The sequence below is a fragment of the Pseudomonas avellanae BPIC 631 genome (genome assembly GCF_000444135.1).
GTDB classification, from domain to species: Bacteria; Pseudomonadota; Gammaproteobacteria; order Pseudomonadales; family Pseudomonadaceae; genus Aquipseudomonas; species Aquipseudomonas avellanae.
On the sequence record NZ_ATDK01000065.1, the window covers coordinates 1 to 44,182 of the forward strand.

42 protein-coding genes, 2 tRNA genes, 1 pseudogene and 1 riboswitch are annotated in these 44,182 nt (G+C 60.0%); of the genes and pseudogenes, 31 read left to right on the forward strand and 14 right to left on the reverse strand.

Annotation, left to right across the window (positions count from 1 at the left end):
* Window positions 1-117: 117 nt before the first annotated feature.
* Window positions 118-882 (reverse strand): annotated as a pseudogene (locus DW49_RS0105010) (TrkH family potassium uptake protein); the annotation flags it as partial.
* A gap of 174 nt (window positions 883-1,056) precedes the next feature.
* On the opposite strand from DW49_RS0105010, the gene DW49_RS0105015 reads away from it, so the two are divergent.
* Window positions 1,057-1,617 (forward strand): nitroreductase family protein, encoded by a 561-nt coding sequence (locus tag DW49_RS0105015; RefSeq protein WP_005616576.1) that lies wholly within the window; start codon window positions 1,057-1,059, stop codon window positions 1,615-1,617.
* Between the two features lie 13 nt (window positions 1,618-1,630).
* Here the strand turns inward: DW49_RS0105015 and DW49_RS0105020 are convergent, their stop codons facing one another.
* The 6 genes from DW49_RS0105020 to DW49_RS0105045 form a co-directional block, all read right to left on the reverse strand.
* Complete coding sequence (locus DW49_RS0105020; RefSeq protein WP_005616578.1) at window positions 1,631-2,983, reverse strand: sensor histidine kinase; 1,353 nt, start codon at window positions 2,981-2,983, stop codon at window positions 1,631-1,633.
* A gap of 86 nt (window positions 2,984-3,069) precedes the next feature.
* Window positions 3,070-3,534 carry a Spy/CpxP family protein refolding chaperone gene (locus DW49_RS0105025; protein ID WP_004396539.1) on the reverse strand — a complete coding sequence of 155 codons (465 nt, stop codon included), beginning with the start codon at window positions 3,532-3,534 and terminating at the stop codon, window positions 3,070-3,072.
* A 185-nt stretch (window positions 3,535-3,719) separates the two neighbouring features.
* Window positions 3,720-4,397: a response regulator transcription factor gene (locus DW49_RS0105030; protein ID WP_005616581.1), complete on the reverse strand. Its 678-nt coding sequence runs from the start codon at window positions 4,395-4,397 to the stop codon at window positions 3,720-3,722.
* Between the two features lie 7 nt (window positions 4,398-4,404).
* Complete coding sequence (locus DW49_RS0105035; protein ID WP_004396545.1) at window positions 4,405-4,818, reverse strand: SH3 domain-containing protein; 414 nt, start codon at window positions 4,816-4,818, stop codon at window positions 4,405-4,407.
* A gap of 144 nt (window positions 4,819-4,962) precedes the next feature.
* Window positions 4,963-5,262 (reverse strand): YciI family protein, encoded by a 300-nt coding sequence (locus DW49_RS0105040; protein WP_004396546.1) that lies wholly within the window; start codon window positions 5,260-5,262, stop codon window positions 4,963-4,965.
* A 1-nt stretch (window position 5,263) separates the two neighbouring features.
* A complete protein-coding gene (locus tag DW49_RS0105045) occupies window positions 5,264-5,860 on the reverse strand; it encodes a septation protein A (protein WP_004396551.1) in 597 nt (198 codons plus the stop codon).
* 65 nt (window positions 5,861-5,925) lie between these two features.
* On the opposite strand from DW49_RS0105045, the gene DW49_RS0105050 reads away from it, so the two are divergent.
* The 8 genes from DW49_RS0105050 to arfB all read left to right on the forward strand — a co-directional run bounded on the left by DW49_RS0105050 (window position 5,926) and on the right by arfB (window position 12,975).
* Window positions 5,926-6,789, forward strand: a complete 864-nt coding sequence (locus DW49_RS0105050; RefSeq protein ID WP_004396552.1) for a PHP domain-containing protein — start codon at window positions 5,926-5,928, stop codon at window positions 6,787-6,789.
* Window positions 6,790-6,802: 13 nt separating this feature from the next.
* Window positions 6,803-7,432: an L-threonylcarbamoyladenylate synthase gene (locus DW49_RS0105055; protein WP_004396553.1), complete on the forward strand. Its 630-nt coding sequence runs from the start codon at window positions 6,803-6,805 to the stop codon at window positions 7,430-7,432.
* 86 nt (window positions 7,433-7,518) lie between these two features.
* Entirely contained in the window at window positions 7,519-8,250 is a 732-nt protein-coding gene (locus DW49_RS0105060) for a segregation and condensation protein A (RefSeq protein ID WP_183132134.1), read from the forward strand.
* 15 nt (window positions 8,251-8,265) lie between these two features.
* Entirely contained in the window at window positions 8,266-9,033 is a 768-nt protein-coding gene (scpB, locus tag DW49_RS0105065; RefSeq protein WP_005616584.1) for an SMC-Scp complex subunit ScpB, read from the forward strand.
* 213 nt (window positions 9,034-9,246) lie between these two features.
* Window positions 9,247-9,438, forward strand: coding sequence for a DUF1289 domain-containing protein (locus tag DW49_RS0105070; RefSeq protein ID WP_005616585.1), 192 nt, complete (start codon window positions 9,247-9,249; stop codon window positions 9,436-9,438).
* A 184-nt stretch (window positions 9,439-9,622) separates the two neighbouring features.
* The gene (gene rluB, locus DW49_RS0105075) at window positions 9,623-10,849 is read left to right on the forward strand and encodes a 23S rRNA pseudouridine(2605) synthase RluB (RefSeq protein ID WP_005616587.1); all 1,227 of its coding nucleotides are present in this window, start codon (window positions 9,623-9,625) and stop codon (window positions 10,847-10,849) included.
* A gap of 271 nt (window positions 10,850-11,120) precedes the next feature.
* A complete protein-coding gene (locus DW49_RS0105080) occupies window positions 11,121-12,530 on the forward strand; it encodes an amino acid permease (RefSeq protein WP_005616590.1) in 1,410 nt (469 codons plus the stop codon).
* A gap of 31 nt (window positions 12,531-12,561) precedes the next feature.
* Window positions 12,562-12,975: an alternative ribosome rescue aminoacyl-tRNA hydrolase ArfB gene (gene arfB / locus DW49_RS0105085; RefSeq protein WP_004396559.1), complete on the forward strand. Its 414-nt coding sequence runs from the start codon at window positions 12,562-12,564 to the stop codon at window positions 12,973-12,975.
* Window positions 12,976-13,162: 187 nt separating this feature from the next.
* Here arfB and DW49_RS0105090 read toward each other — a convergent pair whose 3' ends face one another.
* The 4 genes from DW49_RS0105090 to phhA all read right to left on the reverse strand — a co-directional run bounded on the left by DW49_RS0105090 (window position 13,163) and on the right by phhA (window position 16,318).
* A complete protein-coding gene (locus tag DW49_RS0105090; RefSeq protein ID WP_005616591.1) occupies window positions 13,163-14,362 on the reverse strand; it encodes an MFS transporter in 1,200 nt (399 codons plus the stop codon).
* A gap of 137 nt (window positions 14,363-14,499) precedes the next feature.
* Complete coding sequence (locus tag DW49_RS0105095; RefSeq protein ID WP_029768628.1) at window positions 14,500-14,679, reverse strand: hypothetical protein; 180 nt, start codon at window positions 14,677-14,679, stop codon at window positions 14,500-14,502.
* Between the two features lie 450 nt (window positions 14,680-15,129).
* The gene (locus tag DW49_RS0105100; protein WP_005616592.1) at window positions 15,130-15,486 is read right to left on the reverse strand and encodes a 4a-hydroxytetrahydrobiopterin dehydratase; all 357 of its coding nucleotides are present in this window, start codon (window positions 15,484-15,486) and stop codon (window positions 15,130-15,132) included.
* Between the two features lie 34 nt (window positions 15,487-15,520).
* Entirely contained in the window at window positions 15,521-16,318 is a 798-nt protein-coding gene (phhA, locus tag DW49_RS0105105) for a phenylalanine 4-monooxygenase (RefSeq protein ID WP_024420259.1), read from the reverse strand.
* Window positions 16,319-16,592: 274 nt separating this feature from the next.
* Here phhA and DW49_RS0105110 point away from each other — a divergent pair, with 274 nt between their 5' ends.
* Window positions 16,593-18,197 carry a sigma-54-dependent phenylalanine hydroxylase transcriptional regulator PhhR gene (locus tag DW49_RS0105110; protein WP_024420260.1) on the forward strand — a complete coding sequence of 535 codons (1,605 nt, stop codon included), beginning with the start codon at window positions 16,593-16,595 and terminating at the stop codon, window positions 18,195-18,197.
* 57 nt (window positions 18,198-18,254) lie between these two features.
* Here the strand turns inward: DW49_RS0105110 and DW49_RS0105115 are convergent, their stop codons facing one another.
* On the reverse strand, window positions 18,255-18,521 hold the full coding sequence (locus tag DW49_RS0105115; RefSeq protein ID WP_005616595.1) for a DUF2790 domain-containing protein: 267 nt from the start codon (window positions 18,519-18,521) through the stop codon (window positions 18,255-18,257).
* Window positions 18,522-18,856: 335 nt separating this feature from the next.
* On the opposite strand from DW49_RS0105115, the gene acs reads away from it, so the two are divergent.
* The 14 genes from acs (at window position 18,857) to astE (ending at window position 34,571) form a co-directional block, all read left to right on the forward strand.
* Window positions 18,857-20,812, forward strand: a complete 1,956-nt coding sequence (gene acs / locus DW49_RS0105120) for an acetate--CoA ligase (protein WP_005616597.1) — start codon at window positions 18,857-18,859, stop codon at window positions 20,810-20,812.
* 532 nt (window positions 20,813-21,344) lie between these two features.
* Window positions 21,345-22,121: an ABC transporter substrate-binding protein gene (locus DW49_RS0105125; protein WP_004396568.1), complete on the forward strand. Its 777-nt coding sequence runs from the start codon at window positions 21,345-21,347 to the stop codon at window positions 22,119-22,121.
* Between the two features lie 84 nt (window positions 22,122-22,205).
* Window positions 22,206-22,895, forward strand: coding sequence for an ABC transporter permease (locus DW49_RS0105130; protein ID WP_005616600.1), 690 nt, complete (start codon window positions 22,206-22,208; stop codon window positions 22,893-22,895).
* Window positions 22,892-23,590: an ABC transporter permease gene (locus DW49_RS0105135; protein ID WP_005616602.1), complete on the forward strand. Its 699-nt coding sequence runs from the start codon at window positions 22,892-22,894 to the stop codon at window positions 23,588-23,590. Before DW49_RS0105130 ends, DW49_RS0105135 begins: the two co-directional genes overlap by 4 nt.
* 1 nt (window position 23,591) lies before the next feature.
* Window positions 23,592-24,704, forward strand: a complete 1,113-nt coding sequence (locus tag DW49_RS0105140; protein WP_005616603.1) for a succinylglutamate desuccinylase/aspartoacylase family protein — start codon at window positions 23,592-23,594, stop codon at window positions 24,702-24,704.
* 22 nt (window positions 24,705-24,726) lie between these two features.
* Window positions 24,727-25,491 (forward strand): ABC transporter ATP-binding protein, encoded by a 765-nt coding sequence (locus DW49_RS0105145; RefSeq protein WP_017702435.1) that lies wholly within the window; start codon window positions 24,727-24,729, stop codon window positions 25,489-25,491.
* Between the two features lie 135 nt (window positions 25,492-25,626).
* Window positions 25,627-26,619 (forward strand): transcriptional regulator ArgR, encoded by a 993-nt coding sequence (gene argR, locus DW49_RS0105150; RefSeq protein WP_005740596.1) that lies wholly within the window; start codon window positions 25,627-25,629, stop codon window positions 26,617-26,619.
* Between the two features lie 236 nt (window positions 26,620-26,855).
* Entirely contained in the window at window positions 26,856-28,073 is a 1,218-nt protein-coding gene (locus DW49_RS0105155; RefSeq protein WP_005616607.1) for an aspartate aminotransferase family protein, read from the forward strand.
* Between the two features lie 133 nt (window positions 28,074-28,206).
* A complete protein-coding gene (gene aruF, locus DW49_RS0105160) occupies window positions 28,207-29,238 on the forward strand; it encodes an arginine/ornithine succinyltransferase subunit alpha (protein ID WP_005616608.1) in 1,032 nt (343 codons plus the stop codon).
* Window positions 29,239-29,301: 63 nt separating this feature from the next.
* Entirely contained in the window at window positions 29,302-30,327 is a 1,026-nt protein-coding gene (gene astA, locus DW49_RS0105165; RefSeq protein WP_005616609.1) for an arginine N-succinyltransferase, read from the forward strand.
* Window positions 30,324-31,793 (forward strand): succinylglutamate-semialdehyde dehydrogenase, encoded by a 1,470-nt coding sequence (gene astD, locus DW49_RS0105170; RefSeq protein ID WP_161780185.1) that lies wholly within the window; start codon window positions 30,324-30,326, stop codon window positions 31,791-31,793. Before astA ends, astD begins: the two co-directional genes overlap by 4 nt.
* Window positions 31,794-31,856: 63 nt before the next feature.
* Entirely contained in the window at window positions 31,857-33,203 is a 1,347-nt protein-coding gene (gene astB / locus DW49_RS0105175) for an N-succinylarginine dihydrolase (RefSeq protein ID WP_005616611.1), read from the forward strand.
* A 61-nt stretch (window positions 33,204-33,264) separates the two neighbouring features.
* A complete protein-coding gene (locus DW49_RS0105180) occupies window positions 33,265-33,552 on the forward strand; it encodes a hypothetical protein (protein WP_004396589.1) in 288 nt (95 codons plus the stop codon).
* 11 nt (window positions 33,553-33,563) lie between these two features.
* Complete coding sequence (gene astE, locus DW49_RS0105185) at window positions 33,564-34,571, forward strand: succinylglutamate desuccinylase (RefSeq protein ID WP_024420261.1); 1,008 nt, start codon at window positions 33,564-33,566, stop codon at window positions 34,569-34,571.
* Between the two features lie 424 nt (window positions 34,572-34,995).
* On the opposite strand, the gene DW49_RS0105190 is transcribed toward astE, so the two are convergent.
* Window positions 34,996-35,508, reverse strand: coding sequence for a 6,7-dimethyl-8-ribityllumazine synthase (locus tag DW49_RS0105190; protein ID WP_005616613.1), 513 nt, complete (start codon window positions 35,506-35,508; stop codon window positions 34,996-34,998).
* 128 nt (window positions 35,509-35,636) lie between these two features.
* Window positions 35,637-35,803: riboswitch (FMN riboswitch) on the reverse strand.
* Between the two features lie 212 nt (window positions 35,804-36,015).
* On the opposite strand from DW49_RS0105190, the gene ltaE reads away from it, so the two are divergent.
* From ltaE to DW49_RS0105220, 6 genes are all read left to right on the forward strand, one after another.
* On the forward strand, window positions 36,016-37,020 hold the full coding sequence (gene ltaE / locus DW49_RS0105195; RefSeq protein WP_005616614.1) for a low-specificity L-threonine aldolase: 1,005 nt from the start codon (window positions 36,016-36,018) through the stop codon (window positions 37,018-37,020).
* Between the two features lie 144 nt (window positions 37,021-37,164).
* Window positions 37,165-39,789: an alanine--tRNA ligase gene (alaS, locus tag DW49_RS0105200; protein WP_024420262.1), complete on the forward strand. Its 2,625-nt coding sequence runs from the start codon at window positions 37,165-37,167 to the stop codon at window positions 39,787-39,789.
* A gap of 90 nt (window positions 39,790-39,879) precedes the next feature.
* Window positions 39,880-41,112 (forward strand): aspartate kinase, encoded by a 1,233-nt coding sequence (locus DW49_RS0105205; protein WP_003369901.1) that lies wholly within the window; start codon window positions 39,880-39,882, stop codon window positions 41,110-41,112.
* 171 nt (window positions 41,113-41,283) lie between these two features.
* Window positions 41,284-41,472, forward strand: a complete 189-nt coding sequence (gene csrA / locus DW49_RS0105210; protein WP_002554426.1) for a carbon storage regulator CsrA — start codon at window positions 41,284-41,286, stop codon at window positions 41,470-41,472.
* Window positions 41,473-41,534: 62 nt separating this feature from the next.
* A tRNA-Ser gene (locus DW49_RS0105215) sits at window positions 41,535-41,625 on the forward strand.
* A 109-nt stretch (window positions 41,626-41,734) separates the two neighbouring features.
* Window positions 41,735-41,811, forward strand: a tRNA-Arg gene (locus DW49_RS0105220).
* Between the two features lie 43 nt (window positions 41,812-41,854).
* Here the strand turns inward: DW49_RS0105220 and bamE are convergent.
* Entirely contained in the window at window positions 41,855-42,346 is a 492-nt protein-coding gene (bamE, locus tag DW49_RS0105225; protein WP_005616625.1) for an outer membrane protein assembly factor BamE domain-containing protein, read from the reverse strand.
* Window positions 42,347-42,669: 323 nt separating this feature from the next.
* Between bamE and mgtE the strand changes: the two genes are divergently transcribed.
* Window positions 42,670-44,112 (forward strand): magnesium transporter, encoded by a 1,443-nt coding sequence (gene mgtE, locus DW49_RS0105230; RefSeq protein WP_019332379.1) that lies wholly within the window; start codon window positions 42,670-42,672, stop codon window positions 44,110-44,112.
* The last annotated feature ends 70 nt before the right edge of the window (window positions 44,113-44,182 follow it).

Genomic DNA, 44,182 nt, shown 5'->3' on the forward strand with positions numbered 1-44,182 from the left:
CTGCGGCCTCGCGTTTGAATTCAATGGAAAAGGTACGGCGTTGTTTGGTCATCAGACACCTCTATATCTGGCGATATTCTCGCCTAAATGAGTGTCCGGAATCATTAGACCACTACACAGCGTGAAGGGCAGGCTGCCGAGAATCATCACCACAATCGCCACCCAGTGCACCGCAGGCTGCGGCCACTTGGCCAGCGACAGGTCGGAAGTGGAGAAACCGCCCGTGGAAATTGCCGACATCGCGTGGTTGATCGCATCGAACAGGCTCATGCCCGCCGCCCAGAACGCCAGGCTGCCCAGCGCGGTAAAGCCGACGTAGGCCAGCACGATGAACTTGGCCACCATGTGCGAGCGGGGCATGACCTTTTCCGAGCGGTCCGACGATTCGGTCTGAAACAGGCGCATGCCGCCGATGCGCAGTAACGGCAGAATCGCCACGGCCATACCGATGAAACCGATACCGCCCAGCCAGTGGAGCATCGAACGCCAGATCAGAATGCCTGGCGACATGCTGTCCAGGTTGCTGAGCACCGTCGAGCCGGTGGCTGTGATGCCCGACATGCTTTCGAAAAATGAGTCGGTGTAGCTGATGTGCTGGGTCAGCAGAAAGGGCAGGGCGGCGAAGATGCACACCACGATCCAGCTGGAAACCGTGAGCATGTACATGTCACGAGGGCGTAACTGGACATTGTCGGGGCGTCCGGGGACCACCAGCGCAAGGCCTGCGATAAAGGTGATGGCGCTGGCCCACAGAAACGAGCGCAAGTCTTCGAAACGGTCGTAGATGACCAGCGTGGCCATCGGCACGATCATGGCCACAGCCAGGGTGATCAGGAAGATGCCGATAATGAAACCGATAATGCGAAAGGTCGGCAACGACATGGATGGCTCTGGCTGGTATCAGGAAAGGCGCCATTCTACCTGCGCTTCAAGGCATGTAAACCAGCGCAATCCGCGGCAAGGTTCGACAGGCCGGGTAAGGAATTGTCCGCCGCACTCGTTATTGACGGTAAACAGGCTCTAGAATGCCCGATCATTTTTTCAAGGAGACAGCCCATGCAGGCGCTCGAGGTTTTGCTCAATCGAGTATCGGTTCCACGACTGGTCGACCCGGCCCCGGACGCTGCGCAGCGAGAAATCATGTTCGGCGCAGCCCTGCGCTCGCCGGATCATGGCCAGCTCAAGCCGTACCGCTTCCTGACCGTCGAAGGCTCGGCCCGCGAGCGCATGGGCGATTTGCTGGTTGAAGCGCTGCAACAGAGCGGCAACGAAGTCACCCCGCAAGCGCTGGAAAAGGCCCGTCTCGGCCCGTTGCGTGCGCCGCTGGTCGTGGTGGTGATTGCCTGCCTGCAGGATCACTTCAAAGTACCCCGCAAAGAGCAACTTATCACCGCTGGATGCGCCGCCCACGGCGTGCTGCTGGCAGCGTATGCGCTGGGTGTCGGTGCAGTCTGGCGCACCGGGGATTTGTCCTATGCGCCGCAGGTTGCCCAAGGCTTCGGGCTTGCCGCGGGCGAAGAGGTGATTGGCTTTCTGTACCTGGGGACGCCCTTGAACCCGCCGCGCGAGGCCCCGAAGGTCGACGTTGGCGAGTTTGTCAGTGAGTGGCAGGGCTGACGTGCTGGCCGGCCTAAACCGATGAAGGGCTGATCGGCTCTCTGGGCAGGTCAAGCGTGGCAATGAACCCGCCGTCCGGGTGATTGCCCAGTATCAGGTTACCGCCATGTCGCTCGGCGGCACGTTTGGCAATTGCCAGCCCCAGGCCGTGGCCCGGCGTGCTCTGGCCGGGGGCACGGTAAAAAGGTTCGCCCAGCTGCGCCAGATGCTCGTCGGCAACGCCTGGGCCGTGGTCGCGAACGCTCAGGCTGACTCGATCGCCTACCTGAATCGCCTGCAAGTCTATCCGCTGCCCGGCCGGGTTGAAGCGCAGGGCGTTGCGCAGCAGGTTGTCCAGCGCCCGCTCGATCATGTCCGGCCAGCCTTGCAGGTGCAGATCGTGCTGCACCTCGACCTGAATATGCTGTTCGGCACCGTCCAGGTGCGTGTCGTTTTTCAGTCGGTGCAACAGCTCGCTCAAATCGACCGGCTCAGGCCCACCGAAATCTGCGTCCAGACGCGCCAAGGCCAGAATCTCGCTGATCAGCGCTTCCAGTCGGTCACATTCACGGCCCAGACGCGGCCAGAGCTTTTCACGCTCGGCAGGTTCTGCGCGTTCAGCCAGTGCCAGAGCAATGCGCAGTCGGGCCAGAGGCGAGCGCAACTCGTGTGACACATCGCGCAACAGCTGACGCTGACTGCCGATCAGGCTTTGCAGGCGCGCGCCCATGCGGTTGAAATCAGTGGCCAGCACGCCGAATTCGTCGCGGCGGTTGGCCAGTTGGCCGAGACTGTGCTGTTGATAACTGGTCTGCCCCAGATCATGCACGGCACCGCGCAGACGGCTCAGCGGGCGAGTGATCGAGAGTGTCACAAACAGGCTGAACAGGGTCAGAACCACCAGCGCGATACCCAGCGCACTCAGCGGCCACATCAGGCTCTGGCGATGCCAGGCGTCAAGTTCCGGGTGCGGGATGCGGTAGATGAACAGGTAGGTTTCACCGGTCTTCGGGCTGCTGTATTCGGTGGCCAACCGGCGCCAGGGCAGTTTGCGGCCGTTTTCGTCGGCGTCTTCCTGCTGACGGGCTTCAAACGCGGCAGCGCGTGGCGGGAAGGTGCCGCGTATGACCGGTTCGCCGCTGTCGCTGAGCACCTGAACATCGATGCGGTTACGCCGTTTGATGTCCTGTAGAAAAGCCTGAGCGCTGTCGGCACCGTTTTCCTCGAAGCGCTGCGTCCAGTTTTCTGGCAACGAGTTGAGCACCGGGTGGCGGTTGAGGATCCACGCGTCCTGGTCGAGCATATGCCCCAGCAGTACCGACAGCCCTGCAACCAGAGCGATGGCCAGCCAGAAGCTGGCCAGGATTCGCCAGAACAATGAGCGCACAGGATTCCCGCGATCTCAGTAAAAAAGCCCGGCATGCGTGTGCATGCCGGGTTGGTTTCAACTCATCGGGCCAGTCGGCCTGACGGTTATTGGGCCTTGGCTGTTTTTGCCGCTTTCCAGGCTTTGAATTCTGCCCATTCGGCGCGGCGTTCGTCTTCTTTCTTTTTGATTTCGTCGAACTGCTTCTGCTGATCAGGCTTGAGCAGTGCGCGAACTTCGCTGTCGGTCTTGGAGCGTTTGGCTTCGATTTCGTCTCGCATTGCCTTTTGGTCGGCAGCCGGCATTTTTTCCAGGTAGCTTTGAGTGATCTCGCGACGCTCATGCATCTGCTCGCGCATCAAACGATCAATCTGCTGACGCTGTTCGCGGGTCAGGTCCAGCTCTTTGAGTGGGCCTGGGCCGCGATGCATACCAGGGCCACGGTCATCACGCTGCATGTGCATGCCGGGTGCGTCTGCATCAGGGCCACCGGCTGGAGGTGCTGGCGGAGCGGCCATTGCGAGAGTTGGCAGGGCGGTGGCGAACATCAGAGCGATCAGGGTCTTGCGCATGGTGTATCTCCTTGTCTCTAGTGCGGCTTGATGCCGATGAGCCCAGTTTAGGGAGATCAAGGTCAAGCGCGGTCAGCGCTTGGTAAAGCTTGTGTAAGGGGGTAGGTACAAGTTGTCAGCTGCAAGCTGCAAGCCAGAAGCGCTTTGCTTTTACTTGCAGCTTGCCACTTGAAGCTTGCCGCTGCTCAAAGAGCATAATAATACCCGCGGCTGCGCAGGGCGACGATGCGGGGGCGGCCGTCGGGGTGCGGGCCTATTTTCTTGCGCAGGTTGCTGACGTGCATGTCCAGGCTGCGATCGTACAGGGTCAGCTTGCGGCCCAGTGCCAGTTGCGCCAGTTCCTGCTTGTCCACCGGTTCGCCGGGCTGGCGCATCAGCGCTTCGAGCAAACGGCTCTCGGACACGGTCAGGGTCAGTTCTTTCTCATCGACACTCACCACGCCGCGCATCGGGCTGAACGTCAGGTCGCCCAGCTCGAGTTGCGTGGACGACGCGACGGGGTGGCTGCGGCGCAGCACAGCGCGCAGCCGGGCGGTGAGTTCGCGGGGGTCGCAGGGTTTTGCCAGGTAATCATCAGCGCCCAGTTCAAGGCCCAGAATGCGGTCCAGCGGCTCGCCGCGTGCCGAAAGCATGACCACGGGCAGGTCGGGATGGTCGGCGCGCAATTGCTTGAGCAGTTCCAGGCCGCTGCCGTCGGGCAGCATCACATCCAGCACCACGGCAGCCGGAGCAGCCTCGGCCAGAGCCTGACGTGCGCTGGTCCCGTCGTGACAGGCGCGTACCTGAAAACCTTCCTGGCTCAGCCAACTGCACAGAAGTTCGCACAGCTCCTGATCATCATCAATTAGTAACAGCTCGCTCATGACTCACTCAATTTAGCCACTGCCGACGTTGCCTACGCCAACCGCTGATCAATATACCGCAGAGAAGGGCGAACATCGCAACGCCACCGCCCGCGACGAACCATTGTTGCTGCTCGGTCAGCAAGCGCGGAGGCGCGGCCGACAATGCTTCTTTGAGCTGCAACTTGAGCTTTTGGTTCTCTTGGCGCAAGCGCGTCAACAGCGCGGTGTCGCGCTCCGGGTTGGCGTTCTGCAACTGTTGTGTCAGCTCGTCGCGCTGACGCTCGCTGTCCTTGAGGCGCAACTGCAGGTCGGCAATCTGGTTGGCGGGGGTAGGCAGGTGCAAAGGCTGAACTGCACCGGTTTCATTAACCGTCTCGGCGTTTACCGGCACACCCGTCGCCATCAACACCGCCCACAGACACCACGTACCTGAACGCATCTGAATTCCCTTTTACCGAACCGTGTAAATTCGCACATTGAGCAGGTTATCGGCAGGGCGTCGGGAAATATGAGCAAGGGCGGCGCAAGCGACACCGCTCTGCTTCAATACAAACAGAGCGGTGCAAGGTTTTTGCAGGGGGGATCAGGGCAGCACTTGCTTGAACGGCTTGACCACGACGTTGGCGTAGACGCCAGCTGCAACGTACGGGTCGGCTTCGGCCCAGGTTTTCGCTGCGCTCAAGGATTCGAACTCGGCGACAACCAGGCTGCCGCTGAAACCGGCAGCGCCCGGATCGTTGCTCTCGACCGCCGGATGTGGGCCGGCCAGTACCAAGCGGCCGGCATCCTTGAGCGCGTTCAGGCGTTCAAGGTGTGCAGGGCGTACACTCAAGCGCTTTTCCAGCGAGTTTTCGACGTCAGTGGCGATGATTGCGTAGAGCATGTCAGTCCTCGGATTTGGGCGTATTGGGTGTGGTGTCGTGCAGATGGCGCGACAGGTAGATCCCCTGGCCGACCAGGAAAATCAGGGTCATGCCCAGGCTGCCGAACACTTTGAAGTCGACCCAGAATTCCTGATAAGTGAACGCCACGTACAGGTTGGCCGCGCCGCAGAACAGGAAGAAGATGATCCAGGCGATGTTCAGCCTGGTCCAGATGGCCGCCGGCAGGGTCAGTGCGTGGCCCATGATGCGCTGGATAAGCGGGCGGTCACCGATGAAGTGACTGCCGGCGAAGGCCACGGCAAACAGCCAGTTGACCACCGGGGCTTTCCACTTCAGGAAGGTTTCGCTGTGAAAAGCCAGCGTCAGGCTGCCGAACACCAGGCAGGCGACGAGCGTCAGCCATTGGCTCTTTTCCAGCTTGCGCTGCTTGATGTAAAGAATGCCGTAGACCACCACCGAACTGATGATGAGCATGGCCGTTGCGCTGAATATGCCACCGAACGTGTAACTGTTGCCGAGGATATCCACGGCACGCGGCTCGGTTTTGTAGACGATGAAAAACAGGAGCAGCGGGATGAAGTCGATGAATTGTTTCACAATGGCAGCCAGAAGCAGGATGTGGCGGCATAATAACAAACATCAATGAACACGAAAGCACCACTATGAATGTTGACCTGCATTGCCACAGCACCGCCTCCGACGGGGCACTCTCGCCCACGGCGCTGGTTGCCCGTGCTCATGAATACGGCGTGCGCGTCCTTTCGCTGACCGACCACGACACCCTCGAAGGGCTTGAAGAGGCCCGTACAGCGGCGCATTCACTGGGTATGCAGCTGGTCAACGGGGTCGAGCTGTCCTGCACCTGGGGCGGCGCGACCATTCATGTGCTGGGCTACGGATTCGACACTCAGGCCCCGGCATTGACCGAAGCCATCGCCCGTCTGCATGAAGGGCGCTGGCTGCGCGCTGAAGAAATCAGTCGTAAATTGGCGATCAAAGGTATGCCTGGCGCGCTGGAAGGTGCCCGGGCCATCCAGCAAGAGCTGGGTGACAGCGGCAATGCGCCCGCGCGTCCGCACTTCGCCGACTTCATGGTGCGCGCAGGTTTCGTCAAGGATCGCGCCGAAGCGTTTCGCAAATGGCTGGGGGCCGGCAAGCTGGGCGATGTCAAGCAGCACTGGCCGACGCTGGAAGACACCGTGGCCACGTTGCGCGCCTCGGGCGCATGGGTCAGCCTCGCGCATCCTTCGCATTATGACTTTACCCGCAGTAAACGGCGTAAACTGGTCGGCGATTTCGTCCAGGCCGGTGGCCACGCCATCGAAGTGGTCAATGGCATGCAACCTGCCGATCAGGTCGGCACCCTGGCCATCCTTGCCCGCGAGTTCGGTCTGCTGGTTTCGGCCGGCAGCGACTTCCACGGTCCCGGCAACTGGGGCGAGATCGGCACTTACCGTCCGGTGCCTGAGGATCTACCGCCTTTATGGTGCAGATTCAAACATGAACAGCCTACTGCCGCCGTCTGAACAGGAAGTTAACGTGAGTCAATTTTTCCAGGTCCATCCGGAAAACCCGCAGCCGCGCCTGATCAAACAGGCCGCGGAAATCATAAAAGCCGGCGGGCTGGTGGTCTACCCGACAGATTCCTCCTACGCGCTGGGTTGCCAGATCGGCGACAAGAGCGCCATCGAGCGTATCCGCCGCCTGCGTCAGCTGGACGACAAGCACAATTTCACCCTGATGTGCTGCGACCTGTCGCAACTGGGGCTGTTTGCCAAGGTCGACACCGGCGCGTTCCGTGCGCTCAAGGCGCACACGCCAGGGCCTTACACCTTTATTCTCAACGCCACCCGCGAAGTGCCGCGCCTGATCCTGCACCCCAAGCGCCGCACCATTGGCCTGCGTGTGCCGAGCCATCCCATCGCCCAGGCGTTGCTGGAGCAACTGGGCGAGCCGCTGATGAGCGTCAGCCTGATCATGCCGGGTGACACCGTGCCGCTCAGCGATCCCTACGAAATGCGCCAGATTCTCGAGCATCACGTGGACCTGATCATCGATGGCGGGATCGGCGGTATTTCGGCGTCCACCGTCATTAATCTGTCCGAGGGCGAGCCGCAGATCGTTCGTGTCGGTTGTGGTGACCCGACCCCGTTCGGTGACCGCGCTTAATGACCGTCGTCGAGGCCGCAGACAGCCAGGCCGATGCCCAGCAGGAACTGCCGTTCGCGCTGGTCTACGGGCGTGCGGTCACGCAGATGCCGTTGGACCTTTACATTCCGCCGGATGCGCTCGAGGTTTTTCTCGAAGCGTTCGAGGGGCCGCTCGACCTGCTGCTGTACCTGATTCGCAAACAGAACATCGACATCCTCGACATCCCGGTGGCCGAAATCACCAAGCAGTACATGGGTTATGTCGAGCTGATGAAAACCGTGCGCCTGGAGCTCGCGGCGGAATACCTGGTGATGGCCGCCATGCTGGCCGAGATCAAGTCGCGCATGCTGCTGCCGCGCTCGGCGGAAATCGAAGAGGAAGAGGGCGATCCACGTGCCGAACTGATTCGCCGCCTGCAGGAATACGAGCGCTTCAAGGCGGCAGCCGAGGGCATAGACGGCTTGAAACGGGTCGGCCGCGACGTCATCGTGCCGAAACTCGACGCCCCTGAAGCCCGTGCGCGCAAGCTGTTGCCGGACGTCAGTCTTGAAGAAGTGCTGATGTCCATGGCCGAAGTGCTGCACCGCGGCGACATGTTCGAAAGCCATCAGGTCAGCCGCGAGGCGCTGTCGACGCGCGAGCGCATGAGCGACGTCCTGGAGCGTCTCAAGGGCGGCGGTTTCGTGCCGTTTGCCGAGCTGTTTACCGCAGAAGAAGGGCGTCTGGGTGTGGTCGTGACATTTATGGCTGTGCTTGAGCTTGTCAAGGAGTCCCTTGTCGAGCTGGTCCAAAACGAGCCCTTTGCGGCGATCCATGTCCGGGCGCGAGCCGAGTAGAGCAAGAACACACCCATGAACCTCAACGAACCCCGCGAACTGGCCCCGTTGCTCGAAGCGTTTCTGCTGGCCTCCGGAAAGCCGCAGACCCTGGAGCGGCTTTACGAGCTGTTTGAAGAAGGCGAGCGTCCCGAGCCGCCGGTGTTCAAGAAGGCGCTGGAAATGCTGCGCAAATCCTGCGAGGGGCGTGCGTTCGAACTCAAGGAAGTTGCTTCGGGTTATCGCTTGCAGATTCGTGACCGGTTTTCACCTTGGGTCGGGCGGCTGTGGGAAGAACGGCCGCAGCGTTACTCCCGCGCCATGCTGGAAACCCTGGCCTTGATTGCTTATCGCCAGCCGATCACCCGTGGCGAAATCGAAGACGTGCGCGGCGTTGCGGTGAACAGCCACATCGTCAAGACCCTGCTGGAGCGCGAGTGGATCCGCGTGGTGGGCTACCGCGACGTGCCCGGCAAACCGGCGATGTTTGCCACCACCAAGGGTTTTCTGGACCACTTCAACCTGAAAAGCCTCGACGAACTGCCGCCGCTGGCCGACCTGCGCGAGATGGAAACCGAGCCCGTCCTCGACTTCGAAGACGCCCCGGTACCTGCGCACCTGCAAGCCCTGGCCGACGCCAGCCTCGACCCGGACGCAGAGCCCGAAGCGCCTCGCGACGAAACCAGCTTCCGTACCTTGTTGGTCGAACTGGACTCGATGGAACAAGGCCTCAAGACCGATTTCGACGACCTGTTGCGCGCGGAGCCGGAGGCTGAGGACGGCAAAGGCGACGATGAGGTCTGACTGATGATTATCGCTCCCACGCTCCGTGTGGTAACGCTTTTCTGGACGCTCCGCGTCCTCTTGCGACGCAGAGCGTCGAGAACTGCATTCCCACGCTGGAGCGTGCGGAACGATAATCAGAATTATCGTGCACAATGCCCAGCGCACTTCGGTCGAATTCATCCGCCACGCCACGGTCACATCTGATATCCCTCGCCATGAGAACCGCTGCCCATGAGTTCGACCAGGAACCCCTGCATCAGCCTGTGCAAATTCGATGATGACATTTGCCTGGGTTGCGGTCGCAGCAAGCGCGAAATCAAAGCCTGGAAGAAGCTCGACAAGGACGACAAGCGCACGGTGCTTGATGAGTCCGCCAAGCGGCTGGTGAAGCTCAAGACCGCCGGTCGCAAAAAGAAGAAGTGACGCCGGCATTTGTCTCTGACGCTGGATGCTTAAATCAGCGCAGAGGCGTATGATGGCCGACCCTCGGCGATCAGTGGTCGCCCGGGCTATCAAGTATTTCGCCTTGCCGCTATCCACAGCGCGCCGGGCACAGGTCTCACCGGTTCTCGGTCAGCCCTGATTCGACACACCGGGAGGTGCCCAGATGAGTGAAAAAGACAAGCAGGACAGCCAGGAAATCGGACCCGCAGGCGAAAAGCTGCAGAAGGTTCTGGCGCGCATTGGCGTCGGTTCACGCCGTGACGTAGAGGCCTGGATTACCCAGGGCCGTATCAAGGTCAATGGCAAGGACGCGACCCTCGGTCAACGCGTCGATCTGCATGACGCCATCAGTGTCGATGGTCGCGTCATCAAGCGCGAAGAAGCGGCCGAAACGGTCCGTCGCGTCATCATGTACAACAAGCCCGATGGCGAAATCTGCACCCGTGACGACCCGGAAGGCCGTCCGACCGTGTTCGATCGTCTGCCGCGCCCCAAAGAAGGCCGCTGGATCAACATCGGTCGTCTCGACATCAACACCACCGGGCTGCTGATGTTCACCACCGACGGTGAACTCGCCAACCGCTTGATGCACCCCTCGTTCGAAATGGACCGTGAGTACGCGGTGCGTGTGCGTGGCGAAGTCGATGACGACATGCTGCTGCGCCTCAAGAACGGCGTGATTCTCGAAGACGGCCCTGCCCGTTTTACCGACATCAAGCAGGCTCCGGGCGGCGAAGGCTTCAACCACTGGTACCACTGCGTGGTGATGGAAGGCCGTAACCGCGAAGTGCGTCGCCTGTGGGAATCCCAGGGGCTGGTGGTCAGCCGCCTGAAGCGCGTGCGTTACGGGCCGGTGTTCCTCAACTCCGACCTGCCGATGGGCCGCTGGCGCGAAATGAGCCAGTACGAAGTCGACATTCTGTCTGCCGAAGTCGGTCTGCAACCTGTGGCTCAGCCGCAGATGAACGCCAAGACCAAGGACAAGATGGAGCGTCTGCAACGTCAATCGTCGCGCCCGCTGGGCAAAGGCGAACGCGTTGTTCGCACGCTGCGTCCTGCGGCTGGCGCTCCGGCGACCGGCGATCGTACGCCGCGTCAGCCGCAGATCACCGGCAGCGAGCGTGATCGTCCGCGTGGCGGCGATTCGACTCAGCGTCCTGCGCGCAAGGACTCGGGCAAGCCCGGTTCGCGTGCGCCGCGCCCGGCTGACAACAGCCGTGGCACACCGGTCGCCGAGCGTCCGAGCGAGATGAACAAGCGCCCGGCCAAGCCTGGGCCCAAGCGTGTCGGCATCAAGCTGGTCAACGATGATGCGCCGTCAGGCAAGCGTCGCGGTCCACCGGCAGGCTCGGGTCAGCGTCCTGGCTTCGGTCGTCGCAAGCCTGAGTGATTGAGTGGTGTGAATAAGCGGCAACGCCAGTCCTTGAGGCTGGCGTTTTTGTTTCTGGCAGTGTGAAAAACGTTGTCACACAGCCCTTGGGCATCCATTTCCCTGTTTTGAGTCTCGATCTGCCTGCAGGTGTACAATGCTGCGCTTTTTTCTGTGAATCACTGCTGTTCAACGCTTCGGGCCACTCGCTCGGAGTGCTGCAATTCTGTTGCGTCACGAGCGCGGCAGGTCCTTTTCCGTCACAGAACAAGAACAATCAGGTGGCTATCGAATGAGTGAAACAACTGCACCCTCGGGCGAATTGAAACGTGGTCTGAAGAATCGGCATATCCAGCTGATCGCTCTGGGCGGCGCAATCGGCACGGGTTTGTTTCTAGGGTCGGCGGGCGTGCTGAAATCGGCCGGGCCTTCGATGATTCTCGGTTATGCGATCTGTGGCTTCATCGCCTTCATGATCATGCGCCAGCTCGGCGAGATGATTGTCGAAGAGCCGGTGGCCGGGTCGTTCAGCCATTTTGCGCACAACTACTGGGGCGGTTTCGCCGGGTTTCTGTCGGGCTGGAACTGCTGGCTGCTGTACATTCTGGTGGGCATGTCGGAGCTGACCGCTGTCGGCAAATACATTCATTACTGGTTGCCGCACATCCCGAGCTGGGTGTCGGCGGCGGTGTTCTTCGTGTTGATCAACGCCATCAACCTGACCAACGTCAAGGTGTTCGGCGAGACCGAGTTCTGGTTTGCGATCATCAAGGTGGTGGCGATCATCGGCATGATCGCGCTGGGCAGTTACATGCTGGTCAGCGGCAGCGGCGGCCCGCAGGCATCGGTCAGCAACCTCTGGGAGCATGGCGGATTCTTCCCCAATGGCGTCGGCGGGTTGGTGATGGCGTTGGCGATCATCATGTTTTCGTTCGGTGGCCTGGAAATGCTCGGCTTTACCGCTGCCGAGGCCGAACAGCCGAAGACCGTAATCCCCAAGGCGATCAATCAGGTCATCTACCGCATCCTGATTTTCTACATCGGCGCACTGGTGGTGCTGTTGTCGCTGACGCCTTGGGACAGCCTGCTGGCCAGCCTAAATGCCTCGGGCGATTCCTACAGCGGCAGCCCGTTTGTGCAGGTGTTCTCGATGCTGGGCAGCGATGCGGCGGCGCATATCCTCAACTTCGTGGTGCTGACCGCAGCGCTGTCGGTCTACAACAGCGGCACCTATTGCAACAGCCGCATGCTGGTGGGCATGGCCGAGCAGGGCGATGCGCCCAAGGCGCTGGCGCAGGTTGATAAACGTGGCGTGCCGGTCAAGGCGATTTTCGCGCCTGCCGCCGTGACGCTGGTGGCCGTGCTGCTCAACTACTTCGTGCCGCAACAGGCGCTGGAGTTGCTGATGTCACTGGTGGTGGCCACGCTGGTGATCAACTGGGCGATGATCAGCTACTCGCACCTGAAATTCCGCCAGCACATGAATCGCACCGGGCAGGTGCCGCTGTTCAAGGCGCTGTGGTATCCGTATGGCAACTACGTTTGCCTGGCGTTTGTGGTGTTCATTCTCGGCATCATGCTGATGATCCCCGGCATCCAGATCTCGGTGTACGCGATACCGGTATGGCTGGCGGTGATGTGGGTGTGTTACCGAGCCAAAAACAGGCGTAGCGTTGTCGTGAATGCCGAGACTGGCAAATAACCGTGCCTGTTGCAGAAAAGAAGATGCCCTGATGCTGGTGATTTCCAACAATGTCCATTTGCCGGACGCCGAGATCGAGTTGACTGCCATTCGCGCACAGGGCGCGGGTGGGCAGAACGTCAACAAGGTCTCCAGCGCCATGCACTTGCGGTTCGACATCAACGCCTCGTCGTTGCCGCCGTTCTATAAAGAGCGGTTGCTGGCGCTGAGTGACAGCCGGATTACCAGCGATGGCGTGATCGTGCTCAAGGCCCAGCAGTACCGCACCCAGGAGCAGAACCGCGCCGATGCGTTGCTGCGCCTGAGTGAGCTGATCGTCAACGCCGCCAAAGTCGAAAAGAAACGCCGCCCCACACGACCGACTCTGGGGTCCAAGACCCGAAGGCTGGAGTCCAAGAGCAAACGCGGTTCGATCAAGGCCGGTCGCGGAAAAGTGGATTTCTGAGTACGACCGGCCCTTCAAGATCGGACGCAGAGCGTCCAGAACGGCGTTACCACGCTGGAGCGCGGGAACGATAATCGCAACTATCGTGCGGCGCTCCGCGTCGCATGCCTTTCTGGACGCTCCGCGTCCTCTTGGCGACGCAGAGCGTTACCACGCTCAAGCGCGGGAACGATGACCGGACCGATCATTACTGGCGCAACGCCTGCGCCTGCTTGTACAGATAAACGCTCAGCCCCAGCCCGGTAAGTGACGCCAGCGCTGCAAACAGGAAGATCGAGACAAAGCCAAAGCCTGCGGCAATCGCGCCTGCCAGTGGGCCGGTGATGCCCAATGACAGGTCGATGAACAGCGAATAAGCGCCCACCGCCGCACCGCGACTGGAGGCCGGAACCAGATTCACCGCTTCCACGCCCAGCGCCGGGAACACCAGTGAGAAGCCGAAGCCGGTCAAGGCTGCACCGGCCAGCGCCAGGCCGGGCGTTGGCGCCATCCACAGCAATAGCAGCCCTAGCGTCTCTACCGACAGGCAGACAATCGCGACCCGAAAGCCGCCCAGGCGGTTGATCAGGTTGCCGAACAGCAGGCGTGCAGCGATAAAGCTGCCACCAAACAGGGTCAGGCAAAGCGCTGCGTTCGGCCAGTGATTGCTCGCGTAATACAGGGTAATAAAGGTTGCGATGGTGCCGAAACCGATGCCACCCAGCGCCAGACCCATGCCGTGCGGAAACACCCGCCCCAGCACGTGCATGAACGGCAGTCGTTCACCGTGCACAATCGGCGCGGCTTCCTTGTGCCAGGTCAGGTACAGGCCCAGCGCGCACAGCAGCATGATGCTCACGCCCACTGTCCACAATCCAAGTGAATCGACCATCCACACGCCCAGTGGCGCGCCGATGGCCAGTGCGCCATAGCTGGCGATGCCGTTCCAGGAAATCACCTTGGCAGTGTTCTGCGCGCCGACCCGGCCGATGCCCCAGCCAATCGAGCCGGAGCCCACCAGGCTTTCCGCGCTGCCAAGAATCACCCGGCCAATCAATAGAATCACCAGGCTCGCCATCGGCCAGGCGTCCAGCCAGACCGGCACCAGCATGAACACACCGCTCAACCCGCAGCCGGTCAGGCCGATCTGCACGGCTTTCTTGCTGCCCAGATTGTCGATGATGCGGCTCGCCCACGGCCGGCTGATCAGCGTCGCCAGGTACTGCACGCTGATCACCAGCCCGGCGATGACCGCGCCGAAGCCCAGGTCGCTGTGGACATAGCCGGGCAGGACGGCGAGCGGAATACCGATATTCAGGTAGCCGATGAACGTGAACATCACGATGGAAACGACGGTCTGGGTGACGGCCATCGGCGGTTGCGGCGTGGTTTGCTGTGTCTGGGGCATGGGGCAGGCTTTCGTTCTGTGCAGGCGTGGCTTTCGAGCGGGCAGGGAAAACCCTTAGCAAGCTCTCGAAGTGCTCATCATACCGACGCATCTGGCGATGCAGGTGCAACAGATTGAAATAAACGGCGAAAGAAGGGCTATTTGTTCGCTGGGGCTACGAGCTGGGTTGTCACAAGGGCGGCCAGTGCGTTTTTCTGGGTGCCGAAGCGGGCGAGCAGGGCGCTCTGTTTTTCCGGGCTGAGACGTGACCAGATTTCGATCATTTTCTCGGCAGTGCCGATCAGGGCATTGGCCTGGGTTTCGCTGAAGTTACTCATAACGTCTGTGTCTGCCTGTTGCTGGTTTTCCAGGCGTATTGAAAATCGGCAAGACCGTTTTTCGATACGCCTGAAAACAATCGCCTTCAGTCTTTGCTTCCGGCTTTCTGGCTGTCTTGAGCCGAGGGTGCTGCTTTCATTGCGACAGGTTGCCCCAGCTCTTGTTGAGCCAGAGTCGACTGCTGTGGTTCCTGTTGGCCTGGTGGGAAGTTAGGGATTTCATGCATCGTCGTCGCTCCTCGCAAGGGGTTGCAGATAGAACCGTGCTTTTAAAAAAGCCTGCGCAGGATACCCCACTGAAAATGACAATCAGGATATTTTTTTACCCTCAATGGTCATTCTGCGAAACAAAATCGGCTTTTTACTGTCTTGGACCGAGCCTTGCGAGGCAGTGGACCGCGTTATTGTTCAGGGCAACGCCCCGTAAACACGGTCCGTTTCCCCGGTTTTTTATTTGCGACCTTCGGCCTTTGCCGCCACTTCATCGGTGCGCGCCGCCATGATGAAATCGTTGCGATGCAGCCCTTTGATCGAGTGGCTCCACCAGGTAACGGTTACTTTGCCCCACTCGGTCAGCAGGCCAGGATGATGGCCTTCGGCCTCGGCAATCTCGCCCACCGCATTGGTGAACGCCAAAGCGAATTTGAAATTCTTGAACAGAAACACTTTTTCCAGTTGCATCACGCTGTCGCGCACTTCGATGTTCCAGTCCGGGATCTGCCTGAGCAGTTCCGGCAGTTCGGCTTCGCTGACTTGCGGGGCGCCGGCGCTGCAGGCTTCGCAGTGGGCTTGATTCAATGTACTCATAAACAGGGTGTCCTTTTCAGATGCCTGGCCGCAGTCAGGCCGCGTGGCTTTTGGTTTTAGGGGGGAATTTGGGCGCGTGCAAGCCCATCTGCATACCGTGTTCGACCATCGCCATGATGTCCTCGCGGGCCAGATCGAACAGGCGCTTGAGGTCAGGCAAGACAAAATACAGTGGCTGCAGAATGTCGATGCGGTACGGCGTACGCATCGCTTCAAGCGGGTCGAACGGCTGATGTTCGGGGGCCGACGACAGGCTGTACACCGCCTCCTTGGGCGAAGAAAGAATGCCACCGCCGTAGATTCGCCGCCCGTGTGGCGTGTCGACCAGGCCGAATTCAATGGTCATCCAGTACAGCCGGGCGAGGTAAACCCGTTGTTCCTTGTTCGCGCTGAGGCCAAGTTTGCCGTAAGTGTGGGTAAATTCGGCGAACCACGGGTTGGTCAGCAGCGGGCAGTGACCGAATATCTCGTGAAAAATGTCCGGTTCCTGCAGGTAGTCCAGTTCTTGTTCGGTGCGAATAAAGGTCGCCACCGGAAAACGCTTGCTGGCCAGCAGCTCGAAAAATGTCTGAAAGGGGATCAGCGCTGGCACTCGTTCAACCTGCCAGCCAGTGGTCGCACCGAGCACCTTGTTGATGTCGCCCAACTGCGGAATGCGATCGTGGGGCAGGGCCAACTGCTCGATGCCGTCCAGGTATTCCTGACAGGCACGGCCTTCGATGATCTTCATCTGCCGAGTGATCAGCGTGTTCCATACCGCATGCTCGGCCGCCGGATAGTCGATGAAGCCCGAAGCGTCCGGTTCGCGTGCCACGTAGTGCGTCTTGGCCATGCTGATCTCCTCGAAGACTGTTGTTTTTATAGCGCCTGACTACAGCAATAACCCGGTTTTGCGGGGCAGTCAGTGGGCGAGAACTGCGGACGTCCGTCGTTAGCTGGCAATTTCGTAACGAAAACTTTACGAATGCTTTATTTCAGCCTCGAATCAAGCGCTGGGCTCACTCGCGCAATGCCTTTTTGTAACGTATTGTTGACGGAAAAGTTTGTCATGTTCAAAAAAACCTGCCGCTTTAAAAACCAATGACGTTCACAGGAACAGACCACTCATGCGCATCAAGGTCCATTGCCAGAACCGCATCGGCATTCTTCGTGACATCCTCGATCTGCTGGTCGCCTATGGCGTCAACGTGGCTCGCGGTGAAGTGGGCGGCGAGCACGGTGACGCGATCTATCTGTTTTGCCCGAACCTGATCAACCTGCAGTTTCAGGCGTTGCGTCCGAAATTCGAGGCGATCACCGGCGTGTTCGGCGTCAAGCGCGTCGGGTTGATGCCCAGCGAGCGGCGGCACATGGAACTCAATGCCTTACTTGGCGCGCTGGAGTTTCCGGTGTTGTCCATCGACATGGCCGGCGCCATCGTTGCCGCCAACCGCGCTGCTGCGCAGTTGCTGGGGGTGCGGGTCGATGAAGTGCCGGGGATCGCGTTGTCGCGGTATGCCGAGGACTTCGATCTGCCAGCGCTGGTGCGTGCCAGTCAGTCGCGGATCAACGGCCTGCGGGTCAAGGTGCGCGGCGACGTGTTTCTCGCCGACATCGCGCCGTTGCAGTCCGAGCACGACGACAGCGAGGCCATGGCTGGCGCCGTGCTGACCCTGCACCGCGCTGACCGGGTCGGCGAGCGCATCTATCATGTGCGCAAGCAGGAATTGCGCGGCTTCGACAGTATCTTTCAGAGCTCGAAGGTCATGGCTGCTGTGGTCCGTGAAGCACGGCGCATGGCACCGCGGGACGCGCCGCTGCTGATCGAAGGCGAAACCGGCACGGGCAAGGAGTTGCTCGCCCGCGCCTGCCACCTCGCCAGCCCACGCGGCCAGTCACCCCTGATGGCGCTCAATTGTGCCGGGCTCTCGGAGTCCATGGCCGAGATCGAATTGTTCGGCTATGAGCCCGGCGCGTTCGAGGGCGCGCGGGTTGAAGGCCGACTGGGTCTATTGGAGCTGACCGCTGGCGGCACGTTGTTTCTGGATGGCGTAGGTGAGCTGAGTGCGCGCATGCAGGCCAAGCTGCTGCGCTTCATTCAGGACGGCAGCTTTCGCCGGGTCGGCAGTGACGAAGACATGTTTCTCGACGTGCGGGTGATGTGTTCGACGCAGGTTGACCTCTCGCAGCTGTGCGCCAGAGGCGAATTCCGCCAGGACCTCTACCATCGCCTCAATGTGCTGTCGCTGCACATCCCGCCGCTGCGCGATTGTCTGGACGGCCTTGAGCCGCTGGTGGAGCACTTTCTCGATCACGCCAGCCGACAGATTGGCTGCGCGTTGCCACGCATGACGCCCGCGGCGCTCAAGCGTTTGAGTCAATACCATTGGCCCGGCAATGTCCGGCAACTGGAAAACGTATTGTTTCAGGCCGTTTCGCTTTGTGACGGCGGCAAGGTGCAGGCCGAGCATATTCGATTGCCCGATTACGGCGTGCGCCAGGGCTTGAGCGAGGTGTCACTGGAGGGCGGGCTGGACGCGATTGTCGGCCGTTTTGAACGGTCGGTTCTGGAGCAGTTATATGCGCAATACCCCAGCAGTCGCCAGTTGGGCAAACGTCTGGGTGTGTCGCATACAACCATTGCCAACAAGTTGCGCGACCATGAGTTAGGCAAAGAGCGAGGCAAGCGGACATTAAATCAGACTTCAGATAAACCTCTGGACGACAACTAATGCGGTGCATGCGCCTCGCAGTCAGTGTCTGCAAGGCGTCGTGCATCCGTTGCAGCATCAACCGTTACTGCAGCCGTTGCCCATCACCTGATAACTCATGGTGTGCCGCGCGCCCTGCGAGTCTTCGTAGACCATGCGTGCCGGCACCACTTCGCAAACGCTGGGGATCTGGCTGATGGAAATGACCCGGGCGATGTCCAGGTGAGTGCCGTAGGTGTACTGCTCGACACGGGCCTGCTGGACGGCCACTTTCGTTTGCGATTCTTCGGCCATAGCCAAGCTGCTGACACCGCAAAGTGCCAATGCCACTAATAAAGCTTTCATTGTGTTTTACCTTTTTGAGGGTGAGAGCGGCCGCATCACGTTTTTCAACGTTATGTGCGAGCGCTGTCTGATAGTTGAAGCGAGCTGCGTGGGGGCAACTGATGTTTGCCTTGTTGGCGAAATGGATTCTAGGCGCGTCGTGATGCCACATATATAAAGACCTTGGATAAGCGCTTTCATCAAAACGGTAATAATCCTGAGGGCAGCTGCAAGCTTCAAGCTGTTGAGCTTGCCGCTCCGGCCCCGCCCGGTAATACCAATGTCGAATGGCTCCGCCGGGTAGGGCGGGATACAACGGGTGCATAAAACAACAACTATCCACCGAGGTAACCAAGATGAGTGCAGCTTCCCTGTACCCCGTCCGCCCAGAAGTCGCAGCGACTACGCTGACGGATGAGGCGACCTACAAGGCCATGTACCAGCAGTCGGTGGTCAACCCGGATGGTTTCTGGCGTGAGCAGGCGCAGCGCCTCGACTGGATCAAGCCGTTCAGCGTGGTCAAGCAGACCTCGTTCGACGACCATCGCGTCGACATCAAATGGTTTGCCGATGGCACGTTGAACGTTGCCTACAACTGCCTGGACCGTCACCTGGCCGAGCGCGGCGACACCATCGCCATCATCTGGGAAGGCGACGACCCTTCCGAGCACCGCGAAATCACCTACCGCGAGCTGCACGAAGAAGTCTGCAAATTCGCCAACGCCCTGCGCGGCCAGGACGTGCACCGTGGCGACGTTGTCACCATCTATATGCCGATGATCCCCGAGGCTGTGGTCGCCATGCTGGCGTGCGCCCGGATCGGTGCGATTCACTCGGTGGTGTTCGGCGGTTTCTCGCCGGAAGCACTGGCGGGGCGGATCATCGATTGCAGCTCCAAGGTGGTGATCACCGCCGACGAAGGCCTGCGTGGCGGTAAAAAGACCCCGCTCAAGGCCAACGTCGACCGCGCCCTGACCAACCCGGAAACCAGCAGCGTGCAGAAGGTTATCGTCTGCAAGCGCACCGGCGGCGAGATCGAGTGGAACCGTCACCGCGACATCTGGTATCACGCGCTGCTTGAAGTGGCGTCCAGCACCTGCGCACCCAAAGAGATGGGCGCGGAAGAATCGCTGTTCATCCTTTACACCTCAGGCTCGACCGGCAAACCCAAAGGCGTGCTGCACACCACGGCGGGCTATCTGCTCTACGCCGCGCTCACACACGAGCGCGTGTTCGACTACAAGCCGGGCGAAATCTACTGGTGCACTGCCGACGTTGGCTGGGTCACCGGGCACAGTTACATCGTCTATGGCCCGCTGGCCAATGGCGCGACCACGCTGCTGTTTGAAGGTGTGCCGAACTACCCGGACATCACTCGCGTGTCGAAGATCATCGACAAGCATAAGGTCAACATCCTCTACACCGCCCCGACCGCGATTCGCGCCATGATGGCCGAAGGCACCAAGTCCGTCGAAGGTGCGGACGGTTCCAGCCTGCGCCTGTTGGGTTCGGTGGGCGAGCCGATCAACCCGGAAGCCTGGGGCTGGTACTACAACACCGTCGGCAAGCAGAACTGCCCGATTGTCGACACTTGGTGGCAGACCGAAACCGGCGGCATTCTGATCAGCCCGCTGCCAGGTGCAACGGCGCTGAAGCCGGGCTCGGCCACTCGGCCGTTCTTCGGCGTGATTCCGGCGCTGGTGGATAACCTGGGTAACCTTATCGAAGGCGCGGCCGAGGGCAATCTGGTGATTCTCGATTCCTGGCCAGGTCAGTCGCGCACGCTGTACGGCGACCATGACCGGTTCGTCGACACTTACTTCAAGACCTTCCGGGGCATGTACTTCACCGGTGACGGTGCCCGTCGCGATGAAGACGGCTACTACTGGATCACCGGGCGCGTGGACGATGTGCTCAACGTATCAGGCCACCGGATGGGCACAGCCGAGATCGAGAGCGCGATGGTTGCGCACCCGAAAGTCGCCGAAGCCGCTGTGGTCGGTGTGCCGCACGATCTGAAAGGGCAGGGCATCTACGTCTACGTCACCCTGAATGCCGGCGAAGAGCCGAGCGATGCGCTGCGCACCGAACTGCGTAACTGGGTGCGCAAGGAAATCGGCCCGATTGCCTCCCCGGACTTCATCCAGTGGGCACCCGGCCTGCCGAAAACCCGTTCGGGCAAGATCATGCGCCGCATCCTGCGCAAGATCGCCACCGCCGAGTACGACGCGCTGGGCGATATCTCCACCCTGGCCGATCCGGGCGTGGTGCAGCACCTGATCGAAACGCACAAGAGCATGAGCGCGGCCTGACCGGTCGATGAGTGAAGGCGCCCCGTTCGGTGAAAACCGGGCGGGGCGTTTTTGTCTGCGCTGATTTCTGTTGATAAAAATGGGATATATATCGAGTTGTTACCGGTTTACCCGCTGTTGCAGGGCAATGCTTCGTTGTGGGACGTCGCTGGGTTTATTTGTAGGAAAACGCGACGCATCAGTGCGTTTCATCAGTCATGTGCAACGCTGGGCTTGCCGGATTAGAAGGCTTTGCCAATAATAGGCGCGCTTTTTGCTGTAACCATAGGTTAGGCTTGTGCTGCTGGATCAGTAGAAGCATGCTCCGTCAATAGCGTAAGGTGGCTTTTCAGGCGCTTCTGTAACTACTTGTCGCATTGAAGAAATATCGACTTCGAGCCTGTCGTTAAAATGCCCCTCATTCGTCGAAGGTCGATGACCCGCCAACCCGGTGTCACGCATCAGGCGTCGCTCTCCCCCGAGATTGTCCTTTCGCACAGTGGGCGCTTGCTCACTTTGCCACTTGTTGCGCTTTACCGATGGAGTTCTGAAAATGAAAAAGCTCATGCTTATTGGCGCGCTGGCGTTGTCCGTGCTCGCCCAGCCGACGTTCGCTGACGAAAAACCGCTGAAAATCGGTATCGAGGCGGCTTACCCTCCATTCGCGTCCAAGGCGCCGGACGGCAGCATCGTCGGTTTCGACTACGACATCGGCAATGCGCTGTGCGAAGAAATGAAAGCCAGGTGCACGTGGGTCGAGCAAGAGTTCGACGGCCTGATCCCGGCGCTCAAAGTGCGCAAGATCGACGCGATCCTGTCGTCGATGTCGATCACCGACGACCGCAAGAAGTCCGTTGATTTCACCGGCAAGTATTACAATTCCCCGGCGCGCCTGGTGATGAAGGACGGCGTGACCGTCAGCGACAGCCTTGCCGAGCTCAAGGGCAAGAAGATCGGCGTACAGCGCGGTTCGATCCACGAACGTTTCGCCCGTGAAGTCCTCGCCCCTAAAGGCGTTGAAGTGACGCCGTACGGTTCGCAGAACGAAATCTACCTGGATATCGGTGCAGGTCGTCTGGACGGCACCATCGCTGACGCCACGCTGCTGCAGGACGGCTTCCTGAAAACCGACTCCGGCAAGGGCTTTGCCTTTGTGGGCCCGGCGTTCACTGACCCGAACTACTTCGGCGACGGCATCGGCATCGCCGTGCGCAAAGGCGACAAGGCCAACCTCGACCGCCTCAACGCTGCCATTGCCGCGATCCGCGCCAACGGCAAGTACAAGGCCATCCAGGACAAGTATTTCGACTTCGATATCTACGGCAAGTAAGTCTTCGTACCGATCCTGATCAATGGCGCAAACAGAATTGCCTGGGTTGCGCCATTTTTATTCCACGCTTGAGGACCGCACATCATGTTGAAAGGTTACGGGGCTGTCATCCTCGAAGGTGCCTGGCTGACGTTGCAGCTGGCCCTGTCGTCGATGGCTCTGGCGATCGTTCTCGGTCTGATCGGCGTGGCGCTTCGTCTGTCGCCGGTGCGCTGGATTGCCTGGCTGGGCGATCTGTACAGCACTGTGGTGCGCGGCATTCCTGATCTGGTGCTGATTCTGCTGATTTTCTACGGCGGTCAGGACCTGCTCAACCGTGTGGCACCGCTCTTGGGTTTCGATGACTACATCGATCTCGATCCGTTGCTGGCTGGCATCTGCACGCTGGGCTTCATTTTCGGGGCGTACCTCTCGGAAACCTTTCGTGGCGCGTTCATGGCCATCCCCAAGGGGCAGGCCGAGGCAGGCATGGCGTATGGCCTGAGCAGCGGCAAGGTGTTCTTCCGCATTCTGGTGCCGCAGATGATTCGTCTGGCGATACCCGGTTTCACCAACAACTGGCTGGTGCTGACCAAAGCCACCGCGCTGATTTCCGTGGTCGGCCTGCAAGACATGATGTTCAAGGCCAAGCAGGCGGCCGATGCCACCCGCGAACCCTTTACCTTATTCCTGGCGGTTGCTGCGATGTACCTGGTGATCACCAGTGTTTCGCTGCTCGCTTTGCGTTATCTGGAAAAACGCTACTCGGTAGGCGTCAGGGCGGCTGACCTATGATCTTCGACTACAACGTGATCTGGGACAGCCTGCCGCTGTACTTCGGCGGTCTGCTGATGACCCTCAAATTGCTGGCGATTTCTCTCGCGTTCGGGCTGCTCGCGGCGCTGCCGCTGGGCCTGATGCGGGTCTCGAAAAACCCTTGGGTCAATATGCCGGCCTGGCTGTACACCTACGTGATTCGCGGCACGCCGATGCTGGTCCAGCTGTTCCTGATCTATTACGGCCTGGCTCAGTTTGCGGCCGTGCGCGAGAGCTTTTTTTGGCCGTGGCTGTCCAGTGCAACCTTCTGCGCCTGTTTGGCCTTCGCCATCAATACCAGCGCCTACACGGCCGAGATCATTGCCGGCAGCCTCAAGGCCACGCCGGCCGGCGAAATCGAGGCGGCGCGGGCCATGGGCATGTCGAAGGCGAAAATGTATCGGCGCATTCTGCTGCCGTCGGCCTTGCGCCGGGCACTGCCGCAATACAGCAACGAGGTGATCATGATGCTGCAGACCACCAGTCTGGCGTCCATCGTCACCCTGATCGACATCACCGGCGCGGCACGCACCGTCAACGCGCAGTTCTACCTGCCTTTCGAGGCCTACGTCACCGCAGGCGTTTTTTATCTGTGCCTGACATTCATTCTGGTGCGGCTGTTCAAGATCGCCGAACGCCGCTGGCTGGGCTATCTCGCCCCACGGAAGGTCTGAAATGCAAAGAATCGATCATGTATTGCCGTGGGGCACCCTCGGCACCGAACGCACGCTCAGTGTCTTTCGTTTCGGCACCGGCGAGCGCAAAGCTTACATTCAGGCCAGCCTGCACGCTGACGAGCTGCCTGGCATGCGCACCGCCTGGGAACTGAAAAAACGCCTGACCCAGCTGGAACAGCAGGGCGCGCTGACGGGCGTCATCGAACTGGTGCCGGTCGCCAACCCGCTGGGCCTGGGGCAGTTGCTGCAAGGCGCGCACCAAGGGCGTTTCGAGTTCGGCAGCGGCAAGAATTTCAACCGCGACTTCACCGAGCTGAGCGAGCCGGTCGCCCAATTGCTGGAAGGTCAGCTGGGCGATGACCCGCGTGCCAATATCCATTTGATTCGTCAGGCGATGACCACGGCACTCGAAAGCCTGCCCGCAGCGCAATCCGAGTTGCAGGGCATGCAGCGCATTTTGCTCAAGCACGCCTGCATCGCCGATGTGGTGCTCGACCTGCATTGCGATGCCGACGCCGCGCTGCACATGTATGCCTTGCCGCAACACTGGCCGCAGTGGCGTTCGCTGTCGGCGCACCTGAATGTTCAGGTGGCGCTGCTGGCCGAGGATTCCGGCGGTAGCTCGTTCGATGAAGCCTGCTCGCTGCCGTGGTTGCGTCTGTCACAGGCCTTCCCGCAGGCACAGATTCCATTGGCCTGTCTGTCGACCACTATCGAACTGGGTGGTCAGGCCGACACTGGCAAGCCCCAGGCCGAAGCGCACGCCGAGGGTATTCTGGCGTTTCTGGCCGAGCAGGGCTTCATCAGTGGTGACTGGCCGCAGCCTGCGCACGAAGCCTGCGAAGGCATGCCGTTCGAAGGCACTGAATTGCTCTATGCGCCGCATCCTGGCGTGGTGACGTTTCTGCGCGCCGCAGGCGACAGGGTCGAAGTCGGCGATCCGCTGTTCGAAGTCATCGACCCGCTGTCCGATCAGGTCAGCACCCTTTGCGCGAATACTGCCGGGGTGTTGTTCGCCATCGAGCGGCTTCGTTACGCTCAACCCGGTTTCTGGCTGGCCAAAGTGGCGGGGCGTACTGCGCTGCGTCACGGGCGTCTGCTCAGTGATTGACCGTTCTGTGAGAACCGAAAGCATGAACAAACTGGAAGTCCAGGACCTGCACAAGCGCTATGGCAGTCACGAAGTGATCAAGGGCGTTTCCCTGACCGCGAAAGCTGGCGATGTCATCAGTATCATCGGCTCCAGCGGCTCGGGCAAAAGCACCTTTCTGCGCTGCATCAACCTGCTCGAACAGCCCCATGCCGGCAAGATCCTGCTCAACAATGAAGAGTTGAAGCTGGTGCCGAACAAGGACGGCGGCCTCAAGGCGGCCGACGCCAAGCAGTTGCAGCGAATGCGCTCGCGGCTGTCGATGGTGTTTCAGCACTTCAACCTGTGGTCGCACATGACAGCGCTGCAGAACATCATCGAAGCGCCGGTTCACGTGCTGGGCGTTTCGAAAAAGGAAGCGCTGGAAAAGGCCGAGTACTATCTGGCCAAGGTTGGTGTGTCGCATCGCAAGGACGCTTATCCAGGGCACATGTCCGGTGGCGAGCAGCAGCGTGTGGCGATTGCCCGCGCGCTGGCGATGGAGCCCGAGGTGATGCTGTTCGACGAACCGACTTCTGCGCTGGACCCTGAACTGGTCGGCGATGTGCTCAAGGTCATGCAGGGCCTGGCCCAGGAAGGCCGGACCATGGTGGTGGTGACTCATGAAATGGGCTTTGCCCGTGAGGTTTCCAACCAGTTGGTGTTTCTGCATCAGGGTGTGGTGCTGGAGCGTGGCGACCCACGCGAAGTGCTGGCCAATCCGCAGACCGAGCGCTTGCAGCAGTTTTTGTCCGGCAGCCTCAAGTGACGATCGGCATCGCATGGCGATGCCTTTTTACAGCAGAACAGGGCATGCTGCGCGACGCGTGACATGACCTGGATGTTCCAGATCGAGCCTTGTTTCAAGGCTTGGCTTTTGCGGCAATACGTATCGGATGTCCCAATGACTGCCCATCGAATAGGTTTCCTCGTCTGGCCTGGCACAAAAGCCATGACCCTGGCACTTGCCGAGGAAGCTTTGCGTGTTGCCCAGCGCGTGCACCCTGAAGTGGTCTACGAATTGTCGTTTCTGCAGGCCGAGCTTGCCGAGCCCGCAGCGGTTGCCGGCGGCTGGCAATTGCCGGGCGAGCCGTGGACCGGGCGGCTGGAAGGGTTGCAGAAACTGTTTTTGCTGGCCGATGAGCCACCTGCCGCCGTGGCACCTGCGCTGGGCAGCGCGCTCAAGCAACTGGTGCGTGCCGGTTGTTCGATTGGCGGGCTGTCGGCGGGCGTTTACCCGCTGGCGCAATTGGGCCTGCTGGATGGCTATCGCGCCGCCGTGCACTGGCGCTGGCAGGACGATTTCGCCGAGCGCTTCCCGAAAGTCATCGCCACCAGCCATCTGTTTGACTGGGACCGTGACCGCTTGACCGCCTGCGGCGGCATGTCGGTGCTCGACCTGTTGCTGGCGGTGTTGTCCCGCGATCATGGCGCGGAATTGGCCGGGGCGGTTTCCGAAGAACTGGTGGTCGAGCGCATTCGCGAAGGCGGCGAGCGTCAGCGCATTCCGTTGCAGAACCGTCTGGGTTCCAGCCATCCGAAGCTGACCCAGGCCGTACTGTTGATGGAAGCCAACATCGAAGAACCACTGACCACCGACGAAATCGCTCAGCACGTGTGCGTTTCACGCCGCCAGCTCGAGCGCATCTTCAAGCAATACCTCAATCGTGTGCCCAGCCAGTACTACCTGGAACTGCGCCTGAACAAGGCTCGGCAGATGCTGATGCAGACCAGCAAGTCGATTATTCAGATCGGCCTGTCCTGCGGATTCTCGTCAGGGCCGCACTTCTCCAGCGCCTACCGTAACTTCTTCGGCGCCACGCCGCGTGAAGACCGCAACCAGCGACGCAGCAGCAGCCCGTTCGAGCTTTCGCCGGTGCCTGCCGAGCGCGGTTGATTGTCTTGTCGCGATAGAAGTGCTGCCGCGACAGCTCTGGTCCAGACAGGCCGGCTTCAATCCGTTTAAACTGCGCCTTTGTGACGCAATATGTCGCATTGCCGAAAACCTTGAAAAAACCCGGTTTTGCGCTGTAACAAGTTGTCGCCTGGCGGCAAGGCCGAACACCATTCAGTCCTTACAATCTTCCCATCGCTCGCCAGTTTCAGGCAGGCGTTCCTCATCAGGAGACTCCGATGTCCGTTGAGCATGCTGCGGTGCAACGCGCCGATTTCGACCAGGTAATGGTCCCCAATTACGCCCCGGCCGGGTTCATCCCTGTGCGTGGTGCGGGCTCCCGCGTCTGGGATCAGGCGGGGCGCGAACTGGTGGACTTCTCGGGCGGGATCGCCGTCAACGTATTGGGCCACTGCCACCCGGCGCTGGTCGGTGCCTTGACCGAGCAGGCCAATAACCTCTGGCATGTGTCCAACGTGTTCACCAACGAGCCGACCCTGCGTCTGGCGAAAAAACTGGTGGACTCGACCTTCGCCGAGCGCGTGTTCTTCTGTAATTCGGGCGCCGAAGCCAATGAAGCGGCCTTCAAGCTGGCTCGCCGTGTGGCGCACGACCTGTACGGCCCCGAGAAGTACGAAATCATCGCCGCGGTAAACAGCTTTCACGGTCGTACCCTGTTCACCGTGAGCGTCGGCGGCCAGCCGAAATACTCCGATGGTTTCGGGCCGAAAATCACCGGCATCAGTCATGTGCCGTACAACGACCTTGAAGCCTTGAGAGCGGCTGTGACCGACAAGACCTGCGCTGTGGTGCTGGAGCCGATTCAGGGCGAAGGCGGCGTTTTGCCGGGCGAGCTCGCCTACCTGCAAGGCGCTCGCAAACTGTGTGACGAGCACAACGCGCTGCTGGTGTTTGACGAAGTGCAGAGCGGCATGGGCCGCAGCGGTCATCTGTTCGCGTACATGCATTACGGCGTGACCCCGGACATCCTTTCCAGCGCCAAAAGCATCGGCGGCGGTTTCCCGCTGGCGGCCATGCTGACCACTGAAAAGCTCGCCAAGCACTTCGCGGTCGGTGTGCACGGCACCACGTACGGCGGCAACCCGCTGGCCTGCGCGGTGGGCGAGGCAGTGATCGACGTCATCAATACGCCTGAAGTGCTCGCTGGCGTGCAGCGCAAGCATCAACAATTCAAGACCCGCCTGGAAAGCATTGGCCAGCAATATGGTGTGTTCACCGAAGTGCGCGGCCTGGGCCTGTTGATCGGTTGCGTGCTGTCCGATGCCTGGAAAGGCAAGGCCAAGGACATCTTCAACGCTGCCGAAGCCCAGGACCTGATGATTCTGCAGGCCGGCCCCGACGTGATTCGTTTCGCGCCAAGCCTGGTGATCGAAGACGCAGACATCGAAGAAGGCCTGAACCGCTTCGAGCGCGCCATCGCCAAGCTGACGTCCTGATTCATCTGCTGTATTCCGGTGCTTGCCTGATCGGCGATCACCGGACATTTTCCTGTGCCATGCGGCGTGACGCCGCCTGGCGCACTTATCAGTGCCGGCCGCAGAGGCCGGTCGATCTACAAGGAGTGGCACCATGCTGGTGATGCGCCCTGCGCAAATGGCTGATCTGGCCGAGGTTCAACGCCTCGCTGCCGACAGCCCTATCGGTGTCACGTCCTTGCCCGACGATGCTGGCCGCCTGACCGACAAGATCGGCTCTTCGGAGGCCTCATTCGCCGCCGAGGTCAGTTTCAACGGTGAAGAAACCTACTTTTTCGTCCTTGAAGACAGCGAAAGCGGCAAGCTGGTCGGCTGCTCGGGCATCGTCGCCTCGGCAGGCTACTCCGAGCCGTTCTACAGCTTTCGCAACGAAACCTTCGTGCATGCCTCTCGCGAACTGAAAATCCATAACAAGATCCACGTGCTCTCCCAGTGCCACGACCTTACCGGCAACAGCCTGCTGACCAGCTTCTACGTGGTCCCGGAGCTGGTGGGCACGTCCTGGTCGGAGCTCAACTCACGTGGCCGTCTGCTGTTTGTCGCCAGCCACCCCGAGCGCTTCGCCGATTCAGTGGTCACCGAAATCGTCGGTTACAGCGACGAGCAGGGCGATTCGCCGTTCTGGGACGCCATCGGGCGCAACTTCTTCGACCTCAACTATGCCGCTGCCGAGCGCCTGTGCGGGCTGAAAAGCCGGACGTTCCTCGCCGAGCTGATGCCGCATTACCCGATCTACGTGCCATTGCTGCCCGACGCTGCGCAAGAGGCGATGGGCCAGGTGCATCCGCGTGCGCAGATCACCTTCGACATCCTGATGCGCGAAGGTTTTGAAACCGATCATTACATCGACATCTTCGACGGTGGCCCGACCCTGCACGCCAAAGTGTCCGGCATCCGCTCCATCGCGCAGAGCCGCCTGGTGCCGGTCAAGGTCGAAACGGCGCACAGCAGCGACGTCGGCAAGGGCGGGCGTCTGTATCTGGTTGCCAATGGTCTGTTGCAGGATTACCGCGCGGTATTGCTGGAACTCGACTGGGCGCCAGGCCGGCCGGTGGTGCTGAGCCTGCAGGCCGCCGACGCGCTGGGTGTCGGTGAAGGTGCCAGTGTGCGCATCGTCGCGGTCTGAGCCGGACGTTCGATTGCGGATTAGCCCGTTTCAAGGCTCTTGATGAGCCGCTGAGGAGATAACATGATCGTTCGTCCCGTACGCAGCAGCGACCTGCCCGCGTTGATCGAGCTGGCGCGCAGCACCGGCGCCGGTCTGACCACCCTGCCTGCCAACGAGCAGCGCCTGGCCCATCGGGTTGGCTGGGCTGAAAAAACCTTTCGCGGAGAAGCCGAGCGCGGCGACGCCGATTACCTGTTCGTGCTCGAAGACGACGACGGCAAAGTGGTGGGCATTTCCGCCATCGCTGGCGCGGTCGGCCTGCGTGAGCCTTGGTACAACTACCGGGTGGGGCTGACGGTCAGCGCTTCTCAGGAACTGAACATCTACCGGGAAATCCCGACGCTGTTTCTGGCCAACGACCTGACCGGCAATTCCGAATTGTGCTCGCTGTTCCTGCACAGCGATTCGCGCAACGGCCTCAACGGTCGCCTGCTGTCCAAGGCGCGCATGCTGTTCATCGCCGAATTCCCGAAGCTGTTCGGCAACAAGATCATTGCCGAGATGCGCGGCATGTCCGACGAAAATGGCCGCTCGCCATTCTGGGAGAGCCTGGGGCGGCACTTCTTCAAGATGGAATTCAGCCAGGCCGATTACCTGACCGGCGTGGGTAACAAGGCGTTCATCGCCGAGCTGATGCCCAAGTTTCCGCTGTACAGCTGCTTTCTGTCCGAAGACGCACGCAACGTGATCGGTCGCGTGCACGCCGATACAGAACCTGCGCTGACCATGCTCAAGGGCGAGGGTTTTTCGTATCAGGGCTACGTCGATATCTTCGATGCGGGCCCGGCCATTGAGTGCGAGACCGGCAAGATTCGCGCGATCAAGGACAGCCAGGCTTTGGTACTGGCCATCGGCACGCCGGGCGACGATGCACCACAATTCCTGATTTACAACCGCAAGCGCGAAGACTGTCGCGTGACCGTTGGCGCTGCGCGTTTTGCTGCCGGTACGCTGGTGGTCGCGCCGCAAACCGCCAAGCGGCTGCGCATGAGTGCTGGCGACAACGTGCGCGCAGTGCCGTTGTCCGCAGCGCGGGAGGGCGTTTGATGAGTACTCTTTACATTGCAGGTGCCTGGCAAGCCGGGCAGGGCGAGCTGTTCCATTCGTTGAACCCGGTGACCCAGCAGGTGTTGTGGTCCGGGCACGGAGCAACCGCTGAACAGGTGGATCACGCCTTAAAAGCCGCGCGCCAGGCGTTCCCCGCCTGGGCGCTGCTTTCACTGGATCAGCGCATCGCCGTGCTGGAAGCCTTTGCGGCCAGCCTCAAGCAGCACGCGGACGAACTGGCGAATTGCATCGGTGAAGAAACCGGCAAACCATTGTGGGAATCGGCGACTGAGGTGACCAGCATGGTCAACAAGATCGCCATTTCAGTGCAGAGCTATCGCGAAAGAACCGGCGAGAAAAGCAGCCCTTTGGGCGACGCCACCGCTGTGTTGCGCCACAAGCCGCATGGCGTGGTCGCCGTATTCGGGCCTTACAACTTTCCCGGTCACTTGCCTAACGGCCATATCGTCCCGGCCTTGCTGGCAGGCAATACCGTGCTGTTCAAGCCGAGCGAGCTGACGCCGAAAGTCGCCGAACTGACGGTCAAGTGCTGGATCGAAGCCGGCTTGCCTGCCGGTGTCCTCAACCTTCTGCAAGGCGGGCGCGAAACCGGTATCGCCCTGGCGGAGAATCCGGGGATCGACGGCCTGTTCTTCACCGGTTCGAGCCGCACCGGCAACGCGCTGCATCAACAGTTCGCCGGGCGACCGGACAAGATTCTCGCCCTGGAAATGGGCGGTAACAATCCGTTGGTGGTCGATCAGGTTCAGGACATCGACGCGGCGGTTTACACCATCATTCAGTCAGCGTTTATCTCCGCAGGCCAGCGCTGCACCTGTGCGCGCCGCCTGCTGGTGCCCGAGGGCGACTGGGGTGATGCGTTGCTGGCGCGGCTGGTTGCCGTCAGCGCGACTATTGAGGTGGGGGCGTTCGATCAGCAGCCGTCTCCGTTCATGGGCTCTGTCATTTCGCTGGAGGCCGCACGCGCCTTGCTCGACGCGCAACGCACTCTGCTCGCCAATGGCGCGGTGACCTTGCTGGAAATGCGCCAGCCGCAACCCGGCGCGGCGCTGCTGACGCCTGGCATTGTTGATGTCAGCGCAGTCGCGAACAGGCCCGATGAAGAGCTGTTCGGCCCGTTGTTGCAGGTGGTCCGCTACGCCGGTTTTGATGCGGCGATCGCCGAAGCCAACGCCACTCAATACGGTCTGGCGGCGGGCTTGCTCTCTGACTCCGAAGCGCGTTATCAGCAGTTCTGGCTGCATAGCCGTGCCGGGATCGTCAACTGGAACAAACAATTGACCGGGGCCGCCAGCAGTGCGCCGTTCGGTGGCGTCGGGGCATCGGGCAATCACCGTGCCAGCGCCTATTACGCGGCCGATTACTGCGCCTATCCGGTGGCGTCGCTGGAGACCGGCAGCCTGACCCTGCCCGCAACGTTGACCCCGGGTGTGCGGCTCGGCTGAATACTGTGCGTAATGTGCGTAAAGAAAGAATGCTTATAAAAACAGATCCACGGAGCCTTGCCGATGAAGTCCTGTGAAGTGAATTTTGACGGTCTGGTCGGGCCAACCCACAATTACGGCGGGTTGTCCTACGGTAACGTCGCCTCCCAGAGTAATAGCCAGCAGTGCTCGAACCCGCGTGAAGCGGCGCTGCAGGGCCTGGCAAAAATGAAGGCGCTGATGGACATGGGTTTTACCCAAGGCGTGCTGGCACCTCAGGAACGTCCTGATGTTGCTGGTTTGCGTCAGTTGGGTTTTACCGGCAGCGATGAGCAAGTGATCGAGAAGGCTGCCCGTCAGGACATGCCGTTGCTGGTTGCCAGTTGCTCGGCGTCGAGCATGTGGGTGGCCAATGCGGCGACAGTCAGCCCCAGCGCCGACACCGCTGATGGCCGTGTGCACTTCACGGCGGCCAACCTCAACTGCAAATACCATCGCAGCATCGAGCACCCGACCACCAGCCGCGTGCTGGGGGCGATGTTTGCCGACGCGAAACACTTCGCTCATCACCCGGCCTTGCCACCGGTGGCGCAGTTCGGCGATGAGGGCGCGGCCAACCACACGCGTTTCTGTCAGGACTACGGTCAGGCCGGGGTGGAGTTTTTTGTGTTTGGCCGCAGCGCTTTCGACACTCGCTACGCAGCACCGCAGAAATACCCGGCGCGACAGACGCTGGAGGCTTCACGAGCGGTGGCGCGCCTGCATGGTTTGAGCGATGAAGGCGTTGTGTACGGGCAGCAAAACCCGGCGGTGATTGATCAGGGCGTGTTTCATAACGACGTGATCGCGGTCGGCAACGGTGAAGTGCTGTTCTATCACGAGGACGCCTTTCTCCACACCGAACAGATGCTGGGCGAGCTGCGCGACAAACTCAGCCGGGTCGGCGGCCAGTTGCAGGCGGTCTGCGTGCCACGCGCTGAGGTGTCGGTTCAGGACGCGGTGCGCTCGTATCTGTTCAACAGCCAGTTGCTGTCGCGCCCTGATGGCTCGATGCTGCTGATCGTGCCACAGGAATGCCAGGCCAATGCCAACGTCTGGGGCTACCTGCAACGGCTGATTGCCGATGCCGGCCCGGTCGCCGAGGTCAAGGTCTTCGACCTCAAGCAGAGCATGCAGAACGGTGGCGGCCCGGCTTGCCTGCGCCTGCGCGTGGCGCTCAATGAAACCGAGCTTGCCGCGGTGAACCCCGGCGTGATCATGACCGCGCCGCTGTATGAAACGCTGACGCAATGGGTCGACAGGCACTACCGTGATCGCATGAGCGAAGACGATCTGGCCGACCCCCGATTACTGACTGAATGCCGTACGGCATTGGATGAACTGACGCAAATCCTTAAACTGGGCGCCGTTTATCCGTTTCAACTGAATTGAAACACCTTGCGCGCCGGGCCATTGGCCGGCGCACGACTTCCTTTATAGAGAGCATTTCCACATGAGCGACGCCCTGCAACTGATCCTTGAAGACACTGACGGCACCCAGCTGGAAACCTCCTGCACCCGCGTTGCCATCATCTGGCAGGGCAAGGAGCTGTGGATTCAGCAAGACGGCCGTGGCCAGTTGCTGATCGGCGTGGACGTCGAAGAAGACGATGCCGAATACGCTAATCTGCTGCTGCGCCCGCTGGCGACTAACCTGGTCAGCCTGCAACTGGAAATGGAACCGGCCGATGTCGGTGCCGACGAAGAAGGTCACGTTCACGGCCCTGACTGCAACCACTAAGGAAGCGCGCCATGCTCGCCCTCGGCAAACTGCTTGAACTGACCCTGGCTGGACGTGAACCAGCGGAAAAGACTCAACTGACCGTCGAAGGCGTGCGCATGCGCTGGCTGGCCGAGGGGGCTCTGGAAGTCCGCCCGCCACAGGCTCGTGACAACGGCACTGACCTGCTGCTGTCTGCCGGTATTCATGGCAACGAGACAGCGCCCATCGAGCTGCTGGATGAACTGATCCGCAGCATCGCGCGCGGCGACCTCAAGCCGCGCGCACGTATTCTGTTTCTGTTTGGCAACCCTGCTGCCATGCGGCTGGGTGCGCGGTATGTCGAGCAGGACGTCAACCGGCTGTTCAATGGCCGGCACGAACAAAGCGGTGGCGCGGAAGCCCTGCGCGCGTGTGAACTGGAGCGACTGGCTGCCAGCTTTTTCAGTCTGCCGGACCGCTACCGGCTGCATTACGACCTGCATACCGCCATTCGCGGCTCGAAGATCGAGCAGTTCGCGCTGTACCCGTGGAAAGAGGGCCGTCAGCACTCACGCTTTGAACTGGCCCGGCTGCGCGCGGCGGGCATGAGTGTGGTGCTGCTGCAGAACAAACCCTCCATCGTGTTCAGCGCCTACACCTACGAACAGCTCGGGGCCGAGGCTTTTACGCTGGAACTGGGCAAGGCCCGCCCGTTTGGCCAGAACCAGCACGTCAACCTCGCGCCATTGCGCTTGCGTCTGGAGCAGATCATCGAAGGCTGCGAGCCTGAGCCTGATGAAAGTCTGGAAGGACTGCAACTGTTCAGCGTCGCACGGGAAGTGATCAAGCGCAGCGATGCGTTCACCTTCAACCTGGCGGACGACGTGGAGAATTTCTCCGAGCTGGAAAAAGGCTACGTGCTGGCCGAAGACGTGAGTGATTCACGCTGGGTTGTGAAAGAAGAGGGCGCAAGAATCATCTTCCCCAACCCCAAGGTCAAAAACGGCCTGCGGGCGGGCATTGTGATTGTGCCGGCTGATGCGGATGGGCTTGGCTGACGCTTCGCTTGTGTGGGGGCTTGCCGGGCGACTTTCCGCTTGTCCGCGAACTGCCTGTTTTTGTGCGGACTTGTCCGCGAAGAGGCGAACTGCCTGTTTTTGTGGGAGCGGACTTGTCCGCGAAGAGGCCCAGCCTTCCGCCCTCTGATGCGCAGCATGTGAGCAATATGTTTCTGGGTTTATGCCTGAACAGGTCTCTTCAATGACCCCGTCGGTGTTTAATAGTCAGTCTTCGTGGGCAAGTCCACTCCCACAGGTGCGCGATCTGTCGGGAACCGGCAGCAAAACCAGCACACACGGTACATCAGTCGCAACGGAGGTCACCGGTTTCAGGGCCGCTTCGCAGCCCGCCGCAGCAATCGTAACCTCCTGAAGATCTCCCACGCCCTCCGGGCAGAAGCCCCGTTCTGCGCTTATCGATACCTCAGCAGGCAGCTTTCTGCTGCGCATCCAGACGACGCAGGCTGCGCACCTTGTTCAAGGTATCCGCGCAGGTCTTGGCCGCTTCTTCACCTTTGTGCGAGAAGTGATCGAAGAAGAACTTCTGGTGCTCTTCACCCGCGTGGAAATGATGCGGCGTCAGGACCACGGAGAAAACCGGTACTTCGGTTTCCAGCTGGACCTGCATCAATGCGCTGACCACTGACTGCGCAACGAATTCATGGCGATAGATACCACCGTCCACCACCAGTGCAGCGCCGACGATGCCAGCGTAGCGGCCGGTGTTGGCGAGCAGTTTTGCATGCAGCGGGATTTCGAAGGCGCCGCCGACTTCAAAGATGTCGATGTCACTTTCGGCATAACCCTGTTTGGCCATTTCGGCGACAAAACCTTTACGGCTCTGGTCGACGATATCCTTGTGCCAGCAGGCCTGGATGAAAGCGACGCGTTCGTTCGGATGGCTTTTGCTTTTGCTGTCGATTGCAGTAGGTTGCACGTGTTCTGACTCCTGTTTAATGAAAAAAACAGGGCATTTTGGATCGAAAGGGATTCAAGTCGCGTAGGAAAGCCCCCTGAACGATGTCGTTCATGATGAGGTTTTGCAGACGTTCTTGCAGACACCAATCCCGCTCTCTCTTCATCCGGACTATGACCGTCGGCCCCGGAATCACACCGGGTCTGCTGACCTTGCAGGTCGTCAGCCAAAGCCGAAACCCCCAAGCGCTCGCGGGCTAGACGCATTGCGCGCCATTACCGCCGGTGGGGAGTTGCACCCCGCCCTGAGAACGTTACCGGCACATTACGTGTCCGGTGCGGGATTTTTATCACAGTTTGTCCGATCACGCATGGACACTTTCGTACAGTGCACCTGCCTTTTTCTTATAAGGATGCGGAGTATCGAGAGCGGCAGCGCTTGATTATCATGTACTGCAGCCTCAGTAATGCCTTGTTGCAAGCCAAAGGTTGCATGCATTATCGATCTTCAATTTCAGGGAGCTTTTTCGTGACGGTCATCGATCTGCGCAGCGACACAGTGACTCTGCCTACCGCAGGCATGCTTGACGCCATGGCACATGCGCCGCTGGGCGATGATGTCTACGGTGAAGACCCTACGGTCAATCTGCTCGAGGCCACGCTCGCCGAGCGTCTCGGGTTTGACGCCGCCTTGTTCGTGCCCTCCGGCACCATGAGCAATCTGCTGGCGTTGATGGCGCACTGTGAGCGGGGCGATGAATACATCGTCGGTCAGCAGGCTCACACCTATAAATACGAAGGGGGCGGCGCGGCGGTACTGGGCTCGATTCAGCCTCAGCCGCTTGATGTGCAGGCGGACGGTTCGCTGAGCCTGCAACAGGTGCTCGACACCATCAAACCGGACGACTTCCACTTTGCCCGCACACGCCTGCTGGCCCTGGAAAACACCATGCAGGGCAAGGTGCTGCCACTTGAGTACCTGGCGGCCGCGGGCAAGCTGACCCTGGAAAAAGGCCTCGCGCTGCACCTCGACGGCGCGCGCCTGTACAACGCGGCGGTCAGGCTGGGCGTTGATGCCCGGGAGATCACCCGGCACTTCGATTCAGTCTCCATCTGCCTGTCCAAAGGCCTGGGTGCCCCTATTGGCTCGGTGCTGTGCGGCTCGCAGCCGCTGATGGTCAAGGCGCGGCGTCTGCGCAAGATGCTCGGCGGGGGCATGCGTCAGGCAGGCGGGCTGGCCGCTGCCGGGCTCTATGCGCTGGATCACCAGGTCCAGCGGCTGGCCGACGATCATGCCAATGCGGCGTTTCTGGCCGAGGGCTTGAGCGGGCTGGGTTATAGCGTCGAGCCAGTGCAGACCAACATGGTCTATGTGCAGATCGGTGATCGCGCCGCTGCGCTCAAGGCCTTTTGCGCCGAGCGTGGCATCGTGCTCACCGCCGCGTCGCGGCTGCGCATGGTCACTCACCTGAATGTTTCGCGTGCTCAGGCCGAGCAGGTGATCGCAGCATTCGCAGCCTTTGAACACCCATGACGTGCCGATAATCCAGTTACTTGTTTCTATCGCACAAACACACTGTACCGAGGGCGCAACGCCTATATAATGCGGCCCTTTGCCGTCGCTACGTCATTTGACGTTTTGCACTTGCCTCTGGCCGCAGTCTCCGTGGAAGAACCTATGAAAAGCGCAGAAATCCGTGAAGCCTTCCTTGGCTTCTTCGAAGAGCAAGGCCACACCCGTGTCGCTTCAAGCTCCTTGATTCCGGGCAATGACCCAACCCTGCTGTTCACCAACGCAGGCATGAACCAGTTCAAGGACTGCTTCCTGGGCCAGGAAAAACGCGCCTACACCCGCGCCGTGACCAGTCAGAAATGTGTGCGTGCCGGTGGCAAGCACAACGACCTGGAAAACGTCGGCTATACCGCTCGTCACCACACTTTTTTCGAAATGCTGGGTAACTTCAGCTTTGGTGACTATTTCAAGCGTGATGCCATTACCTACGCCTGGACCTTCCTGACTTCCGAGAAGTGGCTGAACCTGCCCAAGGAAAAGCTCTGGGTCACCGTCTACGCGACCGACGACGAAGCCTACGATATCTGGACCAAAGAGATCGGCGTCCCGGCCGAGCGCATGGTTCGCATCGGTGACAACAAAGGCGCGCCTTACGCCTCCGACAACTTCTGGACCATGGGCGACACCGGCCCGTGTGGCCCATGCAGCGAGATTTTCTTCGACCACGGCGCGGACATCTGGGGTGGCCCGCCAGGCTCGCCGGAAGAAGACGGCGACCGTTACATTGAAATCTGGAACAACGTTTTCATGCAGTTCAACCGCACCGCTGATGGCGTGCTGCACCCGCTGCCAGCGCCGTCGGTCGATACAGGCATGGGCCTTGAGCGGGTCAGTGCCGTTCTGCAGCACGTGCATTCCAACTACGAAATCGACCTGTTTCAGAGCTTGCTGGCCGCATCGGCCAACGCCATCGGTTGCAGCAACGACAACCAGGCTTCGCTGAAAGTGGTGGCTGACCACATTCGCTCTTGCGGCTTCCTGATCGCCGACGGCGTGCTGCCTTCCAGCGAAGGCCGTGGCTATGTGCTGCGCCGCATCATTCGTCGCGCTTGCCGTCACGGCAACAAGCTCGGAGCCAAGGGCAGCTTCTTCTATCAGATCGTCGCCGCGCTGGTCACCGAGATGGGTTCGGCATTCCCTGAGCTGGTGCAACAGCAGTCGCACATCGAGCGCGTCCTCAAAGGCGAAGAAGAGCAGTTCGCCAAGACCCTGGAACAAGGCTTGAAGATCATCGAGCAGGATCTGGCCGAGCTCAAAGGCACCGTGGTTCCCGGCGAAATCGTGTTCAAGTTGTATGACACCTACGGTTTCCCGATGGACCTGACGGGTGACATCGCCCGTGAGCGTAACCTGACGCTGGACGAAGAGGGCTTTGAGCGCGAGATGGAAGCCCAGCGCGTGCGTGCACGTTCGGCCAGCTCGTTCGGCATGGACTACAACAGCCTGGTCAAGGTCGATGTGGCCACCCAATTCACCGGTTACTCGGCGACCACCGGCAGCGCCAGCGTCGTTGCCCTCTATAAAGACGGGCAGTCGGTGACTCACCTGAACGAAGGCGAAGAGGGCGTGGTGATTCTCGACACCACCCCGTTCTATGCCGAATCAGGTGGCCAGATCGGCGACAGCGGCTTCCTGCTGGCTGGTGATGCGCGCTTCGACGTCAGTGACACCACCAAGACCGGCGGGGCATTCCTGCATCACGGTGTTGTGGCGTCCGGCAGCCTGAGCGTCGGCGTACAGGTTGACACACAGGTGGCCGATGAAGTTCGTGATGCAACCAAACTGAACCATTCGGCCACTCACTTGCTGCACGCCGCATTGCGTCAAGTGTTGGGCGAGCATGTGCAGCAGAAAGGCTCGCTGGTCGACAGTCAGCGTCTACGCTTTGACTTCAGCCACTTCGAGTCGATCAAGCCTGAGCAACTGCGTGCACTGGAAGACATCGTCAACGCCGAAATTCGCAAGAACACGCCGGTGGTCACTGAAGAAACCGACATCGACACCGCGAAAAAGAAAGGCGCCATGGCGCTGTTCGGTGAGAAGTACGGTGACAGCGTTCGTGTCCTGAGCATGGGCGGCGAGTTTTCCGTCGAGCTGTGCGGCGGTATTCACGCCAGCCGTACCGGCGACATCTCGCTGTTCAAGATTGTCAGTGAAGGCGGCGTTGCCGCAGGCGTGCGACGTATCGAAGCGGTGACCGGCGCGGCTGCGCTGGCCTGGCTGAATTCGGCTGAAGATCAACTCAAGGAAGCCGCGACGCTGGTCAAAGGCAATCGCGAAAACCTGCTGGACAAGCTGACGGCGGTGCTTGAGCGCAACCGTCTGCTGGAAAAACAACTGGAACAACTGCAAGCCAAGGCAGCCAGCGCCGCCGGTGACGACCTGTCGTCGGCCGCGCTGGATGTCAAAGGGGTCAAGGTTCTGGCTACGCGCCTGGATGGCCAGGATGGCAAGGCGCTGTTGGCGCTTGTCGACCAGTTGAAGAACAAGCTCGGCCGCGCAGTGATCCTGCTCGGCAGTGTTCATGAAGACAAGGTTGTCTTGGTCGCAGGCGTGACCAAGGACCTGACTGGCCAACTCAAAGCCGGTGATTTGATGAAACAGGCGGCAACCGCAGTAGGCGGTAAAGGCGGTGGTCGTCCTGATATGGCTCAAGGCGGTGGTGTCGATGCAGCTGCGCTGGATTCAGCGCTGGCACTGGCCGTTCCTTTTGTAGAGCAGGGTATCTGAGTCGAATCTGCAGGCCTGTCGATTGCCGGCAGGCCATGTAAGGTTTGAATGTTAATAGGTGCTCTTAACGGGTTCTGAGGCGGCTTTGAGATGGCTTTGATCGTACAGAAATTTGGCGGCACCTCCGTGGGCTCTGTAGAGCGCATCGAGCAGGTGGCCGACAAGGTCAAGAAATTCCGTGAGGCGGGCGACGACCTGGTGGTCGTGCTGTCAGCCATGAGCGGTGAAACAAATCGTTTGATCGAGCTGGCCAGGCAGATCAGTGATCAGCCGGTTCCCCGTGAACTGGACGTGATCGTCTCCACGGGCGAGCAGGTGACCATTGCGCTGCTGGCGATGGCGCTGATGAAGCGCGGCGTGCCTGCGGTGTCCTACACCGGCAACCAGGTGCGCATTCTCACTGATAGCGCGCACAACAAGGCGCGCATCCTGCAAATCGACGACCAGAAGATCCGTTCCGACCTGAAAGCCGGTCGGGTGGTAGTGGTTGCCGGTTTCCAGGGTGTCGATGAGCACGGCAATATCACCACGCTGGGTCGTGGCGGTTCGGACACCACCGGTGTGGCCCTGGCGGCTGCGCTGAAGGCTGACGAGTGCCAGATCTACACCGACGTCGATGGCGTGTACACCACCGACCCACGTGTGGTGTCGCAGGCTCAGCGTCTGGACAAGATCACCTTTGAAGAGATGCTGGAAATGGCCAGCCTCGGTTCCAAGGTGTTGCAGATCCGCGCGGTCGAGTTCGCCGGCAAATACAATGTCCCGCTGCGCGTTCTGCACAGCTTCAAAGAGGGGCCGGGCACCCTTATTACAATCGATGAAGAGGAATCCATGGAACAGCCGATCATTTCCGGCATCGCCTTCAACCGCGATGAAGCCAAGCTGACCATCCGTGGTGTGCCAGACACCCCCGGCGTGGCGTTCAAGATTCTCGGTCCGATCAGCGCGGCCAATATCGAAGTGGACATGATCGTGCAGAACGTTTCGCACGATAACACCACCGATTTCACCTTCACGATCCATCGCAACGACTATCAGGCAGCCTTGCAGGTGCTTGAGGCGACCGCGCGTGAAATCAGTGCCCGTGAAGTCTCCGGCGATACCAAGATTGCCAAGGTGTCGATCGTCGGCGTCGGCATGCGCTCGCACGCCGGTGTTGCCAGTCGCATGTTTGAAGCACTGGCCAAGGAGAGCATCAATATCCAGATGATCTCCACATCGGAGATCAAGGTCTCTGTGGTCATCGAAGAGAAGTACCTGGAGCTGGCTGTGCGCGCATTGCACACGGCGTTCGAGCTGGATGCTCCTCGGCAGGGTGAATGACTCTGTCGTCGAAGGGCGCGGTCTTGCCGCGTCTTTCGGGTACTGCGCAGAAAGGCTGTTGTTTTCTTTGCGTTAGTCGATACACAGGTTAACGGTCGTGGCTTTTCGCCGGCGACTTTTGCCTACCGGTTGCAGACTGTGGTCCCTTAATAAAGGCGTAAGGAGAAAAGTATGCTGATTCTGACTCGTCGGTGCGCAGAAAGCCTGATCATTGGTGACGGTGAAATCACCGTCACCGTGCTCGGAGTGAAGGGTAATCAGGTGCGTATTGGTGTCAATGCGCCCAAAGAAGTCGCGGTTCACCGTGAAGAGATTTACCTGCGGATCAAGAAAGAGAAGGACGAAGAACCAAGCCATTAATTTTTATTGAATTTTTGGTTTGCAAACGGGGAAAAGGGTGGTTATTATACGCCCCGTGTTGCGGAGAGCTGGCCGAGTGGCCGAAGGCGCTCCCCTGCTAAGGGAGTACACCTCAAAAGGGTGTCGGGGGTTCGAATCCCCCGTTCTCCGCCATTATTTATGTAGCGCATCAGATTGAGCTTAATCGGTAAGTTGTTGAATTTACTAGAAAAAGTGATTGACAAAACAATCTGACGATCTATAATGCGCGGCACCAACACATGCACTCGTAGCTCAGCTGGATAGAGTACTCGGCTACGAACCGAGCGGTCACAGGTTCGAATCCTGTCGAGTGCACCATACAACGAAAAGCCCACATCGAAAGATGTGGGCTTTTTGCTTTCTAGCGTTTTCCTTTAACGCACCCGTGTTCATCAAATGTCACGCTGCTGCTGCGGCCTTTCTTCTGGTTGTACACGTAACGCAATTCTCCATTGCGGTTGCTGACTTTGTCCGGGCGCCCCAACAGGCTTTCCACATCGCGTTGCGTCATGCCGGGAGGGGGGCGCTGGTTGATGATGGCCGCTCGGCGCTGTTCGGCGCTCAAGCGGTTGCCGCAGCCATCATCGCGGGTGCCGACCACGACCAGTTCCTTGCCTGATGATTTTTGGCGCGCTGGCTCCCGGCTGTTTGCAGAAGGAAGCAAATCGATTTGGGTTCCGGGTGGCGCATTGAATGCGCTCTGCAGCCGAGTGCTGTGACCTGCCGGGCAACCCAGCGTCGTGAACATGATCTTTCCTGATGCGTCCTCGCAGCGCTGAACACTGCTGGCGGTCGCGAACAGGGGCAGGCAGAGCAGGGCGCTGCAAAGGGTCAGATGAATGGCGGCGCGCATGGCAAGGTCCTCCGTGACGGGTGTGGTGAGAGCCTAGCGGGGGTCTTTAGGCGGGGCGAGCGCGTTTTCTTGGCTGAATGTGACGTCGCGCCCCTGACGGCTCATATAAGCTTGCAACTTTGTGCTGCAAACGATTGTTATAAGCTGAATTTCTCGCATGCGCTTCGCTCAAAGCGGTGTATCATTGCGCCCGTCAGCTCCGCCGGGGCTTGTGGAACACCTTCATGGACTTACCCAGTCGTTACTCAATAATGTTTTTCAACAATCATGAATTAACTGATTGATCTCCCGGCGTGCTCCGCTGCTGGGAGTGGAGCTCGCCTATGACCGAAAGAGAAGTAAAAAAAACGCAGGAAAGCTTGCAGGATCGCCTGGCTCAGGTCGTCGATCTGCTGCAGCGCCAGCGTATTGTTGAAGACCTTACCCATCGTCAGGAAGGTCAGAATCAAGACCGCGTAGAAAACCTGGTTCACCGGCAGAACCTTGTCGAGCTGCAGCGCAAGCTCGAAGACCTTCACTCCGCCGACGTCGCTTATATTCTCGAAGCCCTTCCTCTGGAAGATCGCCTGACCGTCTGGCAACTGGTCAAGGCCGATCGCGACGGCGACATTTTGCTTGAAGTATCCGATTCCGTTCGTGAAACCCTGATCGCCGACATGGACGATCATGAGTTGCTCGCGGCGGCACGGGACATGGACGCCGACGAACTGGCCGACCTTGCTCCCGAATTGCCCCGCGACGTTGTTCATGAACTGATGGAAGCGCTGGACTCACAGCAGCGCGAGCGTGTCCGGTCCGCCTTGTCCTATGACGAGGACCAGGTTGGTGCGTTGATGGACTTCGAGATGGTGACGATCCGCGAGGATGTCAGCCTTGAAGTTGTATTGCGCTACTTGCGCAGGCTCAAAGAGCTGCCCGGTCATACCGACAAATTATTTGTGGTCGACTCCGAAGGCGTGCTCAAGGGCGTCTTACCGATCAAGCGACTGCTGGTCAATGATCCGGAGAAGCAGGTTGGCGAAGTCATGGCCAGCGACCCGGTCAGCTTTCACCCTGAGGACGATGCGTACGATGCCGCGCAGGCTTTCGAGCGTTACGACCTTATCTCCACGCCGGTGGTGGACAAGAACGGCAAATTGATTGGCCGTCTGACCATCGATGAAATTGTCGACCTGATTCGTGAAGAGAGCGAAAACGAAGTCCTCAACATGGCGGGTCTGCGAGAAGAGGAAGATATCTTCGCTTCGGTATGGCGCTCGCTGCGCAACCGTTGGGCTTGGCTGGCAGTCAACCTGATCACTGCATTCCTCGCTTCGCGGGTAATAGGTCTGTTTGAAGGCTCCATCGAGAAGCTGGTGGCGCTCGCTGCGCTGATGCCCATCGTCGCCGGCATTGGCGGCAACTCGGGTAACCAGACCATCACCATGATCGTGCGCGCCATGGCGCTGGATCAGGTCAACACTGGCAATACGTCCCGGCTGCTGCGCAAGGAACTGGCTGTGGGCCTGATCAACGGCCTGCTGTGGGGCGGGGTCATCGGGGTTGTCGCTTACCTGTTGTATGGCAGCTGGTCACTTGGCGTGGTCATGACGGCAGCCATGACGCTCAACCTGCTGCTGGCCGCCTTGATGGGCGTATCCATCCCCATGGCGCTTGCGCGTCTGGGTCGCGACCCCGCAATGGGCGCGAGCGTCATGATTACGGCGATGACTGACAGCGGCGGGTTCTTCATCTTTCTCGGGTTGGCGACGATCTTCCTGCTCTAGTGTACTGTTTTCGAAAAAATCAGCCACCAACTAACGGAAAATTCAAATCTTATCAATAGCTTAGCTTGCA

Coding starts and splice junctions, on each gene's coding strand:
- DW49_RS0105015 (WP_005616576.1), top strand. CDS start 1,057: ATGCAGGCGCTCGAGGTTTTGCTCAATCGAGTATCGGTTCCACGACTG.
- DW49_RS0105025 (WP_004396539.1), bottom strand. CDS start 3,534: ATGCGCAAGACCCTGATCGCTCTGATGTTCGCCACCGCCCTGCCAACT.
- DW49_RS0105030 (WP_005616581.1), bottom strand. CDS start 4,397: ATGAGCGAGCTGTTACTAATTGATGATGATCAGGAGCTGTGCGAACTT.
- DW49_RS0105035 (WP_004396545.1), bottom strand. CDS start 4,818: ATGCGTTCAGGTACGTGGTGTCTGTGGGCGGTGTTGATGGCGACGGGT.
- DW49_RS0105040 (WP_004396546.1), bottom strand. CDS start 5,262: ATGCTCTACGCAATCATCGCCACTGACGTCGAAAACTCGCTGGAAAAG.
- DW49_RS0105050 (WP_004396552.1), top strand. CDS start 5,926: ATGAATGTTGACCTGCATTGCCACAGCACCGCCTCCGACGGGGCACTC.
- DW49_RS0105060 (WP_183132134.1), top strand. CDS start 7,519: ATGCCGTTGGACCTTTACATTCCGCCGGATGCGCTCGAGGTTTTTCTC.
- scpB (WP_005616584.1), top strand. CDS start 8,266: ATGAACCTCAACGAACCCCGCGAACTGGCCCCGTTGCTCGAAGCGTTT.
- DW49_RS0105070 (WP_005616585.1), top strand. CDS start 9,247: ATGAGTTCGACCAGGAACCCCTGCATCAGCCTGTGCAAATTCGATGAT.
- rluB (WP_005616587.1), top strand. CDS start 9,623: ATGAGTGAAAAAGACAAGCAGGACAGCCAGGAAATCGGACCCGCAGGC.
- DW49_RS0105080 (WP_005616590.1), top strand. CDS start 11,121: ATGAGTGAAACAACTGCACCCTCGGGCGAATTGAAACGTGGTCTGAAG.
- arfB (WP_004396559.1), top strand. CDS start 12,562: ATGCTGGTGATTTCCAACAATGTCCATTTGCCGGACGCCGAGATCGAG.
- DW49_RS0105090 (WP_005616591.1), bottom strand. CDS start 14,362: ATGCCCCAGACACAGCAAACCACGCCGCAACCGCCGATGGCCGTCACC.
- DW49_RS0105095 (WP_029768628.1), bottom strand. CDS start 14,679: ATGAGTAACTTCAGCGAAACCCAGGCCAATGCCCTGATCGGCACTGCC.
- DW49_RS0105100 (WP_005616592.1), bottom strand. CDS start 15,486: ATGAGTACATTGAATCAAGCCCACTGCGAAGCCTGCAGCGCCGGCGCC.
- phhA (WP_024420259.1), bottom strand. CDS start 16,318: ATGGCCAAGACGCACTACGTGGCACGCGAACCGGACGCTTCGGGCTTC.
- DW49_RS0105110 (WP_024420260.1), top strand. CDS start 16,593: ATGCGCATCAAGGTCCATTGCCAGAACCGCATCGGCATTCTTCGTGAC.
- DW49_RS0105115 (WP_005616595.1), bottom strand. CDS start 18,521: ATGAAAGCTTTATTAGTGGCATTGGCACTTTGCGGTGTCAGCAGCTTG.
- acs (WP_005616597.1), top strand. CDS start 18,857: ATGAGTGCAGCTTCCCTGTACCCCGTCCGCCCAGAAGTCGCAGCGACT.
- DW49_RS0105125 (WP_004396568.1), top strand. CDS start 21,345: ATGAAAAAGCTCATGCTTATTGGCGCGCTGGCGTTGTCCGTGCTCGCC.
- DW49_RS0105130 (WP_005616600.1), top strand. CDS start 22,206: ATGTTGAAAGGTTACGGGGCTGTCATCCTCGAAGGTGCCTGGCTGACG.
- DW49_RS0105135 (WP_005616602.1), top strand. CDS start 22,892: ATGATCTTCGACTACAACGTGATCTGGGACAGCCTGCCGCTGTACTTC.
- DW49_RS0105140 (WP_005616603.1), top strand. CDS start 23,592: ATGCAAAGAATCGATCATGTATTGCCGTGGGGCACCCTCGGCACCGAA.
- DW49_RS0105145 (WP_017702435.1), top strand. CDS start 24,727: ATGAACAAACTGGAAGTCCAGGACCTGCACAAGCGCTATGGCAGTCAC.
- argR (WP_005740596.1), top strand. CDS start 25,627: ATGACTGCCCATCGAATAGGTTTCCTCGTCTGGCCTGGCACAAAAGCC.
- DW49_RS0105155 (WP_005616607.1), top strand. CDS start 26,856: ATGTCCGTTGAGCATGCTGCGGTGCAACGCGCCGATTTCGACCAGGTA.
- aruF (WP_005616608.1), top strand. CDS start 28,207: ATGCTGGTGATGCGCCCTGCGCAAATGGCTGATCTGGCCGAGGTTCAA.
- astA (WP_005616609.1), top strand. CDS start 29,302: ATGATCGTTCGTCCCGTACGCAGCAGCGACCTGCCCGCGTTGATCGAG.
- astB (WP_005616611.1), top strand. CDS start 31,857: ATGAAGTCCTGTGAAGTGAATTTTGACGGTCTGGTCGGGCCAACCCAC.
- DW49_RS0105180 (WP_004396589.1), top strand. CDS start 33,265: ATGAGCGACGCCCTGCAACTGATCCTTGAAGACACTGACGGCACCCAG.
- astE (WP_024420261.1), top strand. CDS start 33,564: ATGCTCGCCCTCGGCAAACTGCTTGAACTGACCCTGGCTGGACGTGAA.
- alaS (WP_024420262.1), top strand. CDS start 37,165: ATGAAAAGCGCAGAAATCCGTGAAGCCTTCCTTGGCTTCTTCGAAGAG.
- DW49_RS0105205 (WP_003369901.1), top strand. CDS start 39,880: ATGGCTTTGATCGTACAGAAATTTGGCGGCACCTCCGTGGGCTCTGTA.
- csrA (WP_002554426.1), top strand. CDS start 41,284: ATGCTGATTCTGACTCGTCGGTGCGCAGAAAGCCTGATCATTGGTGAC.
- bamE (WP_005616625.1), bottom strand. CDS start 42,346: ATGCGCGCCGCCATTCATCTGACCCTTTGCAGCGCCCTGCTCTGCCTG.
- mgtE (WP_019332379.1), top strand. CDS start 42,670: ATGACCGAAAGAGAAGTAAAAAAAACGCAGGAAAGCTTGCAGGATCGC.